The organism is uncultured Acinetobacter sp. (assembly GCF_947626835.1).
Classification (GTDB): domain Bacteria; phylum Pseudomonadota; class Gammaproteobacteria; order Pseudomonadales; family Moraxellaceae; genus Acinetobacter.
Map to the genome: position 1 here is coordinate 1 of NZ_CANQTS010000009.1, position 57,671 is coordinate 57,671.

General features: G+C 40.6%; 50 protein-coding genes, 2 pseudogenes and 1 riboswitch (1 of these 53 running past the window's edge). Of the genes and pseudogenes, 17 read left to right on the forward strand and 35 right to left on the reverse strand.

Annotation, left to right across the window (positions count from 1 at the left end; translation table 11 throughout):
- Positions 1-74: 74 nt before the first annotated feature.
- From Q0Z55_RS05770 to Q0Z55_RS05785, 4 genes and pseudogenes are all read right to left on the reverse strand, one after another.
- A complete protein-coding gene (locus Q0Z55_RS05770; RefSeq protein WP_297425481.1) occupies positions 75-470 on the reverse strand; it encodes a HEAT repeat domain-containing protein in 396 nt (131 codons plus the stop codon).
- Positions 471-1,065: 595 nt separating this feature from the next.
- Positions 1,066-2,931 (reverse strand): ATP-dependent helicase, encoded by a 1,866-nt coding sequence (locus Q0Z55_RS05775; RefSeq protein ID WP_297425484.1) that lies wholly within the window; start codon positions 2,929-2,931, stop codon positions 1,066-1,068.
- An 18-nt stretch (positions 2,932-2,949) separates the two neighbouring features.
- Complete coding sequence (locus tag Q0Z55_RS05780; RefSeq protein WP_297425487.1) at positions 2,950-4,959, reverse strand: AAA family ATPase; 2,010 nt, start codon at positions 4,957-4,959, stop codon at positions 2,950-2,952.
- Positions 4,960-5,112: 153 nt separating this feature from the next.
- Positions 5,113-5,379: pseudogene (locus tag Q0Z55_RS05785) on the reverse strand (recombinase family protein); the annotation flags it as partial.
- A 306-nt stretch (positions 5,380-5,685) separates the two neighbouring features.
- Here Q0Z55_RS05785 and Q0Z55_RS05790 point away from each other — a divergent pair.
- Together Q0Z55_RS05790 and Q0Z55_RS05795 are read left to right on the forward strand one after the other, a co-directional pair.
- Positions 5,686-5,922 (forward strand): VF530 family DNA-binding protein, encoded by a 237-nt coding sequence (locus Q0Z55_RS05790; RefSeq protein WP_074947644.1) that lies wholly within the window; start codon positions 5,686-5,688, stop codon positions 5,920-5,922.
- Positions 5,923-6,012: 90 nt separating this feature from the next.
- Positions 6,013-6,705, forward strand: coding sequence for a cupin domain-containing protein (locus tag Q0Z55_RS05795; RefSeq protein ID WP_297425497.1), 693 nt, complete (start codon positions 6,013-6,015; stop codon positions 6,703-6,705).
- A 58-nt stretch (positions 6,706-6,763) separates the two neighbouring features.
- Here the strand turns inward: Q0Z55_RS05795 and Q0Z55_RS05800 are convergent, their stop codons facing one another.
- The 7 genes and pseudogenes from Q0Z55_RS05800 to Q0Z55_RS05835 form a co-directional block, all read right to left on the reverse strand.
- On the reverse strand, positions 6,764-8,050 hold the full coding sequence (locus Q0Z55_RS05800) for an MSMEG_0569 family flavin-dependent oxidoreductase (protein WP_297425500.1): 1,287 nt from the start codon (positions 8,048-8,050) through the stop codon (positions 6,764-6,766).
- An 11-nt stretch (positions 8,051-8,061) separates the two neighbouring features.
- Positions 8,062-8,355: an MSMEG_0570 family nitrogen starvation response protein gene (locus Q0Z55_RS05805; RefSeq protein ID WP_297425503.1), complete on the reverse strand. Its 294-nt coding sequence runs from the start codon at positions 8,353-8,355 to the stop codon at positions 8,062-8,064.
- Positions 8,343-9,392 (reverse strand): sll0787 family AIR synthase-like protein, encoded by a 1,050-nt coding sequence (locus Q0Z55_RS05810; protein WP_297425507.1) that lies wholly within the window; start codon positions 9,390-9,392, stop codon positions 8,343-8,345. The genes Q0Z55_RS05805 and Q0Z55_RS05810 overlap by 13 nt, the downstream gene beginning before the upstream one ends.
- The gene (locus tag Q0Z55_RS05815) at positions 9,393-9,992 is read right to left on the reverse strand and encodes an MSMEG_0567/Sll0786 family nitrogen starvation N-acetyltransferase (protein WP_297425510.1); all 600 of its coding nucleotides are present in this window, start codon (positions 9,990-9,992) and stop codon (positions 9,393-9,395) included.
- Between the two features lie 10 nt (positions 9,993-10,002).
- Positions 10,003-11,082, reverse strand: a pseudogene (locus Q0Z55_RS12400) (MSMEG_0568 family radical SAM protein).
- A 53-nt stretch (positions 11,083-11,135) separates the two neighbouring features.
- Positions 11,136-12,137 (reverse strand): Nit6803 family nitrilase, encoded by a 1,002-nt coding sequence (locus Q0Z55_RS05830; protein WP_366806824.1) that lies wholly within the window; start codon positions 12,135-12,137, stop codon positions 11,136-11,138.
- 34 nt (positions 12,138-12,171) lie between these two features.
- Positions 12,172-12,654, reverse strand: a complete 483-nt coding sequence (locus tag Q0Z55_RS05835; RefSeq protein WP_297425519.1) for an MSMEG_0572/Sll0783 family nitrogen starvation response protein — start codon at positions 12,652-12,654, stop codon at positions 12,172-12,174.
- A 223-nt stretch (positions 12,655-12,877) separates the two neighbouring features.
- On the opposite strand from Q0Z55_RS05835, the gene Q0Z55_RS05840 reads away from it, so the two are divergent.
- Positions 12,878-14,800, forward strand: a complete 1,923-nt coding sequence (locus Q0Z55_RS05840) for a sigma 54-interacting transcriptional regulator (protein WP_297425523.1) — start codon at positions 12,878-12,880, stop codon at positions 14,798-14,800.
- 63 nt (positions 14,801-14,863) lie between these two features.
- Here the strand turns inward: Q0Z55_RS05840 and Q0Z55_RS05845 are convergent, their stop codons facing one another.
- Together Q0Z55_RS05845 and Q0Z55_RS05850 are read right to left on the reverse strand one after the other, a co-directional pair.
- Positions 14,864-15,949, reverse strand: coding sequence for an LLM class flavin-dependent oxidoreductase (locus Q0Z55_RS05845; RefSeq protein WP_297425526.1), 1,086 nt, complete (start codon positions 15,947-15,949; stop codon positions 14,864-14,866).
- 133 nt (positions 15,950-16,082) lie between these two features.
- Complete coding sequence (locus tag Q0Z55_RS05850) at positions 16,083-17,330, reverse strand: dienelactone hydrolase family protein (RefSeq protein ID WP_297425529.1); 1,248 nt, start codon at positions 17,328-17,330, stop codon at positions 16,083-16,085.
- A 333-nt stretch (positions 17,331-17,663) separates the two neighbouring features.
- Between Q0Z55_RS05850 and Q0Z55_RS05855 the strand changes: the two genes are divergently transcribed.
- On the forward strand, positions 17,664-18,362 hold the full coding sequence (locus Q0Z55_RS05855) for a DUF1826 domain-containing protein (RefSeq protein WP_297425641.1): 699 nt from the start codon (positions 17,664-17,666) through the stop codon (positions 18,360-18,362).
- A 41-nt stretch (positions 18,363-18,403) separates the two neighbouring features.
- On the opposite strand, the gene Q0Z55_RS05860 is transcribed toward Q0Z55_RS05855, so the two are convergent.
- Entirely contained in the window at positions 18,404-19,189 is a 786-nt protein-coding gene (locus tag Q0Z55_RS05860) for a 3-hydroxybutyrate dehydrogenase (protein WP_297425532.1), read from the reverse strand.
- Positions 19,190-19,466: 277 nt separating this feature from the next.
- Between Q0Z55_RS05860 and Q0Z55_RS05865 the strand changes: the two genes are divergently transcribed.
- On the forward strand, positions 19,467-19,592 hold the full coding sequence (locus tag Q0Z55_RS05865) for a hypothetical protein (RefSeq protein ID WP_297425535.1): 126 nt from the start codon (positions 19,467-19,469) through the stop codon (positions 19,590-19,592).
- Positions 19,593-19,672: 80 nt separating this feature from the next.
- Positions 19,673-20,533, forward strand: a complete 861-nt coding sequence (locus Q0Z55_RS05870) for a M14 family metallopeptidase (protein WP_297425538.1) — start codon at positions 19,673-19,675, stop codon at positions 20,531-20,533.
- Between the two features lie 42 nt (positions 20,534-20,575).
- Here the strand turns inward: Q0Z55_RS05870 and Q0Z55_RS05875 are convergent, their stop codons facing one another.
- Positions 20,576-21,196 carry a riboflavin synthase subunit alpha gene (locus Q0Z55_RS05875; protein ID WP_297425644.1) on the reverse strand — a complete coding sequence of 207 codons (621 nt, stop codon included), beginning with the start codon at positions 21,194-21,196 and terminating at the stop codon, positions 20,576-20,578.
- A 209-nt stretch (positions 21,197-21,405) separates the two neighbouring features.
- On the opposite strand from Q0Z55_RS05875, the gene yddG reads away from it, so the two are divergent.
- A complete protein-coding gene (yddG, locus tag Q0Z55_RS05880) occupies positions 21,406-22,317 on the forward strand; it encodes an aromatic amino acid DMT transporter YddG (RefSeq protein WP_297425541.1) in 912 nt (303 codons plus the stop codon).
- 2 nt (positions 22,318-22,319) lie between these two features.
- On the opposite strand, the gene Q0Z55_RS05885 is transcribed toward yddG, so the two are convergent.
- Positions 22,320-22,808, reverse strand: coding sequence for an HPP family protein (locus Q0Z55_RS05885; protein WP_297425543.1), 489 nt, complete (start codon positions 22,806-22,808; stop codon positions 22,320-22,322).
- 87 nt (positions 22,809-22,895) lie between these two features.
- On the opposite strand from Q0Z55_RS05885, the gene Q0Z55_RS05890 reads away from it, so the two are divergent.
- On the forward strand, positions 22,896-23,450 hold the full coding sequence (locus Q0Z55_RS05890; RefSeq protein WP_297425546.1) for a TetR/AcrR family transcriptional regulator: 555 nt from the start codon (positions 22,896-22,898) through the stop codon (positions 23,448-23,450).
- 22 nt (positions 23,451-23,472) lie between these two features.
- On the opposite strand, the gene cueR is transcribed toward Q0Z55_RS05890, so the two are convergent.
- From cueR to Q0Z55_RS05925, 6 genes are all read right to left on the reverse strand, one after another.
- Positions 23,473-24,057 carry a Cu(I)-responsive transcriptional regulator gene (cueR, locus tag Q0Z55_RS12405; RefSeq protein ID WP_366806826.1) on the reverse strand — a complete coding sequence of 195 codons (585 nt, stop codon included), beginning with the start codon at positions 24,055-24,057 and terminating at the stop codon, positions 23,473-23,475.
- Positions 24,054-26,687 (reverse strand): heavy metal translocating P-type ATPase, encoded by a 2,634-nt coding sequence (locus tag Q0Z55_RS05905; RefSeq protein ID WP_297425549.1) that lies wholly within the window; start codon positions 26,685-26,687, stop codon positions 24,054-24,056. Before Q0Z55_RS05905 ends, cueR begins: the two co-directional genes overlap by 4 nt.
- Positions 26,688-26,757: 70 nt before the next feature.
- Positions 26,758-27,714 (reverse strand): HesA/MoeB/ThiF family protein, encoded by a 957-nt coding sequence (locus Q0Z55_RS05910; protein WP_297425552.1) that lies wholly within the window; start codon positions 27,712-27,714, stop codon positions 26,758-26,760.
- Between the two features lies 1 nt (position 27,715).
- Positions 27,716-28,474: a thiazole synthase gene (locus Q0Z55_RS05915; protein WP_297425555.1), complete on the reverse strand. Its 759-nt coding sequence runs from the start codon at positions 28,472-28,474 to the stop codon at positions 27,716-27,718.
- A 1-nt stretch (position 28,475) separates the two neighbouring features.
- Positions 28,476-28,673, reverse strand: a complete 198-nt coding sequence (thiS, locus tag Q0Z55_RS05920) for a sulfur carrier protein ThiS (protein WP_297425558.1) — start codon at positions 28,671-28,673, stop codon at positions 28,476-28,478.
- Positions 28,670-29,590: an FAD-dependent oxidoreductase gene (locus tag Q0Z55_RS05925; RefSeq protein WP_297425562.1), complete on the reverse strand. Its 921-nt coding sequence runs from the start codon at positions 29,588-29,590 to the stop codon at positions 28,670-28,672. Before Q0Z55_RS05925 ends, thiS begins: the two co-directional genes overlap by 4 nt.
- A gap of 89 nt (positions 29,591-29,679) precedes the next feature.
- A riboswitch (TPP riboswitch) is annotated at positions 29,680-29,799 on the reverse strand.
- Between the two features lie 525 nt (positions 29,800-30,324).
- On the opposite strand from Q0Z55_RS05925, the gene Q0Z55_RS05930 reads away from it, so the two are divergent.
- On the forward strand, positions 30,325-31,458 hold the full coding sequence (locus Q0Z55_RS05930; protein ID WP_004647387.1) for an IS4 family transposase: 1,134 nt from the start codon (positions 30,325-30,327) through the stop codon (positions 31,456-31,458).
- A gap of 155 nt (positions 31,459-31,613) precedes the next feature.
- On the opposite strand, the gene Q0Z55_RS05935 is transcribed toward Q0Z55_RS05930, so the two are convergent.
- From Q0Z55_RS05935 to Q0Z55_RS05950, 4 genes are all read right to left on the reverse strand, one after another.
- Positions 31,614-32,063: a hypothetical protein gene (locus tag Q0Z55_RS05935; protein ID WP_096901592.1), complete on the reverse strand. Its 450-nt coding sequence runs from the start codon at positions 32,061-32,063 to the stop codon at positions 31,614-31,616.
- The gene (locus Q0Z55_RS05940) at positions 32,060-39,064 is read right to left on the reverse strand and encodes a hemagglutinin repeat-containing protein (RefSeq protein ID WP_297425575.1); all 7,005 of its coding nucleotides are present in this window, start codon (positions 39,062-39,064) and stop codon (positions 32,060-32,062) included. Before Q0Z55_RS05940 ends, Q0Z55_RS05935 begins: the two co-directional genes overlap by 4 nt.
- Before the next feature lie 72 nt (positions 39,065-39,136).
- On the reverse strand, positions 39,137-40,933 hold the full coding sequence (locus Q0Z55_RS05945) for a ShlB/FhaC/HecB family hemolysin secretion/activation protein (protein WP_297425577.1): 1,797 nt from the start codon (positions 40,931-40,933) through the stop codon (positions 39,137-39,139).
- A 78-nt stretch (positions 40,934-41,011) separates the two neighbouring features.
- Positions 41,012-41,962: an Arc family DNA-binding protein gene (locus tag Q0Z55_RS05950; RefSeq protein WP_200223473.1), complete on the reverse strand. Its 951-nt coding sequence runs from the start codon at positions 41,960-41,962 to the stop codon at positions 41,012-41,014.
- A gap of 79 nt (positions 41,963-42,041) precedes the next feature.
- Between Q0Z55_RS05950 and Q0Z55_RS05955 the strand changes: the two genes are divergently transcribed.
- From Q0Z55_RS05955 to Q0Z55_RS05970, 4 genes are all read left to right on the forward strand, one after another.
- Positions 42,042-42,209 (forward strand): hypothetical protein, encoded by a 168-nt coding sequence (locus Q0Z55_RS05955; protein WP_297425583.1) that lies wholly within the window; start codon positions 42,042-42,044, stop codon positions 42,207-42,209.
- Positions 42,210-42,377: 168 nt separating this feature from the next.
- Complete coding sequence (gene istA, locus Q0Z55_RS05960; protein ID WP_297425586.1) at positions 42,378-43,940, forward strand: IS21 family transposase; 1,563 nt, start codon at positions 42,378-42,380, stop codon at positions 43,938-43,940.
- Complete coding sequence (gene istB, locus Q0Z55_RS05965; protein ID WP_297425589.1) at positions 43,933-44,673, forward strand: IS21-like element helper ATPase IstB; 741 nt, start codon at positions 43,933-43,935, stop codon at positions 44,671-44,673. Before istA ends, istB begins: the two co-directional genes overlap by 8 nt.
- Before the next feature lie 128 nt (positions 44,674-44,801).
- A complete protein-coding gene (locus tag Q0Z55_RS05970) occupies positions 44,802-46,166 on the forward strand; it encodes a phosphomannomutase CpsG (RefSeq protein ID WP_297425592.1) in 1,365 nt (454 codons plus the stop codon).
- Between the two features lie 13 nt (positions 46,167-46,179).
- On the opposite strand, the gene pgi is transcribed toward Q0Z55_RS05970, so the two are convergent.
- Genes pgi through Q0Z55_RS05985 form a run of 3 tightly spaced genes read right to left on the reverse strand, consistent with a single transcriptional unit; the run spans position 46,180 to position 49,929 of the window.
- A complete protein-coding gene (gene pgi, locus Q0Z55_RS05975; RefSeq protein WP_297425595.1) occupies positions 46,180-47,802 on the reverse strand; it encodes a glucose-6-phosphate isomerase in 1,623 nt (540 codons plus the stop codon).
- Positions 47,799-49,058 (reverse strand): UDP binding domain-containing protein, encoded by a 1,260-nt coding sequence (locus Q0Z55_RS05980; protein ID WP_297425598.1) that lies wholly within the window; start codon positions 49,056-49,058, stop codon positions 47,799-47,801. The genes pgi and Q0Z55_RS05980 overlap by 4 nt, the downstream gene beginning before the upstream one ends.
- A gap of 16 nt (positions 49,059-49,074) precedes the next feature.
- On the reverse strand, positions 49,075-49,929 hold the full coding sequence (locus tag Q0Z55_RS05985; protein ID WP_297425602.1) for a UTP--glucose-1-phosphate uridylyltransferase: 855 nt from the start codon (positions 49,927-49,929) through the stop codon (positions 49,075-49,077).
- A 340-nt stretch (positions 49,930-50,269) separates the two neighbouring features.
- On the opposite strand from Q0Z55_RS05985, the gene Q0Z55_RS05990 reads away from it, so the two are divergent.
- The 3 genes from Q0Z55_RS05990 (at position 50,270) to Q0Z55_RS06000 (ending at position 52,681) form a co-directional block, all read left to right on the forward strand.
- On the forward strand, positions 50,270-50,770 hold the full coding sequence (locus tag Q0Z55_RS05990; protein ID WP_297425651.1) for a lipocalin family protein: 501 nt from the start codon (positions 50,270-50,272) through the stop codon (positions 50,768-50,770).
- 106 nt (positions 50,771-50,876) lie between these two features.
- Complete coding sequence (locus Q0Z55_RS05995; protein WP_297425605.1) at positions 50,877-51,821, forward strand: ABC transporter permease; 945 nt, start codon at positions 50,877-50,879, stop codon at positions 51,819-51,821.
- Positions 51,818-52,681, forward strand: a complete 864-nt coding sequence (locus Q0Z55_RS06000) for an ABC transporter ATP-binding protein (protein ID WP_297425608.1) — start codon at positions 51,818-51,820, stop codon at positions 52,679-52,681. Before Q0Z55_RS05995 ends, Q0Z55_RS06000 begins: the two co-directional genes overlap by 4 nt.
- 188 nt (positions 52,682-52,869) lie before the next feature.
- Here the strand turns inward: Q0Z55_RS06000 and Q0Z55_RS06005 are convergent, their stop codons facing one another.
- The 5 genes from Q0Z55_RS06005 to Q0Z55_RS06025 all read right to left on the reverse strand — a co-directional run bounded on the left by Q0Z55_RS06005 (position 52,870) and on the right by Q0Z55_RS06025 (position 56,695).
- A complete protein-coding gene (locus Q0Z55_RS06005) occupies positions 52,870-53,109 on the reverse strand; it encodes a hypothetical protein (protein WP_297425611.1) in 240 nt (79 codons plus the stop codon).
- Positions 53,110-53,338: 229 nt separating this feature from the next.
- Positions 53,339-54,055 (reverse strand): ABC transporter ATP-binding protein, encoded by a 717-nt coding sequence (locus tag Q0Z55_RS06010; RefSeq protein ID WP_297425614.1) that lies wholly within the window; start codon positions 54,053-54,055, stop codon positions 53,339-53,341.
- Entirely contained in the window at positions 54,048-55,187 is a 1,140-nt protein-coding gene (locus Q0Z55_RS06015; RefSeq protein WP_297425654.1) for an FtsX-like permease family protein, read from the reverse strand. Before Q0Z55_RS06015 ends, Q0Z55_RS06010 begins: the two co-directional genes overlap by 8 nt.
- Positions 55,188-55,258: 71 nt before the next feature.
- Entirely contained in the window at positions 55,259-56,425 is a 1,167-nt protein-coding gene (locus Q0Z55_RS06020) for an efflux RND transporter periplasmic adaptor subunit (RefSeq protein ID WP_297425617.1), read from the reverse strand.
- A gap of 18 nt (positions 56,426-56,443) precedes the next feature.
- Positions 56,444-56,695: a TIGR03643 family protein gene (locus Q0Z55_RS06025; protein WP_297425620.1), complete on the reverse strand. Its 252-nt coding sequence runs from the start codon at positions 56,693-56,695 to the stop codon at positions 56,444-56,446.
- Between the two features lie 130 nt (positions 56,696-56,825).
- Here Q0Z55_RS06025 and Q0Z55_RS06030 point away from each other — a divergent pair, with 130 nt between their 5' ends.
- Positions 56,826-56,969, forward strand: coding sequence for a DUF2256 domain-containing protein (locus Q0Z55_RS06030; protein WP_297425623.1), 144 nt, complete (start codon positions 56,826-56,828; stop codon positions 56,967-56,969).
- A 157-nt stretch (positions 56,970-57,126) separates the two neighbouring features.
- Here the strand turns inward: Q0Z55_RS06030 and Q0Z55_RS06035 are convergent, their stop codons facing one another.
- Positions 57,127-57,671, reverse strand: partial view of an ABC transporter substrate-binding protein gene (locus tag Q0Z55_RS06035; protein ID WP_297425626.1) — the 3' portion only. Its footprint extends 475 nt past the window's final position; the window shows 545 of its 1,020 coding nt (coding positions 476-1,020); its start codon lies off the right edge, out of view; it ends in the stop codon at positions 57,127-57,129.

A 57,671-nucleotide genomic window follows, 5' to 3' on the forward strand; every position in this document is an offset into this window, starting at 1 on the left:
TTCGGGGGTATAGGTTGGTTTTTTCATCGGAATAGTCTCTCAGAATATTGAGTCTCCGACAAACCCGGTACGGTTCAATCTGCATCATCTCTCAATTGGTTTGCTACCCCTTTGTGTTGAGCACAAATAACTCTCACCTCCCAAGAGACATCATTCATTAATTGCACTGCTAAATCTTCCCAGATTGCACAACCTGCACGTACTTGCCAATCAGAGCTATTAATCATTAGTTTGGCGAGATGGTGAGAGCTTTCAGCACAACTTTGACGAACGAGAGGACTAGGATCGTGAATTAATTCCGGAGCTAAAGTTTCCCATTTAGCACACATTGCACGAACATTTTCATCAGGGTCATTTATCAGCCTAGCAGCTAGATGTTCATGGTTTTCTGCACAAACCTTACGAATAACTGGATCACTGTCATTAAAAAGCAATTCAGCACATGCTTGCCATTTTGCAACACCTTCCATTCAAACAAAGGTGTCAGAATCATAAACTAACTGTAATGCACACTCTTCCCAAGTGGCACACAAAGCACGAATTAGAGGATTTGCATGCCTAATTTGAGTTAACGCAAATATCTTATCAGACACTATTCTTTGAGATTCTTCTTGCAGGTCAGACTCTTCAACTACTTTGTCATTCATTAATTTATACTTTCCTAGGGCTTTTTTTGTACAAACCGATCTGTAACAGCTTATTCAGCAATATAATTCTCAGGTGAATAAGCCTACACCTAAAATCTATCGTACTTCCAACTAGAAAGCCTATATCCAACCTTGTTAATTTTCATATTGCTCTCGATCAGAAGATTATTTCGATTTGTTGTAATTAATAAGTTAAAAACTTAAAAGTTACATGTAACGTATGGGGAAATTTCATTTAAATGAGACACAAATTATGGGGTCTGGTATAGTCTAAAAATACAGATGATATGATCAATCTTTAAATCCAATAAGTTATCCAATAGATCCTCAACTACTCCCCCTGCTGTCATTCAATTATAGGCATAACATCTAATGACTGATATCAGTTTGAACTTGATTACATAACTATTTAAAAATATTAATTTTCTTCACTCTTATCAATAATATCTACAAGACATGAAGTATTTAATACATTAATAATTTCTTCAATACTTTTTACAGATTGTGGTTTTAATCCATAATTTGTCATTCTTTTACGGCTTATAGTAAAAATAATCCTTTCTTTTGCTCTTGATAAAGCGACAAAAAAAGCACAATTATCTTCATCCATTTGTTTTTTATAAGACCAAAATGCTCCATCTTCAAGACCAATAAATATAACACTATGATATTCAAGACCTTTACTCTTATGTATAGTCATGATTGGAACGGTATTAACACCTAAAAAAGAATCTATGGACTCAAAAAATTCTTTTTTATTTTGATAACAGTTCCATAATTCATCAATAAAAGATTGAATTAATTTACTAAAAAAATGAGTATTTCTATAATTTGGAAATTTCGCCCTCAATTTATCAATATCAGTAAAAAATATAATTTCATCTATTATATTTTTTAAAGTATTTCTATCTTCCAAATTATCAAAATCATATTTTGTTTTTGTTTTATTAATCAATTGTGATATTGAAAATTCAAATAATAATAGCTTATTTGTGTCGCTTTCATCATATAAATTAGAAAGGAAATTAAAAACTAAATATCTAGATTCAGTTTTAATTTTTTCTGAACACGCTCGTAAAAAATTAATTATAAAAACGATAAATTCTTCAGTTAGAAAATTTTGAAATTTGTCTTCATTGCGGGCATTTACACCATTTTTATTAAGATATTTGATTAATTCACCCGTATATAATTCTAACCTTCCTTTTACAAGTATACATATATCCCTTGGATTAATATTTTCTTCATAGATCCATTTTTTTATATCTTTTAATAAATTTTCCTGCTCTTGATCTGGGTTCGCTAATAGCCATAATTCACATATTCCATCTTCCTTATTCCATCTAGATGAAGGAGATGCGATAGAATCTTTTTTCAACAGATGGTTAGTCAAGTAATTTTGAAGTTCAACTAATCTAGGAGCACTTCTAAAGTTCATAAAAAGATGAATCTCTTTCGCTCTTGTATCTTGCTTAAAATCTTCAAAAATAGTTTCTTGAGCACCCGCCCACCGCATAATGCGCTGTTTATCATCACCAACCGCAGTGTAGATAGCATTACTATTTAGAAAACAACTTTTAAAAAAGCTATATTGTATTTCTGTTGTATCTTGAAACTCATCAAGAAACACATAGGCATAAGTTTCTTGTAAATATTTTTTTATTTTAGGATTAATATTAATAATGAATTCAGCCAAGCGCATAACCATAGGAAATGTTAACTTACTAGGTGATTCTGTCAGCATTTTTTCCCATGCTTTTTTTCTAGTCTTTTGATATTTATCAGTTTCCAAAAGTGGTAATTTTTGAAAATGTAATTTTAAAATATCACTTTCCATCGTTGAGTTATAAAAATCAATATCTATACTTTTATAATAATTTAATATTATTTTATTCTGGTCAGTAGTTAAAATTTCATAATTATCAGAAATTAATAGTGATTCAGGTAGTCCTTGTTTAAACCTATCTAATATTTGCTTAGCAAAAGAATCAAAAGTTAAAGATTCAAATCTTCTTGCTAATTTTTCTCCACTTCTTTTCATTACCCTTTCATGTAGATTTAAAGATGCATCTTTTTTAAAGCTAATAGCCAAAATTTTTCTTGGATAAACACATGTATTTGTTTGTAGTAAGAAATTTGCTCTTTGGGCAAGCATTTCAGTTTTTCCAGCTCCTGGTCCTGCTATAACTAGAGTGTTTTCAGAACTTTTTACTACATGAAGAGCATTCGTCTCAAGATTTAAACCATCACTAGGATGCCAATCTTTTATTTCTATATATTTCATATACATCATTTAATACTATTAATCATCTTTTAAATTTAATAGGTTTTTAATGCAACTAAAAATTTCATTAAAAATTATAGGTAGATTATCTTCTAGAGATTCTTGATCTATATTTGCTAAGGTTAGAATATGCGTTGTAGGTTTACCTCTACTTAAAAAGTGATAGTTATACCAAATCATTAATTCTTTTTCCTCATCAGAATAGGTAATACCTTTTGCATTTTCTGATTTAAGGGTCGCAGCCACTCCATCAACAACTTTTTTATTAAAAGATATTACATCTTTATCTTTATCAGGAATTCTTGGTCCACCATTTTTAGGTATATTTTGTTTGTAGAAGTTTGGATAATGCTTCAACATCAAAAAATCTAAATCTAATGGTGCTGAATAAAATACATTATATTTTTTTAGAAAATCTACCCAACCATTTAAACTACATAAATATTTTTTACTGACCTCCCAGGTATGCATTTCCTCTAATTCTTTATCAGATAAAATTCTATTATTTTCTAACCTTAAGAGATCATTCTTATAAACTCCAATTTCAATAAGTTCTTGTAAAATATATTTAATTCTTCCCCATCCACCACCTTCTCGCTCTAAGTCGAGATCTAATAAAGTTATATAAGGAATGTGTAGAGTATTTAGTAATTTCCAGATGTGGCTAACGAATCTATGACCTAATGGAGCAAATGTAACTATATTATCATCAAAATCTAGATCTTTAACTCTCATGAGATGTTCAAAAATAACTTCTTCTGTATCACCTTCTCCAATCACAACTAAACGAGCAAAATATATTTCAGGATAATTATGTATTGCCTGTTTTATGTATTTATAGGCATCATCAGCTTTATTTGGTAATTTAATACAATTAACTTGAGTTATATATTTTTCTGTAATTCTAAAGTGTAAAATATTTTCTGGATCTATTCTTTTAACAATGGCTGGAGTATGGGAAGAAAATAATACTTGGGAATTCTCTTGTAAGGAAATTGAGTTCAAAATTTTAACAACTCTTCCAAGTAATTGGGGTGCAATATGATTCTCCGGCTCTTCTACTGCAAGTATGGTTAATAATGGCCGTGTAAATTCTATACTTTTGTCATTAGACGATTTTGTTAAGGTATCCTCAATTTCCAATAAAGCACACACAAGAGTTAAATAAAACATTGAGCGATAACCATCACCTAATTCATTTACACTAAAGGTTTTATGGGTTCCTGTAGGGCTAAAAGAAATTTCTATTTTTTTTAAAATTTCATCGAAATTGCTATTACTAAATCCTATAGAAGTATCGCTATACCTTTCATCTTTATGGAATTTACTCCATATATCAGAGATTGAATTTTGGATTGTTGAAAATTCACTTAATCCTTGAAAAGAATCATTGATTTTATTAATTTGGGTATCAAAATTTTCTTTAAAAGAATCATTCCATTCAATCTTTTTTAATATCCTATATAAAATACTACCTGATGCATATTTAATCTGCTCTGATGGTCTTCTAATTGCAGGAACATATAATATTTGTATCAAATTTCGTAAATGATTTGGAACTGGTTTTTTATCCTCATCTTTCTCATTAAGACCATCAGCCATAGATATAAAATAAGTATTTACTTCTATTTCACCATCTGGGACTATTTCAGATTTTTCCCATGTAGCTTCTAATCTAATTCGTACATACGGATCTTCACCAACTCCACCTACGACCATAGCTGGAAAAAGATGAATAATTGCATCTTTTTGACTTTCTTCTTCTGTGAATTTTATTTTTACTTCTATAGAAAGTTTTCTATTTGTAATATTTGTTGGATCTTCATTATATGCAATATGAAAATCTTCTCTATAAATTTCTCGTTCTGATAAAGATGTACCGAATACTTTTCTTAGTGCCTCTAAAGCTGTAGTTTTACCTGAACTATTTAGACCAATAAATGTCGACATTTTACTGACTAAAGGAATATCAACAACATCTAGACCAAAAGACCTGAATCCACTTATTCTTAAATTAGAAATTTGCATTATTCTCCCCCTCTTGATTAACTCAAATATACTAAAAATTAATGGCTTAAGTATAACGTTACTGTTGCAAATAGAAATCAGAATTTATGATAGGCACTTCAAAAAGTAGACTGCTCCGGTAATCTCCCTAAAAATAATAGGATCTAAAAGTAGAATATTCTCTTTGACAAACTGGATGGCGACTCCCCTCTTTACGAGCTGATCAACTTCAGTAACTAAATTTTTCAGACTCCGAGCGAAACGATCCATAGAGTGAACAACAATCATGTCCCCTTCACGGACATAGCTCAGCATTTCCTGAAATTTCGGGCGGGCAGTATTTTTTCCAGAGGCCTTATCAACAAAAACCCGGTCGAGCTCAATTCCGTCAAGTTGACGTCTAATATTTTGGTCAACATATCCCACCTTATGACCTTGCATTTTGACCTCTACCAGACGCTTATTTAGGTTAAATCAAATACATTCTCTTGCTATTTTTCAAAAATTGACCTTTTCCGATAGGTTCATGAACTAAGTTTTTCATTAAAAATAAAAATTCTTTCTAAGCTATTAAATTTTATAGATATATTTTATGTTTTATTTATGAACTAAACTTTAGGTAAACATAAGTTAAAAAAAATAGAGTCATCTGGCTATAGTGTGTATCAGCGGTGCTGAATTATAACCTTCTCATATTTTTATGCGTTTAGGTTATAATGATCACCTCCCAAAATATTGATCTATGATATGAATACTTCCAATGACCCTTTACATGGCAAAAAGCTTGCTGACATTTTGGATGAATTATTGGATTACTACGGTGGCTTTGAAGGCTTAAGCCGTAAAATTGAAATTAGATGTTTTTGCATAGATCCAAGTGTTAAATCATCCTTACGATTTTTGCGTACTACACCATGGGCACGGGAAAAAGTAGAAAGCTTATATTTGTATGTTTTACGTCAAAAAGCTAAACAGAAATCGTAACTTTCATCATCAACCTTATGTATTAGAGTCAGCTAAAATTGGTAGCACTGGTGTAATTTTCTTCTATTATCCTTAGCAGGAATTTCCTCTATGTTTATTCATGCAGATTTCTCTCAACCTGTCATTATTGCTCCTGAGAATTATCAATGGCTCAAATCACCCGGTGGTGAAGTCAATCGAATGATGTTAGATCGCATTGGTGAAGAAAAAGCACGTGCCACAAGCTTAGTTGAGTTTGCACCTCAGTCGCGCTTTCCTCAACATCAGCATCCTTTGGGTGAAGAAGTTTTGGTGTTATCAGGCATTTTTACTGAAGATCAGGATCAACATTACCCAACAGGTTGGTATATGCGTAATCCACACCTATCCGCTCATGAAGTTTCAAGTGAGTTCGGCTGCCGGATTTTTGTCAAATTGATGCAAATGACCAATCAGGAGCGAAAACCAACGCGTATTGATACCCATGACCCCAAAAATTGGATATTCATACAAGATCGTCATCTGTGCCCATTATATGAATCTGAATTTGAAAAGACCTTTTTAGAAAAGCTCGTCGCACATCAATCTTTCATTGAAAGCGACAAACATGGGATTGAAATATTCATTCTTTCAGGTGAGCTGGCTAATGGTTCAGACTTATACCCTACAGGCACTTGGATGCGACTTCCGCAAAACAGTCATCTAGCATTACAAGCAACTGCTCAAGGTGCGGTGCTTTATGTGAAACGTGGGCATTTACAGCATGCTATGGATGTCTGGAGCAACGGCTATGCTCCTTCTTAAACAACCGCGATGACCCGAGTACATATTTGGTCATCGCGTAGCCAATGAATCAACTCATCTAGGCAATCATTTCTGCATATTTATGCACAAATATTTTATGCCGATTCACAATATGTTCAGACACATACTGTGCATCTTGATTGATCCCAAGGAAACGTCCAGACCCCCACGTATATAGCCAAGGTAGACCAATAAAGCTAACATCAGCATCTACGGTTATACCGCGGTCATGCTTTGGATAACCATTTGCTTCAAAAATGTCTAAATCAATCCAGCCATAGTCAGGTCTAAATCCAATACACCAAATAATAGTTGTGATATTTTCAGCTTTTAGATCAATCTCAGTTGGCTCAATGTCAGGTTGCCAAACGGGCGTATAGAGACTTGCAGGTTGAGCTGTTTCAATTGCATGTGTTTCAATATAGTGATCAATCGACGCATTAATGCGGTTATACGTGGCATCTGCGTTGTCTAAATTTTGCTTTAAATTGCGTTCAAAATATAAATGCCCATCTTTATAATCGGCAAAACGTCCAAATAACTGCATCCTTTCTAAAGCAAATTTACGCAGATCAATATCTCGACCACCATCGCGACCTGTTACATAATGATTGGTACTACTGCGTACTTTTTCACTATAGCGATGGTCTTTAACCGTGGTTTCGTAATACCCCATATCAAATAGCCATTGAACGACATCTTTTCCACGATAAAAACGTGCACAGCGAGGTGCATCACCAATCGATAGATAGACTTTCTTACCCGCCAAATGAAGATCTTCGGCGATTTGTGCCCCAGACTGTCCTGACCCCACAACCAATACGTTGCCTTCAGGCAATTGTTCAGGATTAAAATATTGTTCTGAATGAATGTTATATACCGTATCAGGTAAGCTCGAACTCAGTTTTGGGTATATCGGGGTATGGTAGCCACCAGCAGCAACCACCACTTGATTGGCTGTGGTTTTACCTTGAGTAGTTTGTATTTCAAAATGGTGCTCTGCGATTTTGGTCACTTGCTCGACTGCAATATTCACAATAGCAGGTGGTTGGAGCTTTTCAATAAAGGCATCTAAGTAGTTTACAATTTCATCCCGCTTCATAAAGCCATGAGGATCTTGACCTTGGTAAGGATGATTCGGTAATAAACACTGCCAATTTGGTGTGACTAAGGTAAAGTTATCCCAACGTTTTTTACGCCAGCTATGCGTCAGGCTTTCTTCTTTTTCTAACACCACATGGTCAATATGAGCGGCTTTTAAATAATGGCTGACCGATAACCCTGCTTGGCCACCACCGATGATCACGACATCATAATGTGATTTTAATGCTGTAGGCTGAAACATCATGATCTCCTTTAATCGATATTATAAATATCTGTAATTTCAATATAATCTGTTGGCTGTAACGCCAGATGATGCGCTTTGTCCTGAATCCGGTTGAAGGTATCCATGGCAGAGCTACAGGCAAATCCATAACGCGCTCGAACGCGTTCAGAAGCTGCTTGTAATGCCGTTTCAGCCTGAGTTAAAAATTCATGTCCTTGCCATTGCTGACCTTTTTTGAAATATTCATAAACAATGGTGCTTGGTGAATAAAAATTCTCTTGCTGACCGTTTGGCCATTTCACCGTAAAATTTACGCTTGGCATACGCATGGCTCCGTTTGTCTTGTTTCATAACAATGCTGTCGTATACGTTGTAGATCTTTGGCATAACACAGCCCTGTAAATGCTTCTGTTTTAAAATCCCAAAATTTAGCAGATGTATCTTGATAGCTGACTTGTACAGATCCTGTGGCATTGACCTGCCCTATGACCACACAGTGCAAGTCCTGATCGGCAAATAAGGTTCTCATGGCATCACAATGCTCTGCATCTGCCGTGAGTAAAAAACCATAACTCGGGAAGAGCTGTAACCAATGCGCCCAGCTCACTTCACTTGGTTTAGGGATGTTGTCAAGTTGAAGCATTGCACCTGTCCCTGTGGCTTCTAACAACATGAGCAAACTGCCTAAAATACCTGCATTGCTAATATCACGCGCTGCCATCGCTAGACCTTGTTCTACCACTTGAGGAAGCAACGCTAATTGCGCTTGTAAAATCTCAGCTGACACATCTTCAAAGCATTTCCAATAGGTGGTATTGGGATGAAATGTGCCATTCATATTCAAAACCAGTAAAATGTTTTGCTTTGGTTGAACATGCATGACAGATAATAATTTCTTAGCTTGTCCTTGAATCGCGACAGATAAAGCAGGCTGAAAGCTCGGATCAATATGGGTATGTCCGCCTGCAAAATTCACGGCATAATGCCGACAGGCATCTTGCATCCCTCGGATTAATTCATGTGCTTTGTCCGCATGGGTATGCCAAAAACTATTCACGATAGAGGTCGCTCGACCGCCCATGGCTGCAATATCGCTGACATTTGCCATCACGGCGGACCAGCCGGCGAAATACGGATACTGTTCTACGAAGCTTGGGATCATGCCCTCACAGGCATGCAGTAAATAGCCTTGATCTGTGGGTATTGCTGCTGTGTCATCACCGGGTAATGCATAAAAATCTTGTAAATTTTTGGCTTGTGCTGCATTGACCTGAATGGCATGCCCGATATTGATCTTGGATTGCATCGCTGGCGTTTGCCGCAACATCTTCATCAACTGATTTAATTCTAAACGTGTCATTTAGATCTCCTGCTCAGTGAATGAATATTGCATATAGGCTTGTGTCATATACGCGAGTGGATAAGGCTGAAGGTCAGCTTGCATCAGTACATGTGGCAGATTAGCGACAGTAATTTGGCTTTGACTTCGCCAATGTAAGCGTTGAAAGTAACGTTCATTTTGTTGTTGTACTGTGGCTAGAAAATTTTGGCAGCCTAATTTTTTCGCTGTTGAGACTGCTGCATTAATTAAGGCTTTGCCAATTGAATGATGGCGACGATATATTGGATCGACACATAAACGCCCTCCCCACCATGTCTGTTCACCGTCAGGGAAAATCCTTACTGCACCAATCACACGATCAGGCTCACCAAACATCTGTCCAATTGCCACAATCCCGAAGGCTTTAAAGTCGTACTCATCACGATCTTCTTTGAGTAACTGTTGCTCATCGCGAAAGGTGGCTTCACGTAATCGATAATATTCGCGGCGTTCCCAATCTTCACTGACCAATTTAATGACAATATCAGCACTGATAAATTCATCAGACAAGTAATGCTGTAATTCTGCATTAACTTGTTTCAGCCATGTGTTATTGCACAGATCATCATCAAGATACATAATTCATCTCCTATTCGTAGGCTTTTAGAGAAGAACAGGCACCACATTTGGCACAGCCCGCTTGCGTCTCTTCAGACTTCAAACCATATTGCTTCAGCTGAGCACCAATTTTTGTATACAGTGCCTGCATAAAGCTCGGTTCAGGTTTTGGATGATGTTCCAGTGGTGTGCCTTGAATGGGGACAAAAGGCACAACAAATGGATAGACGCCCATTTGTGTTAGTTGGGCAGTCATATCTAAAATTTCCTCTTGTGTATCGCCTAGACCTGCCAAAATATAGGTATTCACTTGACCACGACCGAAAACCTCAACCGCTGCTTGAAATGCGCGAAAGTAAGTGTCTAATGAGACTTGTGCTTTGCCTGGCATGATCTGCTGACGTACTCGCTCACTGACCGCTTCTAAATGCATACCAATCGAGACGACTCCTGCATCTTTGAGTTTTTGAAACCATCAAAAGTCGTTTGGTGGCTCACATTGCACTTGTATTGGAATCTCAACAGCTTTTCGAATCGCGACAACTGAATCCAATAAAATTGCGGCACCGCGGTCTGGTGTATTCGGTGTGCCTGTGGTCAGAATCATTTGACTAACACCATCTAGCTCAACAGCTGCTTTTGCCACTTCAGCCAATTGTTCCGGGCGCTTTCGAATCACAGTTCGTGAATCTTGTAAAGATTGATCAATCGAGCAGAATTGACAGGCCGTTGATTTGTCATTCATCCGAATACAATGCTGTAACACGGTGGTTGCTAATACATCATGACTATGTAATGTCGCAATTTGCTCAAAAGGAATACCATCTTGTGTTTTTAAGTCATAAAACTTTGGACGTTTTGGCGCACTCAAGGTCGCTACTTGGACTTTATTTTTGAACACCATCACATTGTTAGTATCATGTTCTTGCTTGGCTGTATAAGGAGAATCTTTGGCAGCTAAATTGAGGACAGGAATCATCATGGTGTGTCCTTGTAAACTCAGTGCTTTATGGTCACTTGGTCCCGCTCCACCTTTACGTGCAAGACCGATATCCCCTTCCCATTTCAGTCCGTTGCACTGTAATTCACTTAATAATTCAACTGCTGACATGGCATTCTCCTTCGGTATTTTTCTTGTCTTTAGTGCAATAGATCTATTCGTGTTTAAACGTTGCTGTAATGATTTTCGACATTCAGGACGACTTCTTTTGATGAATCAGGGAGTGAATTGGTATTTGAACGTTCATGTAAGACTTGGGTGGATCGACGATCAATCAACAAACTGAGTAATTCTGGACGGCTATAATGTCCCACCGAATCCATCATGCGTTTACGTTTATCAATTAAGCTAAAATCCAAATCCGCAATCACATAGCCTTCTCCTTCAGTCAAAGGCTCGGTTAAAAATTTACCTTCAGGTGATACGATGGCAGTAAAACAGCCACCTGAAATGGGGCCAATTTCACATCCCGTATCTTGCATAATTTGTTGCTGTTGCTCAGGTGTCAGCCATGCAGTGGCATTCACCACAAAGCAACCTGATTCAAGTGCATGGTGTTGAATGGTGGCTGAAATTTGATTGGCAAAGACTTGTCCAACTAAAGAACCTGGGAACATTGCCGCATGGATTTGCTCACCATCCGCCATTAAGGCAAAACGTGCCAATGGGTTGTAGTGTTCCCAACACGCCAATGAACCAATACGCCCAACGGCAGAATCTATAGCGCATAATCCACTACCATCGCCCTGTCCCCATACCATACGTTCATGATAGGTTGGGGTAATTTTGCGGCGATGTTGAATGATCTGACCATCAACATCAAATAACAATTGCGCGTTATAAATCGTGCCACCGACACGTTCATTCACACCAATGGATACGACCATGTGTGCTTGACGGCATGCTGCACCAATTAAGTCGGTTGCCTCGGAAGGCACAAGCACTGACTCATTCAGCAACTTTAAATGTTCTGCACCCATGGCAAATGGCGGTTGCACAAAGGAGAAATAAGGGTAATACGGCACCACGGTCTCTGGAAAAACTGCAAATTGCACCCCGTGCTTGCCCAGTTCTGTAATGAAGTCACAGACTTTTTTTACCGTGCCCGCTTGGCTATATAACACTGGGCTACATTGCACTGCTGCAGCTTTGACAATTTGATGCATGCCTTTTACTCCTTATTTCTTCTAAATCAATAAATTACATTGTCCACGTATCGATAATAAGTGCATTATCGCGACGCATCAGCAATTTCAAGTCCATGACATCCAGTGGATTGATAGGACGAATACCTGAAATAAGGGCTTTTTCAGTTTGACCATATAAGGCTTGTAGGGCGAAACGGCAGGCATAGACTTCGCCACCTTCTGCCATAAATGCTTTAAGCTGATTATTGACTGCCAAATGACCAGGGAAAGCTTCCGCACCTAAAGTTGGAAAACCGCGTTGTACGCCAAGTTGTACCCCTGGGCCATACAGTAAGATTTTGGTTTCAAAGCCTTTACGTAATAAACGTTTGGCTTGTAAAACATTGACTAAGCCAATCGAACCTTCAAATGCAACTGTATGGAAAGTCACTAAGGCTTTTTCACCTGGTTCTGCTTTAACATCTTCAAATACTTTTTCTTCGTAATCGACGAGAAAATCACCATCGTTATAATGTTCGATATCTACTTTTGGCATAACCTGCTCCGACGTGTAAGTTAAACAACCTCAATGGGTTTGTCTGAGTTAAGGCTAAAGCCGTGCCAAGTTTCTAAAAAACAGAAAATTAATTTTATCTATTTGTTTTATATAATTTTTATTTATTTAAGCTTTAAAATAATAAATACATGAAAATTCTTCTAAATTATGAAATTTCGTATTATTATGAAATTTCATAGCAATAACTACGAAAATTCATAATATGATAAGCGACTATATCTCAGGCTGGGACAACTCAGAAGCCTCTTTACGCCCATTGGCTTTTGAACATACCAAACAAGCCATCATGGTCTTAGACCCTAAAGAAAATCGTTTTGTTGATTTTAATCTTGCAGCCTGCGAACTATTTCGTTTTGAACGTCATGAATTACTCAAAAAATCAGTGACCTCTATCTTTGGGCATTTCACTTTACTTCCTCAACTGATTGCCTTTACCGAAGAAACCCTCACCAAAGGCCAAGCGTGGAACAATGAAGTTTTTGCCTTTGATCGTGACGGTGAGAAAATCCAACTCGATGTACATGCAGTACATCTTCCTTATCAGCAGCATGACTATATGATTTGGTCATTGGTTGATGTAAAAGACCTTGAACTGCGTCAACTGAATAAAAATGCCGATAAAGCCTTTCGTGCCGGATTAATAGAATGGCAAGCTTTACAAGAGCTGTTTATTGACTCAGATACAGGCAAACATTTATTGCTCAGTTCTGTGGGTGATGGGATTTACAGTATTAATCCGCAAGGTTTATGTACCTTTATTAACCCTGTCGGTGCCAAAATGTTGGGCTTAAAACCCGAAGACGTTTTAGGTAAAAATATTCACCAAGTCCACCATCATACTCACGAAAATGGCCAGCATTACCCTGTACATGAATGCCCAATTTATGCAGCTGTACATGATGGCGTAATTTATGAAGGTATTCAGGAAATTTTTTGGCGGGTCGATGGCAGTTATTTCCCTGTGGAATTTACCAGTACCCCTGTCATTCGAGAGAGTGAAATTATTGGTGCAGTCGTGGTATTTCGCGATATTTCAGAACGTTTAAATACTGAGACCAAACTCACTCAAGCCTTAAATGAACTACAACATTTAAAAAGTCGTCTTGAGCAACAAAATGAATATCTTCAAGAAGAAATTTTACAAGACAATCAGTACCATGAAATTGTAGGCAACAGTGGCTCTATTCGAGAGATTATTGAGAAAATTAAGGTTGTGGCTGTAACCGATGCCAACGTGATGATTTATGGTGAATCCGGTACAGGCAAAGAATTGATTGCCCGCGCGATTCACCAATCCAGTCATCGTAAACAGCATCCTTTGATTCGTGTCAACTGTGCCGCGATTCCTGCTGAACTGTTTGAAAGTGAATTTTTTGGTCATGTGAAAGGGGCATTTACCGGTGCAATTCGTGACCGCGCTGGACGTTTTGAATTGGCCGATCAAGGGACCTTATTTTTGGATGAAATTGGAGAAATTCCACTGGAGCTACAAAGCAAATTGCTCCGTGTTTTACAAGAAGGAACCTTTGAACGCGTGGGTGAGGAACGTACGCGTAAAGTTGATGTCCGCATTATTGCTGCGACCAATCGAAACTTAAAAAGTGAAGTACAAGAAAAACGATTCCGTGAAGACCTGTATTTCCGTCTTAATGTTTTTCCGATTTTTGCACCTGCGCTGAGGGAGCGTAAAGAAGACATTCCGCTTTTGGTGCGTCATTTTAGCAAACTCATTAGCGAGCAACGTAAGGTGCCTTATTTGGCTTTTAGTCAAAAACATATTCAAGAATTACAGCGTTATAATTGGCCGGGTAACATTCGTGAGCTACAAAATGTATTGGAACGTGCCATGATTACAGCACGGCATGGGGTAGTGTCATTCCAATATTTGCTGGAACAAGAAATACAATCCACAATGTCTCATTCGATTGCTTTACATCAAGTGCCAATAGCACAAGTAAATATTCTCACTGTAGAAGATTTAAAAGCTTTAGAAATTCAAAATCTTAAAAATGCTGTTCAATGCTGTGATGGTAAAATTTTTGGTAAAGATGGCGCCGCGCATTTACTAGGCATTAACCCGACCACATTAATCTCTCGATTAAAGAAATTATCCATTCCATACTAGTTGAGAAGCTAGCATATTTACAGAAAAAGCAAGCCAATCAAATCAGATTGGCTTGTCTAGCAATTAACGTAGACCTTTAGCTTGGAGTAAAGGTAAAACATGATCACCGAAGTATGGGAACTCCTCAACATAATCCAAAAAGGATAAGGTCGTACCACTAAAGCCTGCCGTATGTAATGCAACGATTTGATCTGCAATTTGCTCAGGTGTACCCACCAATGGAAAACCGCCATGCCCGACTGCCATTCGATCACGTAACTGTTGACGAATCTCGGGTGGGAAACTTTGTGCATGGGCAAACATTAAATTCATTAAGTTGTCTAACGCCGCCATATCCGTATGCGCTAATTGTCTCTCCCATTCCGCTTGGGCTTCTTGTTCTGTCGCACGACAAATCACATGCGAAAAGGTCATCACTTGGGTATCACGACCTTTAGCTCGTCCTAAAGCTTTGAGTTCTTCAACCTCAGCAGCTGAACGGCTTAAATCAGAAACGGGTGTAAATAAAAAGTCTGCATTGGTGATTGCAAATTCACGCCCATTTTTTGAGCCCGCAGCATTGAAAATCGGCGGAATGTAATCCGGGCGTGGCTTACCATACGTGCCTTTGGTTTGGAAATATTTACCTTCAAAATCAAAAGCCTCCTCACTTTCCCAGACCTGTTTGACCAGATCATACCACTCTTGAGCATAGCCATAACGTGTCTCGTGATCATCAGGCAGTGTTAGACCTAAAGCCTCATACTCTGGCTTATTCCAACCAGCTACAATATTTAAGCCCACACGATCGTTACCAATTTTAGACATGGTGGCAATTTGTTTCGCCACCACAACTGGATGATTGACCGCGGTTTGAATGGTGGCAAAGACCACTAAATTTTGGGTACGTGCAAGTAATGCAGAGGTCCATGTCATGGTTTCTAAGATGCTACCTTGGAAATCGGTTTCACCGCCATAGCCGGTGAAACGCGCAATTGGGAGCATAAAATCAATACCTGCGTCATCAAGGAGTTCAGCAAGTTTTAAGTTATTTTCCCAGCTTGCATCCCAACGCTCAGGTAATGTAGAGATGGTCATGCCGCTGGAACAATTGCTTGCAAATGAACCTAATAAGAATTTATTTTTTTGTAAAAATGGATGTTGAGACACGCTCCCCCCTTATACGTCATTCCATGAGACGTGCTGCTTCAAAAACTTAAATATAGATCAATGAATGTAAATACCGATGCAAACAGCATGGATCAAAGAGGTTGCTCCTTGATCCATGTAATGGTGCAATCAATTAATCAATCGGTTTGCCTTCACTTGATGGCCAAGTCGGCATCATTTGATTCGATTCAATATTTTCATCCAGCAGTTTATGCGCAGTGATTGCCCCTGCAACAGGCACACCTTTCGCATCAAGTAAACCTAACTGTACCAACACACTCGCTTGATCCCAATAAATATGCTCATGACAGAGTTTCGGACCACGGAACTTAATCACGCCCAACATCGGAATCTCAACAAATTTACCCGTCGGTGCAATCCCAGGCACTAACCAATCAATTTCACGATCATGGGTAAAGCGCATGATAAATTCATCCACCACTTGGGTCACACCCACCGTACGTGAGATCGATACCAAGCTCATGTCTTGTGGGTTGTTATGAATAAAGTGATGGCGATAAAAACGTGATAATTGTGCATACCCCACGCCGCCTGTCAGCGTCGGAATATGATTCACATACGGCTCTGCCACCATGGTTGCCATCGTTGCAGGTACATCACGGGTTTCAAATTCGTATTTGCAGTGCTCTTCCCAAATCGCTTCTAAGTCATAGTGAGGACCAATCGCTTGACGTAGGGCAGTAATACTGCGTTCATGCGCAATTAATGCACTTGGTTTGTCGTAGTGAGCACCATGTGGTCGAGCAAAGGCATGATCGACATTTGGGTATAAGAATGTTTTGACGTGTTTATGGGCGGATAGGGCTGTACGGATTTGCTCACGAACTTCGCTTGGACAGAATTGATCCAGTTCTGCCATATGTAAAACAAGCTTACCTTGAATATTGGCGGCTTCATCTAAATTATTTTCAATCCCTACGCCATAGTAACCCACTGCACAAGCGACCTCAGGCAAACGACAGGCTGCTAAGTAAGCCAGTTTACCGCCTAGGCAGTAGCCCACCACGCCAAGACCTGCATCTTGATCACATACGTCTAAAGATTTTAAGGTGGCTAAGGTATCTTGAATGTCTTCAACACCTAAGTTTTCGTCAAAGCCTTGGTACAATTCAAAGGCACGGCCAAAATCGCTTTCGGTATAACCGAGTTCAATGCCAGCTTCGGCACGCCAAAATAAATCTGGTACTAAAACTGTATAGCCTTCTTCTGCTAAAAAGTCAGCTTTCTCACGCATGACAGCATTAACGCCGAAGATTTCTTGGCACAATACAATGCCCGGCCCTTTGCCTGCTTCAGGCACTGCAAGGTACGCGTTAAATTTTTTATTGCCGTTTTCAATTGTGATATAAGAACCGGTCATCCTTTCCTCTCCTTTGTGTATTTGGTCGATCCAGAAACCTGAAAATGATCCATCCACTGACTTGTATATTTTTTGCTTGTGACAAAACACGGCGATTTTAACGTATTTATAAAAAATTATTACTAATCATAGAGATTTTTTTACTTTATCTTTATTTTTGAGGTAGTACCTTTTTAGCCAGTAATCCCCAGCTAAGACTCAATGTGCTGCTGTATTTTAAAATTTTTTAGTAGTAAGGAGTATATTGGCTTTTAACTATACGCTTATAGATGAAAAAACTGCGTATTGTGCATAAATTGCATTATGATCATGTGGCTTTTTTTACCGTGTACGATGATGCCTTGTTTATTTGATTACCCTAATCTAGCAGTGGTGGCTAATTTTTCTGATTTGATCTCCCATCAATTCCAGCATGAGGTCAATGCCTTATGTTGGCAAAGAGAGTTATGCGGTGATTTTAAAGAAATTGTTAGTCAACTTACCTTACATGAACAAGTGACGGAAGTTTCTGTTGCTGATTTAGAGGTCTTGCATCTTTCGCCACAGGGTGAAATCGCACGTCAAATCATTTTGCAAGATGTACAGCAGCTGACACAAATTGGTGCAGCACCTGTACTCAATCTCATTCAGTGCTATGAACGTGATGATGAGCTGGACTTTATTGCAACAGATGTGTATTCATATCATGTTGATCGTTCGCCCATCGCCACAGATACTTTTTTGTGTACCTATCATGGTGCAGCCAGTGATATTTTGCCCAATGCTCAAGTGCAACAAAAAATCTTAATTCCAAGTATTCGCGAGCAACTTCGTGCGCTGTATGATGGGCCTGAAGCTGATTTTGAGCAGTTTTTGACAGAATACTTTTTTGATTTGCATTATCAGCCTTTACCCGATGCCAAGCCGATCAATTTGGGACAAGGTCACCTATGGCGTTTGGCTGTTGATCATCCTACGCAGCAAGTTGCGCCTTGTGTGCATCGTGCACCGCTTGAACAAGACGGTGAATATCGCTTATTGCTGATTTGTTAATAAAAATACCGCCGGTAAGGGCGGTATTTAGATCAGATTGTTTATTGAGCAGTGTAGCCTGCATCCATTACCACGGCCTGACCGGTGATACCACCGGATTTATCACTGGCGAGAAAAATCGCATAGTCGGCAATTTCTTCAACCGACAATAAACGCTTTTGCGGTACCATAGCTAAAATAACATCTTCTAGTGCACGATCTTCACTGATGTGACGCGTCTTGGCTAAATCTACAATCTGACCACGTACTAAAGGTGTATCGACATAACCTGGACATAAAGCATTCACTGTAATTCCTTCACGGGCACATTCTAAGGCGGCAACTTTAGTCAAGCCGATGACCCCATGTTTGGCACTGTTATAGCCTGCTTTGCCAGCAAAACCAATCAAACCATTAATGGATGCCATATTAATAATGCGGCCAAATTGCTGACCCTTCATGATGGGTAAAACATGCTTAATGCCAATAAATGCCCCCACTAACATTACATCCAGTAGTTTTTGAAAGGTGGCTGTCGGGAAATCTTCAATGGCTGCTACATGCTGAAATCCTGCATTATTGATTAAAATATCTAAGCGCCCAAAATGGGTATAGCTCTCTTGAATGGCCTGTTGATATTGGGATTCATCACTGACATCGCACGGCGCACTGAATACCTCAAAGCCTTGTTGTTGTAATTGTTGTACAGCCTGCTGGCATTTTTCCACATTGACATCGGAAATCACCACCTTTGCACCGGCACCAGCAAATTTTTGCGCAATCTCAAGCCCAATGCCACTGGCAGATCCGGTAATAAATGCGACTTTGTCTTTTAACAATTGATCCATGTATATCGTCCTTGATGATTTATATTTATAAAAACAATTTTTAATTATAGATGCTAAAAACTATCACAAAGCTAGTGAGGCTGCTATAACTTAAGCTTGCATTAACTAAAAAGACTGTATGTCTGTTTAATACTGTTATGGTAAATAAAGTGTTGATGCAGCAATTTCTTCAAGGGATTTGTACCTCAACCATAAACATGCTTAAATTTGAGGATAAATCAATTAAGATATTATTTATCCACATTAAAATATCATATGTATAGCGACGAGAAAGAACGTGACCGAGAAAATTGCTGCAAAAAAGTTGAAAGAAAAAGTCTTGGAAGAGCCTAAACTTGAGAGAAAAAAGTCTAAAACAAAAATCAGTACTTCTCCAGCTGGCAAAGAAAAACCAAAAAAATAGGGGTGCTCGGGCTTAAAGCCGATACATTGCACCCTTGGTATTTACAAGCAAATGATGGAATTGCAGCCATGGGCGGTGATATGCTCCAAGTTTGCTATGGCTTCTTTGATCGTTTGATGGAAAATTTTCCTCAAGAGGTGAGCTGTCAAGTGCTAGGCCATGAAAGTACAGGCTTAGAAATCCGTGAATATTGGATTAAACCACGTCATATTGGAAAAATGCGTAGTGCACCTGAGGAAATTAATACACTACCCACCTTACTGATGATTTCTGGGCAACATGGTCAAGAGTATACGGCCATCGTCAATGTCATGCTGATGTTACATCATATGTTTTACGAGCCGCGCAGTTATCCGACCTTATCTTTACTACGTTCTTCTTTTCATTTACGTATTATCCCGTGTTTAAATGCTTGGGGAGTCAAGCATGCAAAACGTAGAAATGCAAACAATGTGGATTTAAATCGTAATTTTAGTGTAGGTTGGTTACAAGCACAGGGCAATAAAGGCGAAGTGGCACTCTCAGAAATAGAAAGCAAAATTTTACTCGATTGGGTGAAAAAGCATAAACAACAGACCCTATGTTTTTTAAATTTCCATGATCACAGTGATTTGTCGGTATCTTGGGGTTGCGCTTCTGAACCTTTTAGTCAACGTATTTTATTGCATGCATTTCAAAAATTTTCTGTTTGGTATTATCAGCATTTTAATGATCCAAATCCAGAGATTGCTTTAACTTGGTTGGGGGTGCCACGTGATGGGTATAGTGATAAACATATTGGTCAAGTCTTAGAAGTTCCTACGTTATTATTTGAATGCCCTTATGTAAATCATGCGCGCATTTCAAATGAATGGTCAGACGTGCGCAGTGTGTCATTACAGCTATTGATGCATGTATTCGATCGACTACTGGCTCATTATTATCATGACCATCAAGTTTAAAACAGTGTCAGACTCATTTGAGTCTGACTTGTTATTTTAAGCTTATGCCTTACGTGCATAAATGTTTTCTAAGGTGTCAACCAAAGTACGTGTGGTCTGATCAATCTCAAAATTGAGTTGATCTCCAATTTGCATCTGACCAAATTTAGTTAAACGCAAGGTTTCTGGAATTAAATTGACTGAAATTTGCTCAGCGGCTAAATCTACCCGGTTAATGGTCAGACTACAGCCATGTAAGCCAATAAAACCTTTTAAGAAAAAGTATTTCATGCAGTGTGTCGGGATTTGAATATCAAACTGTACAGTTTGACCAATATGAAGGATGTTGACGATTTTAGCTGTACCTTCAATATGGCCATACAGGTTGTGTCCACCATTTTCCATACCCATTTTAAATGAGCGTTCAATGTTGACCACATCATCTACCTTTAACTGACCTAATGTGGTCAAATCAAGGCTGACCTGCCCAATATCAAAACTGACGAGGTTTGTATCATCATGGATGCCGGTAACCGTTAAACACGTACCATCAAGCGCAATACTTGCGCCAATAAAGGCATCATTCATAAAGCCCTTTTGGTTGCTGACAAAAATGGTATGAAACCCATCATGGTGTTCAATCGCCTCAATGCGTTCAGTCCCAAGCACAATACCGGTATACATTGTCATTCTCATGTGTTTAAACAGCTTGCTAATATAGCAGAGGTGATTGTGCTTTTACCCATAAAATCATGGCAATTTTTTACTTTGAGCTGCAAATTGAGTGCACTTTTTCATGCTTTGTAAGTGAGGCTTGAATATGATCTTTATTTGGCTCATCATGCTTGAAAATTAGAATAAAACTTCCTCTTTTGTGCTTAGGATTATCCACCATGCTGCTCAGATATTTGCCTCAATTAACGCCAAACAGTGCCACGCTCATTGGCTTAAGCGCAGTGTTTTTGTGGAGCAGTAACGTGGGATTAATGCGTAGTGTGAGTCAAAGTTTTGGTGCTGTGGCAGGTGCGGCATTGATTTATACCCTAGCCACACTCATTTTATTTTTCACCATCGGCTTGCCTAAGTTAAAAGACGTGCCTAAGCGTTATTTATTTTGGGGCAGTTTATTGTTTATTGCCTATGAATTATGCTTTGCCCTTGCCATTGGCTATGCACAAAATTCTCGCCAAGCGATTGAAGTGGGCATGATCAATTATCTATGGCCGACTTTTACTTTGTTATTTGCCATTTTATTGAATAATGTCAAAGCCAATGGCCTGATTGTGCCGGGTTGTGCGGCCGCTATGATTGGGATTTTTTTGGTATTGGCTGCTGAAATTGGGCTGAATATGGCGCAAGTATGGGCCAACTTACTCAGTAATCCACTCAGTTATAGCTTGGCTTTTGCAGCAGCCATCTTGTGGGGCTTGTATTGTGCAGTCACGGTACGCACTTCCCAAGGACACAATGTGGTGACTTTGTTTTTTGCCTTGGTGGCAGTGGTGTTATGGATAAAATATGCTTTTATTGGGGCACCAAGTTTAAATTTCACCGTAGACAATAGCTTGATTTTACTCTTGGCTGCTGCAGGACTTGGCTTAGGGTATGGCACATGGAACATCGGGATTTTATCTGGCAACATGACCTTGTTGGCAGGAGCATCTTACTTTACTCCGGTATTGTCTGCGGTATTCGCCGCATTTTTTCTGAGTACCAGTTTGTCGTGGATTTTCTGGCAAGGGGTGTTGTGCGTGACTTTAGGTGCAGTGTTGTGTTGGCTTGCCACCAGACAAAAATCTAATTAAAATTAAAGGGCTGATCTTCGCATCCATCTATTCAAGATTTTTGCAATCACCACCAAAAGCACAGCCCCCGTCAAGACTGGAAATAGCAAAAAATCCCAGCCATAGTGCACCTGTTGGTACGTCAACAAAATCACCAAAGGATTGGCACCTGCAGGGGGATGAATGCACTTTAAACATTGCATGACAGCAATGGAAATGCCTACTGCTAGAGCAATGGTGAATGCGTGTATAGGAAAAAATTCTAAGAACAGTAATCCCACACAAGCACTACTCACATGCCCCAAAATCACATTTTTCGCTTGCGCTAAGGGAGAATGTGGTACAGCGTACAACAATACACAGCTTGCACCAAAGGGTGCCATAATCCACACATAGTCGCTCACTTGGCTTAATTGCAACAGTATAAAAATACTCAATGTTCCACCTAAGCAACCGCGTAGTGCATCTATACCAACCGCGCGATTTAGCCCTGCTTGTTCAAATAATCTCATTATGTAGATCCGTACCTTGTCTTTTTACCATCATACCGATAGAATAAAAATAGTACAGACCTGTACAGTTTTATTTTAAGGAAGTTTATGTCTAAATCTGCGCTTAAAATTTTAACCACAGCAGAACATCTGTTTAATCAGCACAGTTTTACTGGCGTCGGGGTAGATCTCATTCGGGATGTGTCAGGTTGCTCTAAAACCACGCTGTATAGCCACTATAAAAACAAGCAGCAGCTGATTGTTGCGGTACTTAAAAAGCGCGATGAAAAATTTCAAGGTGATTTACAAGCAGCCTTAGACGGTTTGTCTGGGATAGACGCCATTTTGGCTTTAATCGATTGGCATGTAGCGTGGTTTTTACAAGATGATTTTAAAGGCTGTTTATTTGTGCGAGCTGTGGCTGAAACCGATGATAGTCATAAAGCGATCTTACAAATTGCGCAACAACATAAATATATGATTTATCAACGGGTTGGACAAAGTTGTCAGCAAATACAACAAGGCCAATGGACTAATCTGATTTATACACTGATTGAAGGTTTAATCAGTCGTTGTTTGATTGAAGGGGTAAAGCCTGTATGGATTGAGCAAATGAAAATGCAAATTCAGCAGCTCTTGTTAGGCAAAGAGTCGCAGGTATGACTTTAAGCATACCTGCTGTTATTTAAACAGAAACAGGCGGAAAACCATCTTCTGTTAAAGCAGCAATGAGTTGTGCTGCATCAACTTGGCTCTTAACTTCAACCAATTTGCTGGCAACATCAATATTCACTTGTGCGTTTGGGTCGAGATCTTGAATAGTGGCTGTGACACTGCGTGCGCAACCGCCACAGGTCATGTTATCAATACGAAATTTCATGCTCGTTTCTCCGAGGATTTGGGTTAAAATACTACATTCAGGGGTGTCATCGCCACGACACTGCACCAGTGATTGAGTTAATTTTTGACGCATTTGTTGTAGGCTATGAATCTTTTCATCCAATGCAGCAATATGTGACAAAGTTAGTGCCTTTACCTCACGACTGGTGCGCGCCGGATTGTGCCATAGTGCCAATAGGGTTTGAATGTTGTTCAAATCAAAACCTAATTCACGGGCATTTTTAATGAATTTTAATGTGTCTACATGCTGTGGGGTATATTCTCGATAACCATTGGCACGCCGTGTGGCTTGAATTAAGCCGATCTGTTCATAATAACGAATCATTTTGGCTGAAATACCGCTTTGCGCAGCCACTAAACCAATGTTCATGTTTTTATCTCATGCTGGCCCTGAAAACCGCGTAAACGTAACGCATTGCTCAGCACAAACACAGAGGATAAGGCCATGGCAGCAGCAGCAAACATCGGCGACAATAAAATGCCAAACATTGGATAGAGTAAACCTGCTGCAATTGGAATCAGCGCAGCGTTATAGATAAACGCCCAAAATAAATTTTGGCGAATATTGTTCATTGTGGCATGACTTAATGCAATGGCATTGGCGACGCCATGTAGATGACCTGACATCAACACCACTTCTGCTGCTTCAATGGCAATATCAGTACCTGTGCCCACCGCAATTCCAATATCTGCTTGTGCTAAGGCAGGTGCATCGTTAATCCCATCACCCACAAATGCCACATGTCCGTGTTGTTGCAATGCTTGAATGGCAGCCACCTTGCCTGCAGGTAAAACTTCGGCAATCACCTGATCAATCTTTAACTGTTTGGCAATCGCTTGCGCTGTATGCTGTTGGTCGCCTGTAATCATAGCGACCTGAATACCTCGGTCATGTAGCGCTTGAATGGCAAAGATACTGCTTGGCTTAATCGGGTCTGCAACAGCTAAAATTCCCACAAGCTGTTGATCAATGGCAATAAAAATTGGGGTTTTGGCTGCTTGCCCCCACTCTTGGCTTAAAGCGAGCAGCTGTTGGGTGTCAATGTTGAGTTGTTGCATCAGACGTTCAGCGCCAATATGTAAGGTATGCCCGTCAACACAAGCTTGAATACCATAGCCCACGTGGGCTTGAAAGTCTGTGGCATGATAATACGGCAGTGCTAAATCATCTGCAGCTTTGACAATGGCATGTGCAATGGGGTGTTCAGATTGTCGTTCTACTGCCGCGACCAAACTTAACACACGTTGTTCATCAAACTGAGCAACCACATGTAAGTCGGTGAGCTGAGGTTTACCTTCAGTTAATGTGCCTGTCTTATCAAAAGCCACCACTTTGGCTTGTTGTAACAGTTGCAGGGCTTGACCTTGGCGAAATAAGATGCCTAATTCCGCGCCACGTCCTGTACCCACCATAATCGAGGTGGGTGTTGCTAATCCCATCGCACATGGGCAGGCAATAATTAACACCGCCACAGCGTTGACCAAAGCAAAGCTCAGACTCGGTTGGGGACCCAATAACCACCATGCGATAAAGGTCAGCATAGATAAGATCATCACCACTGGCACAAACCACGAAGTCACTTGATCAATCAAGGCTTGGATGGGTAGCTTACCCCCTTGTGCCTGTTCTACCATACGAATAATCTGTGCCAAAAGCGTGTCTTGTCCGACAGCGGTTACACGCACTTTCAAGTAACCATTTTGGTTAATGGTACCAGCCACCACGGTGTCACCGACCTGTTTGGTCACTGCCATGGGTTCGCCACTGATCATGGATTCATCTACAAAGCTTTGCCCTTCTACAATCTGTCCATCTGTGGCAATTCGCTCTCCGGGACGTACCAAAAGCACCATCTTGGCTTGGACATTTTGAATGGCAATTTCAACGCTTTGACCATCTTGCTCAATATGCGCAGTCTTAGGCTGTAAACCAAGCAAATGTTGAATCGCAAGCGAGGTACGACCTTTGGCACGTGCTTCAAAATAACGCCCAAGTAACACCAGCGCTACAATCACGGCGGCAGCTTCAAAATATACATTTAAGCTTGCAGCAGGTAAGAGATGGGGTAAAAACGTCGCGACCACCGAGTAGCTATAGGCAGCAAGTGTGCCGATTGCAACCAAAGAGTTCATATCAGGATGTAAGCGCCAAAGTGCGCTGAAGCCTTTTTGATAAAAATGCCGTCCCGGAACAATTAAAATTACGCTGGTGAGTAGCCATTGCAGCACCCAACTGTTGTATTGTCCAAGCGTTGATAAAATCCAATGATGAAAAGCAGGGATTAAATGTCCACCCATTTCCAAAATAAAGACGGGTAATGCTAAAACTGTTGCGAGGATTAAATCACGTTTTAAGCCATATTGCTGCTGTTGTTTTTCATCCTGTGGAGCATCTTGAGTCAAATAGGCATCAAAACCGGATTTTTTAACCTGTTGAATCAAAATTTCCGGATCCACCACATGCTCAACAGTAATGGTGGCTTGTTCAGTGCTTAAATTAACCTGAGCATTGCTCACACCCACGACTTTTTTTAAAGCTTTTTCAACCCGCGCCACACAAGAGGCACAGCTCATGCCCACAATATGTAATTGAATCTGCGCTAAACGAACATCAAATCCTGATTTTTGTACGGCTTGAATCAATTGCTGCTGCGTGATGCTGCTTAAAGCATGGACCTGTGCCTGTTCAGTGGCTAAATTGACTTGGGCGTGCGTCACCCCAGCGACTTTTTTTAAGGCTTTTTCAACGCGTGCCACGCAAGAGGCACAAGTCATGCCTTGAATATTTAACTCATGATGCTGCACTGCTAAATCAAAGCCTGCTCTTTGCACGGCGTTTTGCAAGGCAAGATAGTCAAGTTGTTCAGCCTGCACATCGGCGCATTCTGTAGCAAGGTTGACATGCGCAGTCACGCCTTCAACTTTATTTAAGGCTTTTTCAACCCGTGCCACACAAGACGCACAGGTCATGCCTAAAATTTTGAGCTGAACCGATTGCATTGCTCTATCCTTTTCCTATCAAGCCTCGCACATAGAATAAACCTTCCCATGATGGGAAGGTCAAGATATTTTAATCCGCTAAAATATACACCGTTGGAAAACCACGCTGTTTTAAGATTTTGGCGGCTTTTGCAGCACGGATTCCGCTTTTACAGACACATACCACCCGTTGGGACGTGACTTGTACGGGTAAAGTATCGAGCTTAACGTAAATTGCCCCTGTAATGGGAGATGCTATTTCGCTTGGGTCACGTAATTCTAAAATGAGGTCATTTGCACCAAGTTGAGCACGATCAAGCCACATGTGACTTTCTTCAGGCTCTGGTAGTTGATCAAAGCGCATACTGCTGATGTGCCACGTGGCTAAATCTAAACGTAACAACTGACCCAAGGCCGATTTTTTGGCCTGTAATAGAACATTAAGCACCATATGTGCTTGCAAACTGGCCAAGGTGGCGACACTGGAAGCCAGTACACCTGCGCTCTGACAAGAAGCAGCTTGATGCGGTAACTCAGGAAACAAAGCGCGATAGCTCGGTGCTGTTGTACCACAAAAGCCGCCCACATAGCCTTGTTCAGTTAATACCGAAGCACTAATCAACGGAATTTTTCCTGCATGACAGGCATCTGACAATAAATAGGTGGTGGCAAAACGATCTGCGGCATCCACCACGATATCAATATCCACCAAGGCCGCTTGTAAGGTAGTGCTGTCGATGTGCTGAGGTATGGCATCTACATGTACTTCGGGGTTGAGTTGCTGTAAATGTTGTCGCGCTGCAAGGACTTTGTCCTCGCCAATATCTGACATCCGAAACAAAATTTGCCGATGTAAATTCGACAATTCCACCCGATCCGCATCATATAACCTTAAATAGCCGACCCCGCTGGCTGCCAAAATGGGCAGCAATGACGCTGCTAGCCCACCTGCACCCACCACCAGAACTTTTGCCTGTTGTAAGCGTTGTTGACCTAGCTCACCCACCTGTGGCATTTGCATTTGGCGGCTATAGCGTTGATTTGGCATGTTAAAACTCCGCTAAGCCAAACAGTGGTGTTGAGGCTTGGGCCAAATCGCGTTTTGGCATTAATCCGGCATGATAAGCTCCATGACCTGCCTGTACTGCAAGCGCAAATGCTTGTGCCATGGCCACAGGGTCTTGGGCCTGTGCAACTGCGGTATTAAGCAATACGGCATCAAAGCCCATCTCTAACGCTAAGGCTGCATGACTGGGTGCACCAATGCCTGCATCAATAATCAGCGGTGTCTGTGGAAAATAATGGCGCATACGTTGTAGCGCTTCTATATGACATAAGCCTTGACCTGAACCAATCGGTGCACCCCATGGCATCAGTACGTCACAACCGGCTTCAAGCAATTTTTCCGCTACAATCAGATCATCGGTGGTATAAGGAAACACCTGGAAACCGTCTTGGCTTAAAATTTTTGCTGCTTCAACTAAGGCAAATGGATTGGGCTGTAAGGTATCGGGATGCCCAATCACTTCAAGTTTAATCCATGAGGTATTAAACACCTCACGTGCCATATGCGCCGTAGTGACCGCCTCTTTAACACTATAGCAGCCTGCTGTATTGGGTAAAAACCGGCATTTGACTTGCTGTAGTAATTCACGAAAGCCTTGTCCACCAGAACCTTCCCGGCGCAAACTGACCGTAATCACATCTACATTGGCACTTTGAATTGCCTGTAGCAGTGCTTCAGGCGATGGATAACCTGCTGTACCTAAAAATAGGCGCGATTGTAGTGTCGTTCCATAAACTTGCATATTAACCCCCTTGCATGGGCGCAAGGACTTCAATTTTTTGTCCTGACATTAAAGGCGTACAGTGATATTGGCTACGTGGAACAAAATCACCATCTATTGCTGTGGCCACCACACTGGCATCCATATCGTGCTCAAGCAGTAAATCAGCAAGATTTAAGCTTTGGGTGTCAATTGCTTGACCATTTAAATAAATATTCATGTTGCACTCCCTGCAATGTGTTGAACGAGTTTTTCAGCAAGCCATGGCGCACACAAAAAGCCATGACGATGCATGCCATTGATATAAAAAATTTGATTGTGATAGCTAATTTTTGGAATGTTGTCTTGATAGGCAGGACGTAAGCCAACCCCTGTTTCAACAATATGTGCTTCAGCAAAAGCCGGATGAATGGCATAGGCTGCATTTAACAATTCCATGCTGCTCCGTACACTAATTGGTTGGCGTGAATCACTTTCAAGCATGGTCGCACCCAACATAAATTGGCCATTTTGGCGTGGCACCAAATAACAGGCAAAACGTGGATGCAAGAAACGGATGGGACGTGAGAGGTGTACTTCAGGTTGTTCTAAAATTAACATCTCACCACGCACAGCGCGTAATGGCATCTGATCTTGTGCATAGATTCCACGGCAATCAATGATCCGACCGCTGGCTTGCCCTTGATGGATGGGTACATCGTGTTGGATTAAATGATGTTTTAATTCAGCCAAAGCCAAGCGTGGATCAAGATGTGCTTCATCTTTAAAAAATAGGCCTTGCGCAAAGTGGGCTAAATCTGCTTCAAGTTGCGCAGGTATTACCCTTTGATGTTGGATGGTACGCGCTGCGAAACGCGAGAGTTCAGCATGATCACGTTGTGGTGCAAGTACCAACGTGCCATGTTGAATGACTTGCTGGGTATGACGCTTCCACCATTTAATTGCATCAAAGTCACATAAATTTTTAAAATGAGGCGCAGCTTCTGCTTCACAAAAAGGGGCGAGCATACCGCCGGCAAAATATGAGGCACTCGGCTGCTCACTGACAATCATTTCAATCGATTCGCCGTGGGCGCGCAATGCAGTGGCAACACAAAGCGCACTGACACCACTGCCCAAAATTGACCAGTGGCTCATACGCGAAACTCAAATAACATGTTGATCTCCAAGAAAAGAGACCCATGCGACGTACAGGAATAATGAAGTCAGCACAATGGATATGCGCTTATAAAATCAAGATGGTCTTCCTACGCCAGCATTAACTGGGTCAGGTTCAAAGGGTCGCTAGCTCGAGTTGATACTCATCTAGCCTCTCAGTCTCTTTGGAGACTCCCCTGCCTTAAGGTGTGCGGATATTTACCGAAAAATTGAGCAGGATGTCAAGTCTTTCATCATATCTGCACTGATTAAACTCAGCTTAACTTAACAAAAATTAATGATTAGTTACCCAAAGTAGCAAAAAACGCTGTTAGCTTAATTTTTTGCATATTCCTGCATAAACCTACCACCTATTCCTATTCGTTCCCTACCACTCATTCCTATTCCAAGTCGGCCACTTAGGGTTTATTCAGTAATAGAATTACAAGAAGAATGAACCTCATAAAAAGTATTCAAATGCCAATATTGCACAACAGCGCTACTTATATCATTTAGCGATGAACTGATTTACGATTACGTTCGATGATCGATTAAAAAATCGAACTTACACAAAATAATTTACAGGCTCTAAAATACGTTTAGTACTTTTAGCAGTATCAATAACAATACCACCACCTCACTGCTGTCCCATAGTTTGATTTAAATAAAAAACCTGAGTCCAAATCGTTAAAATATGAGTGCAAACAAACACTTTAACGACCAGGATTCAGGTTTTGTCACATCAGAATACCGTATTTCATCAGCTTATTAAACCCGTCGTGCGACAGGATTTTGAGCAACTTGCTAAAGTACACCATGTTGGACAGAAATTTAGAGCGGCTTCAAGATGGGATCAGTTTATTGCCATCTTGATGTCTCAACTTTCCTGCAGGCAAAGTCTGAGAGATATTCAATCCAATCTGGAGTGCCAACAGGACAAACTGAGTCATTTCGGAGCAAAGTCTATTCCCCGAAGTACACTGGCACGAATCAATGAGCAGCAGCCTGCTGCCTTGTATCAACAGCTCTTTTACAAGTTGCTTAAATACTATGAACACTCAAAAGTAGCCCATAAATTTCGCTTTAAGAATCCATTATATTCCCTGGATGCCAGTCATATTGACCTGTCGCTTTCCTTATGTGAATGGGCCAAAGTTCACGACTCAAAAGCCAGCATGAAACTCAGCATAGGATTGAATCACAGCAATGATATTCCTGAGTTTATTGCAGTTGAAAATGGTAAAGAAAATGACATGTTACAAGGCCGAAAATTCCAGTTTCCCGCTGGCAGCATTGTGGTCTTTGATAAAGGCTATGTCGATTATCAATGGTATGCGAATCTAAGCGCTCAAAACGTTAGCTTTGTGACACGTTTTAGACCTAAATCGGTGTATCAGGTGATCCAGCAACATCCCGTGCTTGAATCCAAAGGCATTCTAAAAGATGAAACCATTCAGCTAAATAGCGCACATGCCCTAAAAAGAAAAGCCCCCGTATTAAGAAGAATTGAATATAGAGATCAGCAAAGTGGCAAGCACTTTAGCTTTCTCAGCAATAACTTTCATCTAGCTGCCTCTACCATTGCAGCGATTTACAAAGACCGCTGGAAAGTTGAATTGTTCTTTAAAGCGATTAAACAGAACCTGAAATTAAAAGCCTTTTTAGGCCGAAGCAAGAACGCCATTCAGACGCAAATCTGGATTGCGATGATCGCCTATTTACTGGTAAGTTTCGCTCAACATTTAGGGAAAAAAGGCTGGACAGTTCAGCGCTTACTCAGAATAATTCAAGTGAATTTATTTGAAATAAAAACCTTAAAAGCGTTATTTTCACCCGATAAAGTCCCCATCAAACAAGAGGAAGCCTAAATGAGCTTCCTCTTGTAAAAATTGTGGGACAGCAGTGACCACCACCTTTCTTCGCAACCGTTACCATCCCTGTACTAATCGCTGCTGAAAGACCATTGAGTGCTGTTGTCACCTCCTAATTTTGGTGGGTATTTAGCCTTATCGACTACAGCCCCTTAATTAATTACTTCAAGAAAATCATCTATTAAATTGAGTAAATCTAGACTTTTACATTTAGAAAAAATTACCTTATTTACAATGTTATCTTTGTATTCAAAAAAATGATCTTCATATAAAAACCAAGTAAAATAAATAGTATTATTATTCCTTGCTGCCCTTTTACTGAAATCATCAAAGGTTTCTTCTAAAGTGATTCTGTAATTCTCAGATAATAAACCTTTAGGATAGAAAAATTTTTTACAATTTTCATCATTTATCACATTGCTATAATAGTAATTATCATTTAGTAAGTTTTTTAGTGAATTTATAAAGCTAGTCACATAAGTAGGAGAGTCTAAAGTTCCTAGATACTCCCCCTCAATACATAAACGCAATGGGATGAAATTACTATTCTGATAATTTCCATCAAACTCTATAAAAACTTGATCGTTTCCAATTCTATTCATTTGCTATCTACCATTTTTATCAAGTCAGAAGGGACATCAGAAATCTTGATATTTCGTTCCTTTCCTGAGGACGTAATACCTTTTGTCGAACCATTCCAATGGAAATTGCCATTACCATCATCTTGAAACCTATGATAAATGACCTTCCCATCTTTATTTTCAATTGCCCATCTATTTTTTGGATCACTATCAATTTTTACACTGTTTTCCCATAATTTTACATGATTGTCAGGAATTATTGCTTTAGTAGAGTTATAAGGCATATTTCCATCTTTCAAGTCATGATGTCCTGGATTTTCATAATATTGTGTTTCAACATTAATAACTTTATCTTTAGTTGATGGCTTGGTGCCTTCGACTATGTAATTACCAATAGTATTATTACTTTCGTCCTTATGTATGCCTAAAATCTGATGTCCAGTTATGGAATTATTATCCCCTATTTCAAATCCAGATTTAGAAACTTCAAGTTCTGAATCTTTCCCCTTAACAACACCTTTACCTATTCCAGCACCTACAACTCCAGCCACAGCATTAATTAAATATTCTGCACCTTGTTTATTCTTTTCAATTTCATTTGCAAATTTCAATTCATCTAATTTATTTTCAGACGTAGAGTTTTCAATTTCTTTAACTTTCTCTGGATTAGTCCAATTATTAATCGTATTTGAATTGGTAAGATGAGCGGCGGCAGTTAATGATGTTGCTAGAGCATCAAATCCTTGAGCTATTTCAGCTCCTGCTACATTATCTAAAGCTAAAGACTTTCCTGTCTCAATTACTAAACGAACTGGACCTGAAATCATTAAACCTACCGCAAGTTGAACAGTACCTAAATCAACACCTAAATCATCGCTAATCTGTTTTATATTATTCCCTAAATCTGCAATATTGCTTAAAATAGTCATACCAACTGTTGTTTGAGTCGTAACTTTTGTCTCAAAGTCAGTCCCTTTTGCATAAATTGTTTCTTGTTCGCTTACGCCTATTTTAGGTTGTTTAAAAATCGTTTCTAAATCAACACCAGATTGAGCTAATGTATCTAATTGATTCTGAATCTCACTAAATTCTTTTGCTGCATAGAAAAAATCTAATTTAGAAAATAATGCTTCTACTTCTTTGGGCTCTATCCCTCGTTTGAGTAATTCACTTGCAACTTTGTCACCAACTACGCCCGTTTCTTTATATTCACTTGGTAAATTATAAAGCCTTGCCTGAATATTATTTAGCGTTTGTAAAGCCTTATCTTTGTACTCACCCTCTGGTAATGCTTTCGCTAAATTTTCAGCACTTTGACGGAAATTTTCAGGTAAATCCTTCTGTTCTTTAATAATCTCAGCACGGCCACTTTCTGTTAATAAGCGGTGGTCAACCGTCACTGATCCATCAAGCATGCCTGTAGTTTGGTCTCGGGTGATTTCTTGTGTGTTATTGATATATCTATTGGTTGTATCTGTAGCATTTGTAACTGTACCTTGACCCATTGTCGCTTTGGTCAATTGTTCTGTTTCCTGTCCACTGCTGTTGAGGCCAATGGTCGTTGAACCTTTTGGTGCAGTAGATGCTTCTTTGGTCCCACCTTGTGGAATACCGATATTGGTCGAGACATTAAAGCCGCTGCTACTGTTGTAGTTGTGGTCTTCGATATCTTTGAGTTCTAGCTCACCTGAGTAATTCAGTTTGCCATGGTCGGTCAATGTGCCATCGCTATTCTTCGTTGCATTGGCAATTACACCACCGATATTGGTGACGTTCTTAACACCCATCGCGTCTAAGTCGGCATCGTTTTGTGCATTGCCAATCAGTAGCTTACTGGTGTCATTCACCCATGCACTGTCACTATTACCTTTAGCTTGGTTGTAGCTGGCCGTAATATTCTTTGAACCCGAACCATAACCGCCGCCAATAGAACCGCCTTTACTGCTATTGCTGCTGGATGCTTTATCCTGCAAGCTTTCTACATGAATTTCCTTAACTTGCAGGCTGCCTCGATCAGCAATGCTCACCGTACCGCCTTGGATATTCAATTTATCAATAGCACCTTCAGTACGATTCAGCACAACTTCACTATTTACGTGGGTGAGGCTTTCGTTTTGTGATTGGCTGGTTTGCTTGCCTATTGAAGCACTACCGCCACCACCATAGGTATAGCTCACACTTTGGCTATTGGTTTTACTATTGCTGTCCTGTTTTGTTCGCTCGACGCCTGCAGTCACATTGAGGTCTTTGCTGCCATCGAAGGCCGTAGTGCCTGCCGCATTCACGCGACTACCTTGAATATTGATGTCTTGACCTTCTGATTTAAGCTGAAGGTTGTTTAAATCTAAGTTGCTACCTTGCCATTGGCTTTGTTCTGTATTCGTGGTCGTCGTAGTTTCAATCCTTTCACCATTAGCGCCAATGGTAAAGCCATAGGTTGCACTGCTTGCAGCCGCAGATGAGGCTGCTGCCCCTACAGCAATCTGTGCACTTGCCACATTGGCCGTTGCCATTGCGACATTGGCTTTGCTGTCATCTAAGGCTCCTTTGGTAATTCGACCCGCTGCATAGTCACGTTGTGCTTGGCTATACTCATCTTTAGCTTTAGATAAGGCTTTAGTTGCATCTGCAACAGCTTCTACCGCTAAGATTGCATCTAAATAGGCATTGCGAATGCCGACTTCTGTACTCACAGTTTCAGTATGGGTCTTTTCTTCTGTGGCTGTTTTATTTTCATAACCTCCTATGTTGAGATTTCCTCGACCATGATCAATGATCGTATCGCCTGTAGCCGTGATATTTTGGCCGAGGAGATCTACACCTTCTGCACCTTGAATCGTTAAGTTTTCAGTATTGATATTGCCTGACTTATGCGTTGTGGCTGTAGTTTTAACGGTATTCTCTGTATCTTCAAGTACAAAGCCGCCCACTCGAATGCTGTCTTTATTCAGCTTTACCCCAAGACCTTGTACCGTTTCTTTGCTGTTTGAGCTTACCGTTTTGTGTTGTTCTTCTGCTGCATCGAGCGTGACTTTTTTGCCCGCTAAGACCGTGTTCTGTGCATCAATGTTACTACTGGTCAGTGTCGTTTGACCTGCTGAGCCCACATAGACATTATTGGCACCAAGATCGGTCCCTGTTTGTGTTCTTTGCTCAGTCCGTGTGCTCGATGATTCTCCGATCGTGATCTTCGGTGCTTTTAATCCCGGAGCTAAAGCCTCAATACCTGCTAAGCCAACAGCAGTCACTTTCATTAAGTCTTTGGCAATGCCTCGATAGCCCTTTTGTGTTTCATCCCATTGCTGATCATTGGTTTCTAATGTCGTCAGACTGACATTTTCGGGCAGGGCATTACCATCTTTGGATTTTAAACTGCCATCCGCTTGGCGTTCGAATTGGGTATTGCCAATATAAATATTGTCTTGAGCTTGTATATCATTGGCTTGCAGCTCGATATTTTTACCGGCATTGATATCAACATTTTTGCCAGCTTTGAGCTGTGTTTGTGCAACGTCTTCGTCGATATATCCTGATTGACGGTTTTTAAATTGAATTGTATTTTTCTTGGCTGTTTCCGTGCTCTTCATGTCAGTATCAATATCTGACAAAAGTTTGACATTACCTTGGTTTGCCGTAATTTGAATGCTGTCTTTCGCACCTGCTTGCAGGTGTGTGGCTTGAATATCTCCTGTTTGGCTATTGATCAGGATATTGCCACCCGATTGGATGTCGGTTGCAATCGATTGACTGGTCGAAGATTGGATTTTTTTATCTGTTGTAGAGAAGCCACCTTTTTCTTGGGCGGCAAGCTGAGAACTGCGTTCATCTCGTCCATTTTCGATCAAGACATTTTGTCTAGCATCAATCACTACATTGCCCGACGTACTGTTCAATGTGCCGACTTTAATCTGAGTATTGGCAACGCTTTGCAGAGAAATATTACCTTTCGCCTGAATCTGCGTCCCTACATCTCGACTCGAAGCATTCAGAATCTGATCCTTGTCACCTGCTGAGCTTAAATCACTGCGACTGATATTCACCGTAGAAAGATTCAGGTCTTGTCCCGCTTTGATGGTAACACTGCCTTGGCTTTGTAGATCTGATGCAGTCAGATTGATATTATTCTTGGCATTAGCAACCAGCTGACCATCCGCCTCTTGTACATACAGCCCAGCAACACGACCAATGTTTTCAGCGCTAAATTCACTTAAACCGTGCTTATTTTCAGTTTTAATCGTCGTGGTGATGTTGTTAATGTCTCGGCCCCCATCAAGGGCAAGGGTTTGATTGGCGGTCATTGTCCCACCAATATTATTGATATCGGTGTGTGCTGTCGCAAAGACGTCTCGACCTTGTATTAAGCCGCCCACGTTATTCATGTTATTGGCTTCAAGATTCACCAATTGGCGTCCAGCAATGCTGCCTTGGTTGTTTAAATCCCCACTCAGTTTTAAATTGACCGTCTCGCCTGCAATCAAGGCACCTTTGTTGTTTAAATCTCCCGGCTGTACTGCAACATACACTTTCGGTACCAAGACTTGGATTTTTTCGCCATCAACGGTAATGGTTTCTGTCACCAGCCACACCATATCACTGGTCAATCGAGCAATCTGTGCTTCTGAAAGTTTCACCCCAACACTTAAATTAAGATCTTTGGCGGCACTCACCCCAGAATCCATCAAGGCTTTGAATTGATCCTCGAAGTTCGTATAACCATCTAAATAAACTTGACCCGTCAGTTGTGCAATTTGGTCATTGACCAGTTTTTGCTCGTAATAACCATCCCCTAAACGTTTTTGCATGTTTTGCGGGTCGGTCGCGAACATTTGCAGCATGTAATCACTGCCTAACCATTTTTTATAATTAGTAAAGGCATCGCTGCTTTCAATCAAAGGGCGGTTATTATTTTCTTTATTCACGCTGTATAAGGATTGCAGCGGTAAGCTTAGTTCTGAGGTATCTCCATTTAATGAGCCTTGGTGAGCACCATCATATTTCACTACATCGAGTTTAATCGGTGTCACAATGTCCGCAGGATTATAGGCACGAACACCGTTCCATTCACTTTTTTTGCTGGTACCTAAAGAGTTCCATCCTACATAGTGATACTGCGATGTCCCGTTTTTAATCACACGGTGTTCACCCTCAGCATCAATATTATTCACCTCATTTTGTTCAATATTGATGCCTTTCGCCGCTAGAATTTGACTCTTGTCATTGGTCAGGCTTTGGCCTTTTAGCGTCAGTGCGCCACCTGAAATAATCTCCGCTGGTGCACTGGAATCCACATAGTGTTGGGTTTCGTACTGGTTGTAGATATATCGGGTATAGTCTTCATATTTTTGACCGTCCAAGTAAATGGTATCATGACCTCCATAACCCGTAATATGCGATGAATCAAGAATTTCAGCGCTTCCAGCACCTTGATAAGCGGTCACATCTTTGCGGGTTTCCGGTATTTCTTTAACACTTGAACTGAAATGTAAATTTCGGTTGGTCAACGTATCCACACCTAGGTACATATCACCCACAGATTGAATACGTGCGCTGGCATTGTCTAAGGATGCGGCAGAGCCCTCTGCCATATGGTTTACATTCAGTTGCCCACCAACGGTCAGCGTACCTTCACTGGCGATTAGGGCTTGTTCTCTATTTTCAATTTTTCCGCCTGCAATATCTAAGCGTTGACGTGCCGCAATCGTGCCTGCTTTGACACCTTCGCTGGTTTGTTGTTCCGCATTGAGAAGATGCGCGGTTTGTAGGGCAATATGGTCACCATAGATTTGACCTGTACCCACATTTTGAATGCCTTGACTGGCATCAATACGCGTCAAACCTTGGCTATTAATGAGGCCAGTATTATTGACGTTTTCAGCCTGAATGCGTTGATCGCCCAGACTTAATATCTTGCCAGTATTGTTTAAATCTTTTGCTTGAAGATTTAAACTCACTGGGGTGCTATCGACTTTATTTTCTGCAACGACTGCACCGCTATTTTGCAGCTCGCCATTGGCACTGATTTTAATATGCCCAGCTGAGGCAAACACTTGCCCCGCATTGTTAATCCCAACCCCTTGTTCGGTACTGATTAAACTGATTTTGCCCGCATACATCCCGCCTAAGCGACTGGTATCAATGGCAAACTGTGGTACAGTGCCTGCCGATCCCGAAGCAGCCTGTATCGCACCAGCCTGCGGATTGCCTTCAATATCATTTTGTCCGGCAACCACCGTTAATTCTTTAGCCCAAATCCCCGCATTGATCTGTGCAGCACGGCTGAGCAGTTGGGTATAGTCGGCTTTACCGGCATCCAAGCCCTGACCTGTGATGTTAATCACCCCGTCACGGACTTGATAACCCGTGACTTGTCCATTTTGAATATTCGGATTAGCGGTACTTAAAGTCACCCCACCTGCATTGATAAAACCGCCGCCATCGACATTAATCCCAGCTTGGTTGGCAATGATCACATCTGCTTTGCGTCCACCGACCTCTACATAGCCATTTAAGTGACTTGGATTGCTGCTGTTGACTTGATTGACAATGACTTTGGCTTCACCGCCTGCAAGCCACGGATTGGCTTGGATATAACCCCCAAGCTGCGTTTGGGTATTTTGGCGGCTGTTATTTAAAATGACACCATTCTGATTCACATCAAATTGCTGGTAGTGATTCACCGATACCCCAGCTTTGCTTGGGGTTTGAATATTCACCTGCGCTGTGCCATTGGCGCTGTTCAATATCGTTGGACGCTGATTGCCTGCCGCATTCGGGTCTGCAACAACATTACTGTGTGATACACCAATAGATGCACTGATCAGAGCAGTGCCTGTAATCAGCATCAATGAAAATGAAAGAACTTTTAAACCTAAACTTTTTTCAGAAGCAATGACTGCTGTTTCAAGATCAACCGCTTTATTATTCTGTGTTGAGGCTTGTCCTGCGGCTGAGACATTTTCTGCAACGGCAATCATCTCACCACGGGTTTGACTAAAAATCGTTTTATAACAGTTCTTATTCATTTCTCTTTTACCAATGCTTTAAATCTTTTCAAATGTCTTTAAGGACTCATTATTTTTTTTGAATGCTCAAAATCAAAATGAGTAATTCAGGCTAATCCCATAATTCATATCGTAATTTTGGAAGTAGTCAGGTTTCTGCAGCGGCTTGCCTACAAAAAAGTCATAATAAAAGCTACCACCTGCCTGTACTTGGCCTCTAAAACCCATGGCTGTGCCAATTAAGGTTTGGCCCAATAGCCATTCTGCTGATTGTCCATCGACATGACCCGCATCTAAAGCAATATAAAATTGGTGTGTGGGGAAAATAGACATGGCTAAATCATTGCGCCAGTAAAATCCACGGTCTGCTGCTAAGGTTAGGTCACCGTCAAAACCGCGTACCGTATACCTTCCACCAATAGAAAGCCGGTCTTGGATGGTCAGTGGCGTGCCGTTATATTGCGCTCTAAAGGCACTTGAGTAGCTATATTGCTGATTTTCAAATTGGAACGGAACATTCAGATTGGCATCCAGCGTCCAGATCTTCATCCGTGATGTACCTTCGTTCAGCGCTTCCTCAACTGCTGGTAATGAATCAAATGCACCTGTGCCGCGCTTATATCCTAGGCTCAAATCCAGCACTGCAGATTGAATATATTCACGATGGTCAAGATTGAATTGCCAACCTGCAACGTCTCTTCGTTGTACAGTCAACTCTGCATCATCAATATAGCTTTTTGATTCACGATGCCAACCTTTTAAGGTCGCTGAGGTTTTACGCTTGGCATCCCGATAAAGCAATCGGGTCAAACCTAAATCTTGAGTCTGACTTTCTCCATTATAGTTATAGACATTGTTTGTACCTGCAACAGCTTGGTCATAATTGTATCGACTCGCATTGGCACTGATCAGCCAGTTTTTATAAGGGACTGAATAATGAAGGGCGTAGTTATGGGTTCCGCTCTTCACTGTGGTTCCATTTTGATCCGTAATCTCTTGCTGATCTGCTAAGTTACGGCCCACAGTGACGTAAAATAAGTCACTTCTAAATAAAGGGTTATCCACTGAAACGGTGATGTTGCCTTGATATTTACCAGTTTGACGGCTCCCAGCATCATCAGCACTTAAGGTCACGCGAATTGGAATTTTTCGCTGTTTCCATTTGACGATCACATCACTTTGATTGGGCGCATCTGCAGGAATAATTTGAATATCAGCTTCCGCTGTAGGCAGCCTTTTTAAGTTTTCTAAGCCTTGTTCTAAATCTCGTAAATTGAGAATATCGCCACTCTTCATCGGAAAGATATTTTTGGCATATTGAATTCGGCCTGCTCGGGTATTTTCCTCATCACTTAAATCGAGTTTGATTTCTCGAACTAATCCTGGAATGACGGTAAGTTTTAATACGCCTGTGCTTAAGTTTTGAGGTGCAGCCAATATTCGTGTCGTAGTAAAGCCTCGGCCAATGATGATGTTCTGTGTTTGCGTCATCAACAGATTGATTCGCTGCTCACCCATGCATAAACCTGAAGTAAAACTTAAATCTTTTAACGCTTGTTGCACATCGTGATCAAACTGCTGACTCATTTCTCCATGAAGTTCAACTGTTTTAATTTCAAAACAATTCTGGTCTTCAATGTCTGTGAGTTTTACAGCTTCTTTTTTTTGAACAACCTCTAAATTTACATCACGTTCAGGTTGTATAATTTTTTCTAATTCTGCTTGGCGCTGCTGGTTTCGAATCAAACCATCTATCGCTGGGTCAAATGTTTCTGCAAATGTAAAAGGAGTAACAACAAAACCACCCAAAGAAAGCAAAATGCTTTTTAATACTATATTTTTTCTGAACATAAATTTATTGCATGCTAAATTTTGCGCAGAAATTAACAAAATCTCACCATATATTCAATGGTATTTTATTTTTCAATTTCTCCCATTAGATTTTACCCCTCAATAGACACTTAACTTTCAACTTTCATTCTGCAGGACACCCTCACTTGCCACATGTGTCGTTGATAGCCAATCTGACCATTGTTCCTGATATAACTGTGCCATATGAGCACTTGGCTGTTTTTTCCATATTTCTTCCCACCAAAAGGAGGTTTGGGTCGTGCGAAGAATAGATAAAGGATGAACATAAAGCTTGCGAAGCTGATTAAATTTTTCATCTTTGAGCAAATAACTATACACAGCATTGCGGTGTGGGCTGTTATAAAGATAACACCATAAACGTGCAAAATTTTGCAACATTCTTCGCCCACCATCGCCAATGACTGTTGAGATATGAGCTCTTGTTTGCAGAACATCTACTCGCTCGTCTTTGTATTCACGAACGATCAGGAGTTCGCCTTCAGGGGAAATATTTCGAACGAAATGAATTTTCTTAACTTCGCTCATAAAAATTTCATGATCTGTGATTCCTTGAGTTAAAAATAATTCAGGAATATCTTGTTCTGGAATACCAGACGCATCAAATGATGAATTGGGGGTTGGATAACCATCTCCGTGAACCAGCCAGTCTTGATTGAGCTTTAAAAAATCTGCAATACTTCGAAGTTGAGAAAATGTAGGTTCTTGCTTTCCTTGCACCCAATCGAGGAAGATTTCAGCGGTGTCATAACCCAGCCGCTCTGCAATATGTGAATACTTAAGCTCTTTTGCATTTGAGTAATTAGACCACTGAATCGCATGAACCAATCGATCTGACAATTCCTTCTTGCGGTCCATGAGCTGGTATGGGCCTAAAATAGTTTGTTCACTTCCTTCGATTTCCAGCTTTTTAAAATTAAAGCTATTTTCTAAGCGGGCAACCACTTCAGCATTCATGGACCGCTTTGAATCCTGCGCTTCAGCCTCTATTTTTTGTTTTAGCTCTGTCGGTAATCTTAATTTTATTTGAGAATCGCTTAAAAGACTCATCTTAGAGTACCTCATTATATTGACAATAAACCACTATGGTTTATCATTGCTAAACCATAGTGGTTTATTTGAGGTCGATATGAACCCCAATACTGAATTTGCTCAATTAAAAATACGCATCCCTGTATCGCTGAGAAAGCAGCTGCAAGCAGAATCTAATGCCCAACAGCGATCTTTAAATGCTCAAGTTAACTTTATTTTAAAGAAGTTTATGCAATTCTCGGACAATGTACAAATGAAAGATTAGTACAGTCATCGGCAGAAAAAAATAAAGGCTCATGATGGTGCATGAGCCTTTAAGAGTTGTCTTAATTTTGCGGTCAAGACAAGATCATTGTATTGAACATTGATTCTTTTATCAATGTTCAATGAGTGGTTTCTGCCTCTTTAAGTGAACCAAAGAGGTCTATAATTTATGCGTATCGAAACCGATAAGATTCGGCAGGCAGTCAGACTGCTCAATTTAGAATACAGTCAAAGGGAAACGGCTAAACAAGTCAGTATTTCCAGAGATTCTGTTAAAGTGATTTATGAAAAGTTAAAACTTTTTCCAATCCACAATAGTGAACTTAATTTATTTACTAACCTTGAATTGCTCGACTATTTTGAAATCTCTAGGGTCGCTAACTACCCAACAAGAAAAATATATCCAGATTTTGAGTATGTGAATCAAGAATTAAAAAAACGTGATATGACCCTTGAATTACTTTGGCAAGAATATATTGCTCAATATGCAAAGGGGCTTTCTTATTCACGTTTTTGTGAAGTATTTAGAAATTTCCAAAAGAAACGGCATTCATCCATGCGCCAAAGTTTTAAAAGTGGTGAAGCGCTGTTAGTGGATTTTTGCGGTCGTACAATGGAAATCACATCGCCATTAGATGGATCAAAAAGTTATGTTCAGGTATTTGTAGGTGTTTTAGGGGCATCCGCGTATACGTTCGCTTATGCAGTTCCGAGCCAAAAAGTGGAACATTGGCTCGAATGTTTTATTCAGGCATTTAAGCATATCGGCGGTGTACCAGACACAATTATCACTGACAATTTAAAGTCAGCCGTAATCAAGAACAATAAGTCGGGTTTAGAGTTTCAGAAGGATTTTGAAGATTTTGCTGCGCATTACGATTTTGCGATTATGCCAACTCGACCCCGTCATCCAAAGGATAAAGGGCTAGCGGAAGTCAGTGTACAAATTGTTCAGCGTTCAGTTCTTGCATCTTTACGCAATCAAAAATTTTTCTCTATTGACGAACTCAACCAAGCAATCCAACAAAAAATGGATATCATAAACCGTAAAACGACTCGCAGATTTACCATTAGTCGTTATGAACAGTTCTTAGCTTTGGATGGCAAAGACCTCAATCCATTACCTCTTTACCCATATGAATTGTGTACTTGGAAACGTTCGGTGCGGGTAAGTGAATTCTATCGCGTTGAGTATCAATCTAACCAATATTCTGTTCCCTATACATATGCGCATTTACAAGTCGATATCAAGATCATGCAATCCGCAATTCATGTTTTTTATGAACGTGAAAAAATAGCGGAGCATACGATCAATCAGGGGATCCATCAGGATATTTGTTTAGATGAGCATATGTCACCAGAGCATCTTGCGCAAAAAGGCCTATCCAAAGACGAAATCATTTTTTGGGCAAATCGTATGGGGTTACATACTTCACAGTATGTTAATCATATCCTCAGTCAAAAAAGAGACCTTGCCAAAAATATTAAATCATTAAATAAATTCAGAGAATGGGTCGTAGATAAACAAAAATCACATTGTTTGGAAGGCGCTTGTCAATTTGCAATGGAACGCCAGATTTTTACGCTTAAGCGACTTGAAAGCATTATCACGAATAATGCTTTCCTCATTCAAAAAACATCAGACATTCAACCGCGTCCACCAACACTACATCAAAATATTCGTGGTGCAGATTATTATTTGCAGCATTCAGGAGTAACAGCACATGCTTAAAAAGTCAGTTAAAGATAAGCTGGAACAGCTTAAGCTCAAAGGTTTTATTCGATCAGCAGAAAGCTCACTGGATCAAATGATCAGTCAGGAGGCGAGTATTGAAGAGTTCTTAGATTATTGTCTAGATGCTGAATTGAATGATCGAATAAATCGGAGAATTGAACGGTTATTTTCTCAAGCCAAATTCCGATATCCAAATGCAAGATTAGAACATATCGACTATGCAGCGGAACGGCAAATTAAAAAAGCAGATATTCATCGCTATGCGAGCTGTGAATGGATTAATGATGGTCGCGGACTTATTATTTCAGGCTCAACGGGTGTAGGAAAATCATGGCTAGCTTGCGCTTTTGGAGCAGAGGCTTGTCATCGCAGTTACAGCACGATGTATTTTAATGCGATTAGCTTATTTGATGAAATTGCCAATGCAATCACTTTAGGTGAAATCAAAGACTTCAAGAAAAAAGTATGTACTGCAAAATTGCTTATTATTGATGATTTTGGTTTAGGTGGATTTAATCAATCATTAGCACCAGCTTTTCTTGAAATTATCGATAAGCAATCTCAGAGCGGTGGACTTTTAATTACAAGCCAAGTTCCTAAAAAATTATGGTTTGAGCAGTTTCAAGATCCTACCATTGCAGATGCAGTCATGGATCGGATTTTACATAGATCTTATGAACTTGAGATTTTAGGCCGGTCGTACAGAGAGAAAATCTTTTCTCAAAAATAAAAGCTTATTTTTTTTAATTTGAGTGGCCGACTTGGAATAGGAATGAGTGGTAGACCACGAACAAGAATGGGTGGCCGACTTATCCAGTAATTTGCAATTTTTATTATAAAATAATGAGATAGATCATAATGACTGCTTTTAAGGCCTATGATATTCGTGGCAAACTCGACACTGAAGTTACCCCGAAATTTGCCTATGAGTTGGGGCGTGCCTATGCTGATGTGTTTCAACCTCAGACCATTGTGGTTGGCGCTGATGTACGTTTAAGCAGCAACAGTCTTAAGACTGCCCTCATTCATGGTTTAAATGATGGCGGTGTTGATGTCCTCGATTTAGGCTTAGCAGGCACAGAAGAAGTCTATTTTGCAGCACTTGCCCTAGATGTTGAAGGTGGCATTGAAATTACAGCAAGCCATAATCCCTTGGATTATAACGGTATGAAATTAGTAGGCAAACAAGCCCGTCCCATTGGCAAAGACACCGGTTTAACACAGCTAGAAACGTACATGCAAAATGGTGACTTTCTCCTGCCTAGCCGTCAAGGTGAGTGTCAAAAGTATGATATTGTGCCGCAATATATTGCCCACTTGATGGGTTATCTAAAGCCAAAGCTTAAACCGCTTAAAATTGTCACCAATCCCGGTCATGGTGCAGCCGGCCACATTGTTGATGCTTTAGAAGCTGCGTTTATGGCACACAATCTACCCATTGAACTAATTAAAATTCAACATCATCCTGATGGTCATTTTCCAATGGGTATTCCTAATCCTATGCTGGTTGAAAATCGCGTTGCTACCCGTGAAGCTGTGCTTGAACACCATGCGGATTTTGGCGTGGCATGGGACGGTGACTTTGACCGCTGTTTTTTCTTTGATGAGCAGGGTCAATTCATCGAGGGTTATTACATGGTGGGTCTGTTGGCACAAGCTTTTTTACAACAAGCCCCGCAACAAAAAATTGTGCATGATCCACGCTTAATTTGGAACACACTTGATATTATTGAGCAACATCAAGGGATTGCTGTAGCTTCCCAATCTGGGCATGCCTATATCAAGCAGGTTATGCGACAAGAAAATGCGATTTATGGCGGCGAGATGAGTGCGCATCATTATTTTCGTGATTTTGGTTACTGCGACAGTGGCATGATTCCTTGGCTATTGATGATGAATCTACTTTCAACACAACAATTGCCGTTATCAGCCTTAACCCAAACCATGCAACAGCGTTTCCCGTGTAGTGGCGAAATCAATTTTACAGTCAAAGATGCCCAAAGTACTATTTTGGCGTTAAAGATGCACTTTGCAGACCAAGTACTTGAACTTGATGACACCGACGGCTTAGGTTTTGATTTTGGTGCTTGGCGTTTTAATATTCGCGCCTCAAACACTGAACCCCTGTTGCGTTTGAATATTGAAACACGAACTGAGCAACAGCCACAGCCGATTGAATATTATATTCAACTGCTTACAGATTTAATTAACTTACATGGCTGAGGTGTATTTAGGGCTAAAACATTTGGATGCTTTGAATTAAACCACGGGTAGAGGCATCCAAATGGGATAAATCAGCGTGGGTATGAGTCAATACAGGCAACAAACTTTTGGCAATTTGTTTGCCTTTTTCAACGCCCCATTGATCAAAGGGGTTAATATTCCAAAGTACAGACTGTACAAACACTTTATGCTCATACAGCGCAATCAGCATACCTAAAGAATAAGGCTCTAAAGATTTCATTAGCATAGTGCTACTGGGTTGATTACCGCTATAGTGTTGATATACCGGCAGTTGATCAAGGTCTTCATTTTCTAAGGCATGATTGCCAAAAGCCAATAAACGCGATTGTGCCAGACAATTAGATAAAGCCAAATAATGTTGTTCAATCAGGGAGTTGGCATTTTCAAGTTGAAGCTGTTGCTGATCATAACGATGAATGGGTGCAATAAAATCACAACTGACCCGATTGGTACCTTGATGCAACAGTTGATAAAAGGCGTGTTGTGCATTGGGGCCGACTTCCCCCCAAATAATCGGACAAGTATGCATCTCAACAGGCTGATGATTGCGCTGAATGGATTTACCATTGGATTCCATTTCAAGCTGCTGTAAATACGAGGTGAAATATTTTAAGCGCCCATCATAAGGCAAAACAGCGTGGGTATTGATCTGTAAAAAGTTGATATTCCACATGCCAATTAACGCCATTAAAACTGGAATATTTTGTCGAAAATCGGCCAATTGGAAATGTTGATCGACAGAATATGCCCCCGCCAACAATCGCTTAAACTGTGCCACACCAATACTTAAGGCAATGGGAAGACCAATACATGACCATAACGAATAGCGACCACCGACCCAATCCCATAACAAAAATTGTTTGTCTGGGGTAATTCCCCATGCTGTCATTTTGTCGGCACGGGTTGAGATCCCAATAAAATGATGTTTTAAGAACAAACTTTGCTCCCCAAGACCAGCACTTAACCATAGTCGGGCGGTTTGGGCATTCGACAAGGTGTCAATGGTGCTAAAGGATTTTGAGGAAACAATAAATAAAGTTGTTTCAGGTCGTAGGTGTTGCAAAACATCAGACAGCTGACTGCCATCCATGGTCGAAACAAAGTGTAGACGTAGTCCCTTGGCCGTTTGGTGTTTAAAATCTGCTAACGCATGACTGACCATCATTGGGCCAAGGTCTGAGCCACCTACGCCAATATTGACCACATCTTGAATCACTTGTCCTGTAACACCGCGATATTGACCGGCATGAATTTGCTCAACCAGAGCAAACATACGTTGCAGTTGTGCATGTACTTCCGTACTTAAATCTTGATGTCGCTCGCTATATTCAGGTAAACGTAAAGCCCAATGCATGGCGGCACGTTGTTCGGTATAGTTAATTTTTTGTTGGGAAAATAATCGTTCAATCCAAGTATCGAGTTGTTTAGCTTTGGCAAAGCCAATTAATTCATCGAGCACCTCGTCATTTAAACGCTGTTTACTAAAATCAAAAATGATTTGCTCATGTTGTACCGATAAACGCTCGAAACGTTGTTGCTCTTGTGAAAATAACTCATATAAATGGCGCTGACGCATATCTTGGGCAAGCGCGTGTAAACGTTGTTGTTGGCTCATTGTCGTCCTACCCCAATATAAGCTAAACCTTGATTTTTGACATATTCAGGATGATACATATTGCGCCCATCGAGTAATAACGGGTGCTGCATACGATTGACCAGTTGACGATAATCTAAGCTCCAATATTGCCGCCATGGCGTGAGTACGCACAAAGCATGTGCATCGCTAATGGCATCATATTGCTGCTCACATAAAATTAGATCTTCGCGCTCGCCATACATGCTGGCAATACTTTGTAAAGCAGCAGGATCGTGTAAGCGAATAACTGCGCCTTGTGCCCACAACGCTGCAAGCATGGGGTGAATGGCAGATTGGTGAATACTTGCGGTATTTTCTTTATACGCAGCACCCCAAATTGCAATGGTTTTGCCGTTTAATTCGCCGTGAAAGTAGGCCCAAAGTTTGCGAAACAACAGCTCTTTTTGTTCTTCATTAATTTGCCATACCTGCTCTAATAAACGACTTCTCCCCCCTGCATCTGCCACAGCACGCGTTAGGGTTAGAATATCGTGTGAAAAATTTTCACCACCAAAGCCAATCCCTGGAAATAAATAATTGCCCCCAATCCGAGGATCGGCTGCCATACTGGCGCGTACATGTTGAATATCAACACCAATTTTTTCAGCCACAGTGGCTAAGTCATTAATAAAACTAATTCTGGCCCCTAACATGCCTGAAACACTCAATTTGCTAAATTCAGCATCCAAAATAGGCATACAAATATATTGTTGCGGCTGTGGAAATAATGCTCGCAATAGCTCTTGCACCTTGCTTAAGGTCTGTTGGCAATCACAACCGACCACCAATTGTTCTGCGTCAGTGAAGCTGCTTAATGCTTTACCTTCTCGGATATTATCTGGTAAGTAAACCCATTCATCTTGGTTTAAAATATCCTGTAGCTGAGCTGTGCCATAGAGACCAAAGGTAGCTGTGTTAATCATCAATTTAGGATGAATAATATGCCGTTGTTGAAGACGTTGAGCAAGGCGAATAGCCTGTTGTTCCTCATAGGCACCCAAACAGAACCAATATGCATCAATATCGGTGTCTAAGCAGTCAAAGTCACACTGCCTTAAAAAGCCAATCCGTTTTTGTTTAATCAGCATGACTTTTAATAAGTGATCTTCAAAATGATCCTCAAAATTCAGATCTTCTGCCAAATGATCACACCAATAGACTTGATGCCCTGATTCAGCCAATAAAGCGCTCATAACACCTGCATACAAGGTCTTCCCAAATACCACGATTTTCATAATATTTCTCTAGCGCTTATGCATTTTTGATCAATTCACACAGTTCATGTCCAAGGGTTGGATGCTGTTTGGCATAGTGTAAGGTCGCGCTAAAGTAACCTGCCGGATGACCACAATCAAAACTTTGCCCATGTAAGTGGTAGGCTTGTATCTGATCGAGTTGCACAATGGCATCTGTCAGTTGGATTTCGCCACCTTGTCCCGCAGGTGTGTTGGCTAAAATGTGTAAAATATCATGCGGTAGCACATAACGCCCCACCACTGCCAAATTAGAAGGTGCTTGATCCACCGCAGGTTTTTCAATCATGCTGTGAATGAAGGCGCTCTGCCCTGGTGTAAGTGCTTGATCAGTGGCCACAATGCCATATTGATCAACACGTTGTGGATCAACGGGTTCTACCATGATTTGTGCTATTTGATTGACGCTATAGGCATCAATCATCTGTTTTAAATTTGAATAGGGTGCATCAATTAACACATCGGGCAACAACACAGCAAAGCCTTCATTGGGTGCCAAACAGTGCCGTGCTGCGTAAATGGCGTGACCTAAGCCCAAGGCTCTGCCTTGACGTACACTGCTCATGGTGACGTGTGGTGGAATGACCCGAAGACCCTGTAACAATTCAGGCTTATCTTTATTGAGCAAGTGCTGTTCCAGTTCAGCATGGCAGTCAAAATAGTCCTCAATCGAAGTCTTACTCGAATGCGTGACTAAAATGATGTGCTCTATGCCAGCATCAATCGCTTCTTGCACTACATAATCGATTGCCGGGCGATCAATAATACTGATCATTTCTTTAGGAATCGCCTTACTGGCAGGTAGTAGTCGTGTTCCAAACCCTGCAACTGGTAAGATCGCTTTTTTTATCATTTTTGAACATCATGTGATTATTCTTAGAGTATCCCAACATAATATAAAAGCGCCAAGATCTCGTCTTTACTTACAAAACCTATAACAAAAATTAAAACTTGGTTTAAATTGATTCAGGCCAAGTGTGATTTTTAAGTGAAATTTCATCTAAAGTTGAAGGTCAAATGGTGATAGAAAACATTTTTATTCAAACCCTCACAATACTTATACAATTTTAAGCGCATTTACCTCTATAAAAATAGTATTAAATTCAGCATCATAGCTACATAAATTTGACTTGGATTCTAACATGCAACACTTAAAAAAAATAAGCTTGGCATGCCTACTTGCAGCCAGTGCCATGACACCGGCTTTTGCCAAAACTCAGGTACAGGCCGTTGAGCAGGTTGATTTAAATAAGTATTTGGGCCAGTGGCACGAAGTAGTACGTAAGCCTTTAATGTTCCAAAAAGACTGTGCCTACAATGTCACCGCCAATTACAGTTTAAATGCCAAAGGGAATGTTGCTGTAGATAATCGCTGTTACAAAGCAGATGGCAGCATGAAGCAATCTAAAGCCGAAGGTTTTGTCCAAAATGCACCTGCCAACTCAAAATTAAAGGTGAGCTTCTTACCTAAAGCCATTCGTTGGATTCCAGTGGCACGCGGTGATTATTGGGTGCTTAAAATTGATCAAGATTATCAAACCGTGTTAGTGGGTGAGCCAAACAAGAAATATTTATGGGTATTATCGCGCGATCCGCAGCCTAACCAAGCCGTGGTTGACGAGTACCTCAACTATGCCAAGTCATTGGGCTATGATTTAAGTGATCTGATCTATACTCCTTATAAACAACAGTAAATTTTACATCATAAAAAAAGCAGCTCATGGGCTGCTTTTTTTATGGCACTCATTTTGCTTATTGGTATTACGTTTTATATAAAAAGTATGATCAATATGCGACGTTATGAGCTACGTAACACAATCTCTCAGCCCGCAACAAAAAGTATTGTTCGGCCTTGGCTCATTTTTAATTCCAATTTTAATTTGGTGTGCCATGAGCTACATTCCAGCTATTTGGCATCCGCAAGTACATATTACCGATGTAGGGAGTAGCACATTTTTACAACTCGATAGTCGAGTTGAACGCCATATCTTTACTGAACAAGCACAACTTGCAGTCGATCAAGGCCTGACCCCACCCCAAGGCGTACTTAGTAATCCAATTTATTTACCTGCACCGCACGAGGTTGCCACTGCATTGGTCACGGCATTTATCACACCACCTGCACAAGCAGGCGCACCTTGGTTTCACCAAAGTCTGTGGCACAGTATTCAATTGGTATTTAGTGCCTTCTTTATTTCATCATTGATTGGCATTCCTTTAGGTATTTTGTGTGGATTTTCTAAAACCATCTCGCAATTGATTGAACCTTTTGTTGAGTTTTTTCGTTATTTGCCTGCGCCTGCTTTCGGCGCACTGGCAGTTGCGATTTTAGGCATTAATGATGCACCTAAAATTGCCATTATTGTAATTGGTACACTTTTTCAACAAATTTTAATTATCGCCAACACCACAAAAACCGTCGATAAAAGCCTCATTGAAGCGGGTTTTACCTTAGGGACCAGTAAAACCAAGGGTTTATTTTACGTCGTGATTCCAGCTGCATTACCTGACATTTATCGTGATTTAAGAGTGCTATTAGGTTGGGCATGGACCTATTTGATTGTGGCAGAGCTTATTGGCAGTACCTCAGGAATTACTTGGTTTATTACCCAACAAGCACGCTATCAAAATTTTGATAATGTTTTCGCCGCAATTTTGATTATTGGCATGATTGGTTTGGTATGTGATGTCTTACTGATGAAATTAGGCCAGCGTCTATTTAAATGGAAAGGAGCAAAAGCATGACAAACTCGGTTTACTTTGAGCAGATTTATCAACGTCCTGTGATTTTAGAAGCTAAAAATTTAAGCCAAGTCTTCCAACAAGGTCAAACTGGGCGCACCATTTTAAATCAAATTAATTTACAAATTCATAAACGTGAGTTTATTTGTATCATTGGTCCATCTGGTTGTGGCAAATCAACCTTGAGTCGTGTGGTGGCAGGCTTAGATGGCTACACCAGTGGTATGTTATTGGTCGATGGCCAAACCGTGACCGGTCCAAGTCCTGAACGTGGCATGGTGTTTCAAGGCTATACGCTATTTCCTTGGAAAACGGTCAAAGAAAATGTGATGTTTGGTCCCTTAATGAAAGGAGAAAGCCATCCTTTGGCTGAGGCTCAAGCGCGTGAGTGGATCAATATCATTGGTTTAGAACAATATGCCCATCAGTACCCGCACCAATTGTCAGGTGGCATGAAGCAACGAGTTGCGATTGCGCGTGCCTTGGTTAATCAGCCCAAAATTTTACTCATGGATGAACCTTTTGGCGCACTTGATCCACATACACGCCAAAAAATGCAAAAGCATCTGATGGATTTATGGGCCAATATTGATATTACGATTATTTTTGTCACGCATGATATGGATGAGGCTATTTTATTGGCAGATCGTATTGTGGCGCTCAAAGCCAATCCCGGTGAAATTAAAGAAATTATTGAGGTTGATTTGCCCCGTCCGCGTGATATAGAAGTCATGCAAAGCGATGCCTTTAAGCGGTTAAGACAACGCGTTGACGCTTTAGTGCATGTAAGTGAAGAGACACTTGATCCTGCACTTGCAAATTTGCCCAAAATTCCAAGAATGACACAAGTGAGTACCAAATGAAAAATGGCTGATCTATATGATCAGCCGCTTAATTTTTATTAAACGACGAGCAAACATCATCACGGCTCATATTTTGCAGACTCAGCACTTCAATGTATTTAGATCAATCCTTACTAGATGGCTTGCTCATTAAGGTTTTTGAATATTGCTGTAAAAGTGCATAAAAAAACCTCCCGTAGGAGGTCAAGTTAAGCGTGTGGGCAATAACGTTGCCAATCATGTTGCAGCTTTTCCCATTCTTCACCTAAAAGCTGTTCACTATAATAGATACAATAAGTTGTATCAGGATATTCAATGACATGCTTATACAGTTCGCCAACCAATGACTTATAAATACAATCAGGAAAATTATCGTCTACATCAATCGGATTAAAGTCATAATCAAAATATGCATTTTTCTTGGCTTCAAAGGCTTCAATTACGCTCATAACCATCTATCCAAATTTCAAAACAGCTAATCTACCTTATTTTAAGCACAATTTAAATTGAGCATTTTTAAAAAGCCTAGATGAAGAATGCTCATTGTACACAAGCACAGATAGAATGTTTTTTCGAGTTTAGCTTTTATCTGTTGTTAAATGATTGATCACTGGTTTATCTAAATTGATGATAGGTCATCTTCAGTCAACCTGATTAAACAAGTGACAAACAACCACTTTAGTCAAGTGCCTTGGTCGTCAAGGTATCACTTGCAATCCGCCCATCGACCAAGTTAATGGTACGGTCACAGGTGGCAGACAACCTTGGATCATGTGTCACCAGTAAAACTGCACATTCATGTTGGGCATTGACTTCACGGAATAATTCAAACACCTCACTGGCCGTTTGGCTGTCTAAGTTACCTGTGGGCTCATCGGCAAGCAGTAAGGCTGGTTGGGTAATCAAGCCACGTGCAATGGCAACGCGCTGTTGTTGACCACCGGAAAGTTGACTGGCTTTACGCTTGGCGAAGTCTTTTAAACCGACAGCTTCAAGTAAGTAATGTGCGCGCTCAATCGCCTGCTGATTGGGGCGTCCATGGACCAACATTAACGGCATCAGTACATTTTCAAGCACGCTAAAGGCTTGAATCAGATGATGAAACTGAAATACAAAGCCTATGCTTTGCCCACGTAAGCGCGTGCGCTCTTGGTCATCCATTTGACTGGTGGGTTGACCAAGTAAGTAAATTTCGCCACTTGTAGGTTGATCAAGTAAGCCTAAGATATTAAGTAACGTACTTTTACCCGAGCCTGAGGGGCCAATTAAAGCTGCAAAGTCATGCCGTTGAATGGTGAAATCAATGCCATGTAGAACCTCAATTTCATTGGGTTGCCCAATATTATAGGATTTTTTTAACTGCTCTAAGCGTAATACTTCAGGAGAGCTAGACATGACGGATGGCCTCTACAGGATCGAGTCGTGCAGCACGGCGGGCAGGAATGGCTGCGGCAATTAAACCACTTAAGGTGGCCAACAATAAAGCTGCACTAATTAAGCTTGGTGAAATTGGAATATAAAATAAACCCGGTCCAAACTGATTAAATGACCATACTAAAGCGTAACTGGTTAATATCCCCATCACTGAACCTAATAAGCCAAATACTGCGCCTTGAATTAAGAAAATTACCAAAATTTGATCACGACTGGCACCTGTAGCACGTAAAATACCAATTTCACGCGTACGCTGTACCACACTAATTGATAAAACACTGGCAATTGCAAATGCCACTGAAATTGCCACAAATACAATAATCATATTGGTGGATAAACTTTGTGCTGAAATGGCATTCATTAATTGAGCATTACTGCCAATCCAACTGTCTGCTTTTAAACCCGTCAGACGGTGCATTTGTGCTGCCACCTCTTCTGCAGCAAAAATATCATCAATGCGTAGGTCAATGACGGTGACACCACCGGGTAAATTGAGTAAAGATTGCGCGCGTTTTAAATCAACGTAAAGGTAGCGTGAATCCAGTTCACGTATGCCAAGTTCAAAAATACCTGCCACATTCATGACCGCATTGACATCTAAACCATTGTCCAAACGAATTTTACTGCCTACACGCACACCTAGATCTTTGGCCATTTCACTGCCAATTAACACATCATCTGCTTTTAGACGAACTTGACCTTGGGTCAGATAATCTTGTAACGGTACAATACGTTGGTAGCGCGCTAAATCCACACCCATAATAGCCACTGATTGAATGGCATCGCCACGCTTGACCAAAGCCGGTCCAGAGACCATCGGTGAAACGGCTTGTAGTGTCTGAATTTGATCAAGATTACTCACCACTTCTTGCCAATTATTAATTGAGCGTAAGCGCTGTGCGCGTTGATCTTCATAGAGCATTTGTACAGTATTGGGCGGGCTAATGATCTGATTTACCTGCTGTGGTGCATGCAAACTCACATGGGCTTGTGTGCCTAAGGTACGTTCAATCAAATTAGCTTGTAAGCCTTGAATCAAAGCACTAATGAAAACAATCACCGCCACACCAATGGCGACACCACCAATAATCATCAGTGATTGACTGCGTCCTTCACGTAAAAAACCAATTGCAATCAGCCAATTGGTCCACAAGCGTCGAATATTCAATCTTGGCTTACCTGCTCAATGCGCACACGTTGTGCATCCTGCCCCTGATTTGGATCACGTAACACCTGATCACCTGCTTTTAAGCCGCGCAGTACCTCGCTTTTGGTGCTGCTTCTTAATCCCAGTTGTAGTGTTTGACGTTGTAGTCTTTGATCACGTACTACCCATACATCTGCTTGTGCACCACGCACATTAAATAAGGCATCATTGTCAATGACTAAGGCTTGATCACGTTGGGCAGTTTCAATATTGACCGATACCGTCATGTCCTGACGTAAAAATGCAGGCACAGGATCAACCGAAAGCTTGACATCTACCGTACCACGTTGTGGATCAATACGTGGCGCAATAAAATTAACTTGTGCAGGAAAAGCTTGATTTGGATAAGCATCTGCGATGACTTGTGCTGACTGTCCTACAGCCAAATAGGGTAAATTTTGTTCGTCCAGGGGGACTAAAATTTGGGTTGGACCCTCTATCGCGAGGCTAAATAAACTTTGACCCGGTTGTACCACATCACCGACCTCAACATTACGGGTCAAAATGGTACCGGCAACTTGTGCACGAACTTCACTTTTCGCCAATTGTGCTTTTAATGCATTCAGACGTTCCATTAAAGTGCGCTCTTCAATTTGACCTGCTGCTAAACTTTGTGCTTTTAGACGTGCTGCGGCTAGTTGATTCCGGGCTAAGCGTTCTGCCTCGCGCGCTTGTTCTTTTTCTTCCACAGACAGTACGCCAGCTTCGGTATTTTGACGACGTTTTGCTTCGCGACTGGCTTGTTCAAGCTGTAATTCAGCACTTTTAAGCTCCACTTGCGCTTGTGGATAACGCACTTGACGAAGCTCTCTTAAAGCATTTTCAGCTTCTTTCACTTGTGCTTTGACATCATCAGATTGAATCACCAACAGAACATCACCGGCTTTCACTTGCTGACCTTCTTCAACACGGCGCTCTAATACCACACCTGAAATTTGGCTCCCAATTTCGCTACGTGATACATTTTCAAGACGACCTGAAGCCACGACTGTTTGTACTAAGGCTTGGTTTTGCACACGATAAGTGGCAACAACAGGACCTTGCACTTTTTGCCAAAACACCCACAACACAACAAACAGTGCAATTGCTGCGAGTAACAGATATTTTTTCTTACGCAACAACATCAAAAGCACTCTCCTGGCTTAAGTGGGTTTATATTGACGACTACAGTAGGCACGAATCACCTCATCAGAGCGTAGCGCAACATGTTTGGTTTTACGACCTGTGACACGTTTACGCCATAATTTAAAACTGCTACTTTTCAGCTCTTGACGCATTAAGCGAATCACCGCTGCTTCATTTAACCCATATTCGCGTAAAATGGCTTCAAATGGGGTACGATCTTCCCACGCCATTTCAATGACTCTTGATACATCTACGGCTGTATGTGACATGTGATCCCCTCATGGCTTGACACAAACATCTGATTAAACTTTATCTTAAGTGACAAAAAGTGAAATATATGTGATTTTTTGTTGCTTAAATCTTGTTTTCATTGAAATTAATTACATGGATTGAGCTGTTATGAAAAAACAACATCTACCTCAGAAAATCTGTATCTGCTGTGGTTTGAGTTTTACTTGGCGCAAAAAATGGCAACGCTGCTGGGATGAGGTCAAGTATTGCTCAGAACGCTGCCGTAGGCAACGTGGTTTAAAATCTAAATAAACGATCAATTTTATAAATTTTATCTGTTTTACAATTGGATGGCTTTTTTTTATTCTAACAACAGACCAGGTAGCCAACCTTGAGGGTTGGTCTACCGACCAAATGTATAGTCATCCTTTAAGCCAAGCAATTCTCCCCTCTTTGCTTGGCTTTTTTTTTAACGCAGTGATTGTAATAATTGTGGATAAATTAAACCGTCTACATCAAGCTGGTGAGTATATACGCCTTGGTCTACATTAAACTGATTCACGTGATAAGTTGAGCCATAAATGGAATCAAATTGCTTTGATTTTTCAAATACTTTTTGATTGGCTTGAATGTCTAATAAATGCGTACCCTCCAACAATTGTTGGTATTGTGCTGCATCTACACCCACGCGTTTGGCCATAATATTGAGTGCATCTTGGCGTGTCTTGGGATCTTCAATGTAATGCACGGTACGATCCCAAATTTGGATTATTTTTTTCCAAGCTTCAGGATGACGTGCCAAATGCGTCATATTGACTGTTAAAGTGTCATAGATCAGACCGGGTTTGTCTTGAGATGAATAAATAATCTGAGCGCCTGCCACGCTGTTTAAAGCTTGATTGGCAACAGGCTGCCATACCGCAATAGCATCCACTTGTGGGCTGGCAAATACTTGCGGTAATTCGTTAGTGACGGCATTAATCAGCTTGACTTGATGTTCTTGAATACCAGCAT

What these genes read in the sequence shown, in the direction of transcription:
- Q0Z55_RS05875 (WP_297425644.1), bottom strand. Translation starts at nt 21,196, where the DNA reads ATGTATACCGGTATTGTGCTTGGGACTGAACGCATTGAGGCGATTGAA.
- Q0Z55_RS05850 (WP_297425529.1), bottom strand. Translation starts at nt 17,330, where the DNA reads ATGACCGGTTCTTATATCACAATTGAAAACGGCAATAAAAAATTTAAC.
- Q0Z55_RS06000 (WP_297425608.1), top strand. Translation starts at nt 51,818, where the DNA reads ATGACAAACTCGGTTTACTTTGAGCAGATTTATCAACGTCCTGTGATT.
- Q0Z55_RS05925 (WP_297425562.1), bottom strand. Translation starts at nt 29,590, where the DNA reads ATGAGCCACTGGTCAATTTTGGGCAGTGGTGTCAGTGCGCTTTGTGTT.
- Q0Z55_RS05805 (WP_297425503.1), bottom strand. Translation starts at nt 8,355, where the DNA reads ATGCCAAGCGTAAATTTTACGGTGAAATGGCCAAACGGTCAGCAAGAG.
- Q0Z55_RS05970 (WP_297425592.1), top strand. Translation starts at nt 44,802, where the DNA reads ATGACTGCTTTTAAGGCCTATGATATTCGTGGCAAACTCGACACTGAA.
- Q0Z55_RS05995 (WP_297425605.1), top strand. Translation starts at nt 50,877, where the DNA reads ATGAGCTACGTAACACAATCTCTCAGCCCGCAACAAAAAGTATTGTTC.
- cueR (WP_366806826.1), bottom strand. Translation starts at nt 24,057, where the DNA reads ATGAACATTGGTTTAGTGGCTGCGCAAAGCGGTATTTCAGCCAAAATG.
- Q0Z55_RS05890 (WP_297425546.1), top strand. Translation starts at nt 22,896, where the DNA reads ATGTCTAAATCTGCGCTTAAAATTTTAACCACAGCAGAACATCTGTTT.
- pgi (WP_297425595.1), bottom strand. Translation starts at nt 47,802, where the DNA reads ATGAGCCAACAACAACGTTTACACGCGCTTGCCCAAGATATGCGTCAG.
- Q0Z55_RS05990 (WP_297425651.1), top strand. Translation starts at nt 50,270, where the DNA reads ATGACACCGGCTTTTGCCAAAACTCAGGTACAGGCCGTTGAGCAGGTT.
- thiS (WP_297425558.1), bottom strand. Translation starts at nt 28,673, where the DNA reads ATGAATATTTATTTAAATGGTCAAGCAATTGACACCCAAAGCTTAAAT.
- Q0Z55_RS05855 (WP_297425641.1), top strand. Translation starts at nt 17,664, where the DNA reads ATGATGCCTTGTTTATTTGATTACCCTAATCTAGCAGTGGTGGCTAAT.
- yddG (WP_297425541.1), top strand. Translation starts at nt 21,406, where the DNA reads ATGCTGCTCAGATATTTGCCTCAATTAACGCCAAACAGTGCCACGCTC.
- Q0Z55_RS05815 (WP_297425510.1), bottom strand. Translation starts at nt 9,992, where the DNA reads ATGTATCTTGATGATGATCTGTGCAATAACACATGGCTGAAACAAGTT.
- Q0Z55_RS05800 (WP_297425500.1), bottom strand. Translation starts at nt 8,050, where the DNA reads ATGTTTCAGCCTACAGCATTAAAATCACATTATGATGTCGTGATCATC.
- Q0Z55_RS06025 (WP_297425620.1), bottom strand. Translation starts at nt 56,695, where the DNA reads ATGTCACATACAGCCGTAGATGTATCAAGAGTCATTGAAATGGCGTGG.
- Q0Z55_RS05980 (WP_297425598.1), bottom strand. Translation starts at nt 49,058, where the DNA reads ATGAAAATCGTGGTATTTGGGAAGACCTTGTATGCAGGTGTTATGAGC.
- Q0Z55_RS05790 (WP_074947644.1), top strand. Translation starts at nt 5,686, where the DNA reads ATGAATACTTCCAATGACCCTTTACATGGCAAAAAGCTTGCTGACATT.
- Q0Z55_RS06015 (WP_297425654.1), bottom strand. Translation starts at nt 55,187, where the DNA reads ATGATTATTGGTGGTGTCGCCATTGGTGTGGCGGTGATTGTTTTCATT.
- istA (WP_297425586.1), top strand. Translation starts at nt 42,378, where the DNA reads ATGCGTATCGAAACCGATAAGATTCGGCAGGCAGTCAGACTGCTCAAT.
- Q0Z55_RS05885 (WP_297425543.1), bottom strand. Translation starts at nt 22,808, where the DNA reads ATGAGATTATTTGAACAAGCAGGGCTAAATCGCGCGGTTGGTATAGAT.
- Q0Z55_RS05810 (WP_297425507.1), bottom strand. Translation starts at nt 9,392, where the DNA reads ATGACACGTTTAGAATTAAATCAGTTGATGAAGATGTTGCGGCAAACG.
- Q0Z55_RS05985 (WP_297425602.1), bottom strand. Translation starts at nt 49,929, where the DNA reads ATGATAAAAAAAGCGATCTTACCAGTTGCAGGGTTTGGAACACGACTA.
- Q0Z55_RS05795 (WP_297425497.1), top strand. Translation starts at nt 6,013, where the DNA reads ATGTTTATTCATGCAGATTTCTCTCAACCTGTCATTATTGCTCCTGAG.
- Q0Z55_RS06005 (WP_297425611.1), bottom strand. Translation starts at nt 53,109, where the DNA reads ATGAGCGTAATTGAAGCCTTTGAAGCCAAGAAAAATGCATATTTTGAT.
- istB (WP_297425589.1), top strand. Translation starts at nt 43,933, where the DNA reads ATGCTTAAAAAGTCAGTTAAAGATAAGCTGGAACAGCTTAAGCTCAAA.
- Q0Z55_RS05860 (WP_297425532.1), bottom strand. Translation starts at nt 19,189, where the DNA reads ATGGATCAATTGTTAAAAGACAAAGTCGCATTTATTACCGGATCTGCC.
- Q0Z55_RS05770 (WP_297425481.1), bottom strand. Translation starts at nt 470, where the DNA reads ATGGAAGGTGTTGCAAAATGGCAAGCATGTGCTGAATTGCTTTTTAAT.
- Q0Z55_RS05775 (WP_297425484.1), bottom strand. Translation starts at nt 2,931, where the DNA reads ATGAAATATATAGAAATAAAAGATTGGCATCCTAGTGATGGTTTAAAT.
- Q0Z55_RS05950 (WP_200223473.1), bottom strand. Translation starts at nt 41,962, where the DNA reads ATGAGTCTTTTAAGCGATTCTCAAATAAAATTAAGATTACCGACAGAG.
- Q0Z55_RS05870 (WP_297425538.1), top strand. Translation starts at nt 19,673, where the DNA reads ATGCTCCAAGTTTGCTATGGCTTCTTTGATCGTTTGATGGAAAATTTT.
- Q0Z55_RS05955 (WP_297425583.1), top strand. Translation starts at nt 42,042, where the DNA reads ATGAACCCCAATACTGAATTTGCTCAATTAAAAATACGCATCCCTGTA.
- Q0Z55_RS05840 (WP_297425523.1), top strand. Translation starts at nt 12,878, where the DNA reads ATGATAAGCGACTATATCTCAGGCTGGGACAACTCAGAAGCCTCTTTA.
- Q0Z55_RS06020 (WP_297425617.1), bottom strand. Translation starts at nt 56,425, where the DNA reads ATGTTGTTGCGTAAGAAAAAATATCTGTTACTCGCAGCAATTGCACTG.
- Q0Z55_RS06030 (WP_297425623.1), top strand. Translation starts at nt 56,826, where the DNA reads ATGAAAAAACAACATCTACCTCAGAAAATCTGTATCTGCTGTGGTTTG.
- Q0Z55_RS06010 (WP_297425614.1), bottom strand. Translation starts at nt 54,055, where the DNA reads ATGTCTAGCTCTCCTGAAGTATTACGCTTAGAGCAGTTAAAAAAATCC.
- Q0Z55_RS05905 (WP_297425549.1), bottom strand. Translation starts at nt 26,687, where the DNA reads ATGCAATCGGTTCAGCTCAAAATTTTAGGCATGACCTGTGCGTCTTGT.
- Q0Z55_RS05910 (WP_297425552.1), bottom strand. Translation starts at nt 27,714, where the DNA reads ATGCCAAATCAACGCTATAGCCGCCAAATGCAAATGCCACAGGTGGGT.
- Q0Z55_RS05780 (WP_297425487.1), bottom strand. Translation starts at nt 4,959, where the DNA reads ATGCAAATTTCTAATTTAAGAATAAGTGGATTCAGGTCTTTTGGTCTA.
- Q0Z55_RS05835 (WP_297425519.1), bottom strand. Translation starts at nt 12,654, where the DNA reads ATGCCAAAAGTAGATATCGAACATTATAACGATGGTGATTTTCTCGTC.
- Q0Z55_RS05935 (WP_096901592.1), bottom strand. Translation starts at nt 32,063, where the DNA reads ATGAATAGAATTGGAAACGATCAAGTTTTTATAGAGTTTGATGGAAAT.
- Q0Z55_RS05915 (WP_297425555.1), bottom strand. Translation starts at nt 28,474, where the DNA reads ATGCAAGTTTATGGAACGACACTACAATCGCGCCTATTTTTAGGTACA.
- Q0Z55_RS05940 (WP_297425575.1), bottom strand. Translation starts at nt 39,064, where the DNA reads ATGAATAAGAACTGTTATAAAACGATTTTTAGTCAAACCCGTGGTGAG.
- Q0Z55_RS05830 (WP_366806824.1), bottom strand. Translation starts at nt 12,137, where the DNA reads ATGCATCAAATTGTCAAAGCTGCAGCAGTGCAATGTAGCCCAGTGTTA.